At 71.3% G+C, this 57,671-nt stretch carries 46 protein-coding genes and 2 riboswitches (1 of these 48 running past the window's edge); of the genes, 20 read left to right on the top strand and 26 right to left on the bottom strand.

Annotated elements, in window-relative coordinates; all coding sequences use genetic code 11:
* The 3 genes from ACFO4E_RS20005 to ACFO4E_RS19995 form a co-directional block, all read left to right on the top strand.
* Window positions 1-1,314, top strand: partial view of a cytochrome P450 gene (locus ACFO4E_RS20005; RefSeq protein WP_378577016.1) — the 3' portion only. It extends 348 nt beyond the left edge of the window; the window shows 1,314 of its 1,662 coding nt (coding positions 349-1,662); the start codon falls outside the window, past its left edge; its stop codon occupies window positions 1,312-1,314.
* Between the two features lie 68 nt (window positions 1,315-1,382).
* Window positions 1,383-2,567, top strand: coding sequence for a tryptophan dimethylallyltransferase family protein (locus ACFO4E_RS20000; protein ID WP_378577014.1), 1,185 nt, complete (start codon window positions 1,383-1,385; stop codon window positions 2,565-2,567).
* A gap of 360 nt (window positions 2,568-2,927) precedes the next feature.
* On the top strand, window positions 2,928-3,674 hold the full coding sequence (locus ACFO4E_RS19995; protein WP_378577013.1) for an SDR family oxidoreductase: 747 nt from the start codon (window positions 2,928-2,930) through the stop codon (window positions 3,672-3,674).
* A 239-nt stretch (window positions 3,675-3,913) separates the two neighbouring features.
* Here the strand turns inward: ACFO4E_RS19995 and ACFO4E_RS19990 are convergent, their stop codons facing one another.
* The 3 genes from ACFO4E_RS19990 to ACFO4E_RS19980 form a co-directional block, all read right to left on the bottom strand.
* Window positions 3,914-6,196 (bottom strand): S9 family peptidase, encoded by a 2,283-nt coding sequence (locus tag ACFO4E_RS19990; RefSeq protein ID WP_378577011.1) that lies wholly within the window; start codon window positions 6,194-6,196, stop codon window positions 3,914-3,916.
* 255 nt (window positions 6,197-6,451) lie between these two features.
* Window positions 6,452-7,357: an NADP-dependent oxidoreductase gene (locus ACFO4E_RS19985; protein ID WP_378577009.1), complete on the bottom strand. Its 906-nt coding sequence runs from the start codon at window positions 7,355-7,357 to the stop codon at window positions 6,452-6,454.
* A 400-nt stretch (window positions 7,358-7,757) separates the two neighbouring features.
* Window positions 7,758-8,771, bottom strand: a complete 1,014-nt coding sequence (locus ACFO4E_RS19980) for an alpha/beta hydrolase (protein ID WP_378577008.1) — start codon at window positions 8,769-8,771, stop codon at window positions 7,758-7,760.
* Window positions 8,772-9,131: 360 nt separating this feature from the next.
* Between ACFO4E_RS19980 and ACFO4E_RS19975 the strand changes: the two genes are divergently transcribed.
* Window positions 9,132-9,284 carry a hypothetical protein gene (locus tag ACFO4E_RS19975; protein WP_378577006.1) on the top strand — a complete coding sequence of 51 codons (153 nt, stop codon included), beginning with the start codon at window positions 9,132-9,134 and terminating at the stop codon, window positions 9,282-9,284.
* 35 nt (window positions 9,285-9,319) lie between these two features.
* On the opposite strand, the gene ACFO4E_RS19970 is transcribed toward ACFO4E_RS19975, so the two are convergent.
* Complete coding sequence (locus ACFO4E_RS19970; protein ID WP_378577004.1) at window positions 9,320-9,844, bottom strand: N-acetylmuramoyl-L-alanine amidase; 525 nt, start codon at window positions 9,842-9,844, stop codon at window positions 9,320-9,322.
* A gap of 297 nt (window positions 9,845-10,141) precedes the next feature.
* Window positions 10,142-10,362: riboswitch (cobalamin riboswitch) on the top strand.
* A 29-nt stretch (window positions 10,363-10,391) separates the two neighbouring features.
* Here ACFO4E_RS19970 and ACFO4E_RS19965 point away from each other — a divergent pair.
* Genes ACFO4E_RS19965 through ACFO4E_RS19950 form a run of 4 tightly spaced genes read left to right on the top strand, consistent with a single transcriptional unit; the run spans window position 10,392 to window position 13,104 of the window.
* Window positions 10,392-11,120, top strand: coding sequence for an energy-coupling factor ABC transporter permease (locus ACFO4E_RS19965; protein WP_378577003.1), 729 nt, complete (start codon window positions 10,392-10,394; stop codon window positions 11,118-11,120).
* A 2-nt stretch (window positions 11,121-11,122) separates the two neighbouring features.
* Window positions 11,123-11,455 (top strand): energy-coupling factor ABC transporter substrate-binding protein, encoded by a 333-nt coding sequence (locus tag ACFO4E_RS19960; protein ID WP_378577001.1) that lies wholly within the window; start codon window positions 11,123-11,125, stop codon window positions 11,453-11,455.
* Between the two features lie 12 nt (window positions 11,456-11,467).
* On the top strand, window positions 11,468-12,220 hold the full coding sequence (gene cbiQ, locus ACFO4E_RS19955) for a cobalt ECF transporter T component CbiQ (protein WP_378576999.1): 753 nt from the start codon (window positions 11,468-11,470) through the stop codon (window positions 12,218-12,220).
* Window positions 12,217-13,104, top strand: a complete 888-nt coding sequence (locus tag ACFO4E_RS19950) for an energy-coupling factor ABC transporter ATP-binding protein (RefSeq protein WP_378576998.1) — start codon at window positions 12,217-12,219, stop codon at window positions 13,102-13,104. Before cbiQ ends, ACFO4E_RS19950 begins: the two co-directional genes overlap by 4 nt.
* 196 nt (window positions 13,105-13,300) lie before the next feature.
* On the opposite strand, the gene ACFO4E_RS19945 is transcribed toward ACFO4E_RS19950, so the two are convergent.
* Genes ACFO4E_RS19945 through ACFO4E_RS19930 form a run of 4 tightly spaced genes read right to left on the bottom strand, consistent with a single transcriptional unit; the run spans window position 13,301 to window position 22,390 of the window.
* The gene (locus tag ACFO4E_RS19945; RefSeq protein WP_378576996.1) at window positions 13,301-16,054 is read right to left on the bottom strand and encodes a pPIWI_RE module domain-containing protein; all 2,754 of its coding nucleotides are present in this window, start codon (window positions 16,052-16,054) and stop codon (window positions 13,301-13,303) included.
* Window positions 16,051-19,833, bottom strand: a complete 3,783-nt coding sequence (locus ACFO4E_RS19940) for a pPIWI_RE_Z domain-containing protein (protein WP_378576994.1) — start codon at window positions 19,831-19,833, stop codon at window positions 16,051-16,053. Before ACFO4E_RS19940 ends, ACFO4E_RS19945 begins: the two co-directional genes overlap by 4 nt.
* Window positions 19,834-19,847: 14 nt before the next feature.
* Window positions 19,848-20,753, bottom strand: a complete 906-nt coding sequence (locus ACFO4E_RS19935) for a pPIWI_RE_Y domain-containing protein (protein WP_378576993.1) — start codon at window positions 20,751-20,753, stop codon at window positions 19,848-19,850.
* Complete coding sequence (locus ACFO4E_RS19930; protein WP_378576991.1) at window positions 20,750-22,390, bottom strand: PD-(D/E)XK nuclease family protein; 1,641 nt, start codon at window positions 22,388-22,390, stop codon at window positions 20,750-20,752. Before ACFO4E_RS19930 ends, ACFO4E_RS19935 begins: the two co-directional genes overlap by 4 nt.
* A 217-nt stretch (window positions 22,391-22,607) precedes the next feature.
* On the opposite strand from ACFO4E_RS19930, the gene ACFO4E_RS19925 reads away from it, so the two are divergent.
* Window positions 22,608-23,810: a serine/threonine-protein kinase gene (locus ACFO4E_RS19925; protein ID WP_378576990.1), complete on the top strand. Its 1,203-nt coding sequence runs from the start codon at window positions 22,608-22,610 to the stop codon at window positions 23,808-23,810.
* A 307-nt stretch (window positions 23,811-24,117) separates the two neighbouring features.
* Here the strand turns inward: ACFO4E_RS19925 and ACFO4E_RS19920 are convergent, their stop codons facing one another.
* Window positions 24,118-27,012, bottom strand: coding sequence for an ATP-binding protein (locus ACFO4E_RS19920; protein WP_378576988.1), 2,895 nt, complete (start codon window positions 27,010-27,012; stop codon window positions 24,118-24,120).
* Window positions 27,013-27,639: 627 nt separating this feature from the next.
* Here ACFO4E_RS19920 and ACFO4E_RS19915 point away from each other — a divergent pair.
* Both ACFO4E_RS19915 and ACFO4E_RS19910 read left to right on the top strand, forming a co-directional pair.
* Window positions 27,640-28,815 (top strand): L-talarate/galactarate dehydratase, encoded by a 1,176-nt coding sequence (locus ACFO4E_RS19915; protein ID WP_378576986.1) that lies wholly within the window; start codon window positions 27,640-27,642, stop codon window positions 28,813-28,815.
* 215 nt (window positions 28,816-29,030) lie between these two features.
* Window positions 29,031-29,867, top strand: coding sequence for an alpha/beta fold hydrolase (locus tag ACFO4E_RS19910; RefSeq protein ID WP_378576984.1), 837 nt, complete (start codon window positions 29,031-29,033; stop codon window positions 29,865-29,867).
* Here ACFO4E_RS19910 and ACFO4E_RS19905 read toward each other — a convergent pair.
* The 3 genes from ACFO4E_RS19905 to ACFO4E_RS19895 form a co-directional block, all read right to left on the bottom strand.
* Window positions 29,857-30,780 (bottom strand): carbohydrate ABC transporter permease, encoded by a 924-nt coding sequence (locus ACFO4E_RS19905; protein WP_378576982.1) that lies wholly within the window; start codon window positions 30,778-30,780, stop codon window positions 29,857-29,859. The genes ACFO4E_RS19910 and ACFO4E_RS19905 overlap by 11 nt on opposite strands.
* Entirely contained in the window at window positions 30,777-31,712 is a 936-nt protein-coding gene (locus ACFO4E_RS19900; RefSeq protein WP_378576980.1) for a carbohydrate ABC transporter permease, read from the bottom strand. The genes ACFO4E_RS19905 and ACFO4E_RS19900 overlap by 4 nt, the downstream gene beginning before the upstream one ends.
* 89 nt (window positions 31,713-31,801) lie before the next feature.
* The gene (locus tag ACFO4E_RS19895; protein WP_378576979.1) at window positions 31,802-33,064 is read right to left on the bottom strand and encodes an ABC transporter substrate-binding protein; all 1,263 of its coding nucleotides are present in this window, start codon (window positions 33,062-33,064) and stop codon (window positions 31,802-31,804) included.
* Window positions 33,065-33,288: 224 nt separating this feature from the next.
* On the opposite strand from ACFO4E_RS19895, the gene ACFO4E_RS19890 reads away from it, so the two are divergent.
* The 4 genes from ACFO4E_RS19890 to ACFO4E_RS19875 all read left to right on the top strand — a co-directional run bounded on the left by ACFO4E_RS19890 (window position 33,289) and on the right by ACFO4E_RS19875 (window position 37,169).
* On the top strand, window positions 33,289-34,338 hold the full coding sequence (locus ACFO4E_RS19890) for an LLM class flavin-dependent oxidoreductase (protein WP_378576977.1): 1,050 nt from the start codon (window positions 33,289-33,291) through the stop codon (window positions 34,336-34,338).
* A 183-nt stretch (window positions 34,339-34,521) separates the two neighbouring features.
* A complete protein-coding gene (locus tag ACFO4E_RS19885; protein ID WP_378576976.1) occupies window positions 34,522-35,511 on the top strand; it encodes an alpha/beta fold hydrolase in 990 nt (329 codons plus the stop codon).
* 11 nt (window positions 35,512-35,522) lie between these two features.
* The gene (locus ACFO4E_RS19880) at window positions 35,523-36,134 is read left to right on the top strand and encodes a TetR/AcrR family transcriptional regulator (RefSeq protein ID WP_378576975.1); all 612 of its coding nucleotides are present in this window, start codon (window positions 35,523-35,525) and stop codon (window positions 36,132-36,134) included.
* A 264-nt stretch (window positions 36,135-36,398) separates the two neighbouring features.
* On the top strand, window positions 36,399-37,169 hold the full coding sequence (locus ACFO4E_RS19875) for a Mut7-C RNAse domain-containing protein (RefSeq protein WP_378576973.1): 771 nt from the start codon (window positions 36,399-36,401) through the stop codon (window positions 37,167-37,169).
* Window positions 37,170-37,225: 56 nt separating this feature from the next.
* Here the strand turns inward: ACFO4E_RS19875 and ACFO4E_RS19870 are convergent, their stop codons facing one another.
* Window positions 37,226-37,522, bottom strand: coding sequence for a hypothetical protein (locus ACFO4E_RS19870; protein WP_378576971.1), 297 nt, complete (start codon window positions 37,520-37,522; stop codon window positions 37,226-37,228).
* 458 nt (window positions 37,523-37,980) lie between these two features.
* Between ACFO4E_RS19870 and ACFO4E_RS19865 the strand changes: the two genes are divergently transcribed.
* From ACFO4E_RS19865 to ACFO4E_RS19855, 3 genes are all read left to right on the top strand, one after another.
* Window positions 37,981-38,367, top strand: coding sequence for a hypothetical protein (locus ACFO4E_RS19865; protein WP_378576970.1), 387 nt, complete (start codon window positions 37,981-37,983; stop codon window positions 38,365-38,367).
* A 73-nt stretch (window positions 38,368-38,440) separates the two neighbouring features.
* Window positions 38,441-39,103, top strand: a complete 663-nt coding sequence (locus tag ACFO4E_RS19860; protein WP_378576968.1) for a class I SAM-dependent methyltransferase — start codon at window positions 38,441-38,443, stop codon at window positions 39,101-39,103.
* Between the two features lie 362 nt (window positions 39,104-39,465).
* Window positions 39,466-39,939, top strand: coding sequence for a hypothetical protein (locus tag ACFO4E_RS19855; RefSeq protein ID WP_378576966.1), 474 nt, complete (start codon window positions 39,466-39,468; stop codon window positions 39,937-39,939).
* Window positions 39,940-40,024: 85 nt separating this feature from the next.
* Here ACFO4E_RS19855 and ACFO4E_RS19850 read toward each other — a convergent pair whose 3' ends face one another.
* The 4 genes from ACFO4E_RS19850 to ACFO4E_RS19835 all read right to left on the bottom strand — a co-directional run bounded on the left by ACFO4E_RS19850 (window position 40,025) and on the right by ACFO4E_RS19835 (window position 43,435).
* The gene (locus ACFO4E_RS19850; RefSeq protein ID WP_378576965.1) at window positions 40,025-41,020 is read right to left on the bottom strand and encodes a transporter substrate-binding domain-containing protein; all 996 of its coding nucleotides are present in this window, start codon (window positions 41,018-41,020) and stop codon (window positions 40,025-40,027) included.
* Window positions 41,021-41,124: 104 nt separating this feature from the next.
* Complete coding sequence (locus ACFO4E_RS19845; protein ID WP_378577082.1) at window positions 41,125-41,877, bottom strand: amino acid ABC transporter ATP-binding protein; 753 nt, start codon at window positions 41,875-41,877, stop codon at window positions 41,125-41,127.
* Between the two features lie 23 nt (window positions 41,878-41,900).
* Window positions 41,901-42,887 (bottom strand): amino acid ABC transporter permease, encoded by a 987-nt coding sequence (locus tag ACFO4E_RS19840; RefSeq protein WP_378576963.1) that lies wholly within the window; start codon window positions 42,885-42,887, stop codon window positions 41,901-41,903.
* A complete protein-coding gene (locus ACFO4E_RS19835) occupies window positions 42,884-43,435 on the bottom strand; it encodes a GNAT family N-acetyltransferase (protein ID WP_378576961.1) in 552 nt (183 codons plus the stop codon). Before ACFO4E_RS19835 ends, ACFO4E_RS19840 begins: the two co-directional genes overlap by 4 nt.
* Window positions 43,436-43,622: 187 nt before the next feature.
* On the opposite strand from ACFO4E_RS19835, the gene ACFO4E_RS19830 reads away from it, so the two are divergent.
* Window positions 43,623-43,964: a VOC family protein gene (locus ACFO4E_RS19830; protein ID WP_378576959.1), complete on the top strand. Its 342-nt coding sequence runs from the start codon at window positions 43,623-43,625 to the stop codon at window positions 43,962-43,964.
* A gap of 118 nt (window positions 43,965-44,082) precedes the next feature.
* Here ACFO4E_RS19830 and ACFO4E_RS19825 read toward each other — a convergent pair whose 3' ends face one another.
* From ACFO4E_RS19825 to ACFO4E_RS19795, 7 genes are all read right to left on the bottom strand, one after another.
* The gene (locus tag ACFO4E_RS19825) at window positions 44,083-45,369 is read right to left on the bottom strand and encodes an amidohydrolase (RefSeq protein ID WP_378576957.1); all 1,287 of its coding nucleotides are present in this window, start codon (window positions 45,367-45,369) and stop codon (window positions 44,083-44,085) included.
* Between the two features lie 439 nt (window positions 45,370-45,808).
* Window positions 45,809-47,881 carry a hydantoinase B/oxoprolinase family protein gene (locus ACFO4E_RS19820; protein ID WP_378576955.1) on the bottom strand — a complete coding sequence of 691 codons (2,073 nt, stop codon included), beginning with the start codon at window positions 47,879-47,881 and terminating at the stop codon, window positions 45,809-45,811.
* Window positions 47,878-50,007, bottom strand: a complete 2,130-nt coding sequence (locus tag ACFO4E_RS19815; RefSeq protein ID WP_378576954.1) for a hydantoinase/oxoprolinase family protein — start codon at window positions 50,005-50,007, stop codon at window positions 47,878-47,880. Before ACFO4E_RS19815 ends, ACFO4E_RS19820 begins: the two co-directional genes overlap by 4 nt.
* On the bottom strand, window positions 50,004-50,873 hold the full coding sequence (locus ACFO4E_RS19810) for an ABC transporter permease (RefSeq protein ID WP_378576952.1): 870 nt from the start codon (window positions 50,871-50,873) through the stop codon (window positions 50,004-50,006). Before ACFO4E_RS19810 ends, ACFO4E_RS19815 begins: the two co-directional genes overlap by 4 nt.
* A complete protein-coding gene (locus ACFO4E_RS19805; RefSeq protein WP_378576950.1) occupies window positions 50,866-51,765 on the bottom strand; it encodes an ABC transporter permease in 900 nt (299 codons plus the stop codon). The genes ACFO4E_RS19810 and ACFO4E_RS19805 overlap by 8 nt, the downstream gene beginning before the upstream one ends.
* Window positions 51,765-52,907 carry an ABC transporter ATP-binding protein gene (locus ACFO4E_RS19800; RefSeq protein WP_378576948.1) on the bottom strand — a complete coding sequence of 381 codons (1,143 nt, stop codon included), beginning with the start codon at window positions 52,905-52,907 and terminating at the stop codon, window positions 51,765-51,767. Before ACFO4E_RS19800 ends, ACFO4E_RS19805 begins: the two co-directional genes overlap by 1 nt.
* Complete coding sequence (locus tag ACFO4E_RS19795; RefSeq protein WP_378576947.1) at window positions 52,904-54,004, bottom strand: ABC transporter substrate-binding protein; 1,101 nt, start codon at window positions 54,002-54,004, stop codon at window positions 52,904-52,906. The genes ACFO4E_RS19800 and ACFO4E_RS19795 overlap by 4 nt, the downstream gene beginning before the upstream one ends.
* 91 nt (window positions 54,005-54,095) lie before the next feature.
* Window positions 54,096-54,216: riboswitch (SAM riboswitch) on the bottom strand.
* Window positions 54,217-54,534: 318 nt separating this feature from the next.
* Between ACFO4E_RS19795 and ACFO4E_RS19790 the strand changes: the two genes are divergently transcribed.
* Window positions 54,535-55,317, top strand: a complete 783-nt coding sequence (locus tag ACFO4E_RS19790; protein ID WP_378576945.1) for a GAF and ANTAR domain-containing protein — start codon at window positions 54,535-54,537, stop codon at window positions 55,315-55,317.
* Window positions 55,318-55,427: 110 nt separating this feature from the next.
* Here the strand turns inward: ACFO4E_RS19790 and ACFO4E_RS19785 are convergent, their stop codons facing one another.
* Together ACFO4E_RS19785 and ACFO4E_RS19780 are read right to left on the bottom strand one after the other, a co-directional pair.
* A complete protein-coding gene (locus ACFO4E_RS19785; protein ID WP_378576943.1) occupies window positions 55,428-56,537 on the bottom strand; it encodes a hypothetical protein in 1,110 nt (369 codons plus the stop codon).
* A gap of 233 nt (window positions 56,538-56,770) precedes the next feature.
* The gene (locus ACFO4E_RS19780) at window positions 56,771-57,013 is read right to left on the bottom strand and encodes a hypothetical protein (RefSeq protein WP_378576941.1); all 243 of its coding nucleotides are present in this window, start codon (window positions 57,011-57,013) and stop codon (window positions 56,771-56,773) included.
* Window positions 57,014-57,671 lie beyond the last annotated feature (658 nt).

The raw sequence follows: 57,671 nt of genomic DNA, 5'->3' as shown, positions 1-57,671 counted from the left end.
ACCGGTCTCCGCGGCGCCGCCGAACCCGCTGCCGGCACGGAAACGGGCTCCCCGGCCGGGGCCCGATGCCCGGCGGCGGGCGGCGCCGGTGCCGCGTATCCGGCGGCGCCGCTCGACGTCCGCACCGCCGCCGAACCGGTGCCCTACCCCTTCCGCGACCACGTGCGGCTGGAGATGGACCCGCTCTACGCCGAACTGCGCGAGCACCGGCCCGTCCTGCGCGTCCGCGTCCCCTTCGGCGACGACGCCTGGCTGGTCACCCGCTACGACGACGTCAAGACGGTCATCGGCGACCCCAGGTTCAGCCGGGCGCTGGCGGCCGAGAACGACGAATCGCGCCTGACCCCCCTCCCGGTGCACACCAGCATCCTGGGCACCGACCCGCCCGGCCATACGCGGCTGCGCAAGCCGCTGGCGCGCGCGTTCACCACGCGGCGGGTCGAGGAGATGCGCCCCCGCATCCGGCGCATGAGCGAGGACCTGCTGGCCGACATGGAGTCCCGCGGCGCGCCCGGCGACCTGGTGGAGGACTTCGCGCTGCCCCTGACCGCCCTCGTCGTCTGCGAACTCCTCGGCGTGCCCGCCGGCGACCGGCCGAGGTTCCGGCTGTGGCTCGACGCGTTCTCCAGTACCACCGCGCTCAGCGTCGAGGAGATCGAGATCCGCACCGCCGCGCTCTACGACTACATCTCCGGCCTCGTCGGCCGGCGCCGGGAGACGCCCGCCGACGACTTCATCAGCGCCATGATCCGGGTCCGCGACGACACCGGCGCATTCAGCGAACAGGAACTCGTCGAACTCGTCAGCGTGCTGCTGATCGCCGGGTATGAGACCACCTCGGCGCAGCTCATGAACTCCGTGCACGTCCTGTTCACCCATCCCGACGCCTACCGGGGACTCCGGGGCGACCCGGGGATGATGTCCCGGGCGGTCGAGGAGCTGCTGCGGTTCGTGCCGCTGGACGCCCACGTCGCCTTCGCCCGCTACGCCCGCGAGGACGTCGAGCTGAGCGGCACCCTCATCCGCGCCGGAGAGGCCGTGCTCCCGGTCCTGACCTCCGCCAACCGCGACGCCGCGGCCTTCGAGAACCCCGACGTCCCCGACTTCCGCCGCGAGCGCAACCCGCACATCGCGTTCGGCCACGGCGTGCACCGGTGTGTGGGGGCCGCACTCGCAAAGGCCGAACTGGAGGAGGGGCTCCACACGCTGTTCACCCGGTTCCCGGGCCTGCGCCCCGCTGTGCCGCCGGAGGAGATGGCCTTCCGGGAGGGCATCCAGGTGCGGATCCTGCGGCACCTGCCCGTGGCGTGGTGAGCGCCGCGGGCGCCCCGCGCCCGCGCGAGACGCCTTCGAGGAGATCCGAGGAGAGAGGACACGACGACGTGACCAGCGTGCAGCCGGCGCAGCCCGGTGGGGACCCCTTGGCCGGCGGGGTGCGCGGCGGTGGCGACCCCTTCGTCGGCAGCGGTCCGCTGTCCCGGCGCCACCCGCTGCGGCCGGCCTCCGACCGCTACCCGCGGGGGACGACCGTCCTGGAGGCCGCCGTCGACAAGACCGGCCGCTGCCTCTCGGCCCTGGGGCGGCCGCCCGCGGAGGCGCGCGCCCTCGCCGCCCTCATCACCGACGTGTGGGGGGTGTGGGCGGACGCACCCGTCGCCACCCCGGCGTGGCGCTGCTATGCCGCGGCCGACGGTTCCCCCTTCGAGCTGTCGGCGTCGTGGACCGGCAACGACGTCGAACTCCGGGTCACGGGCGAGGCGCTGGCGGATCCGCCCGGTCCGGCCGCCAACCAGGAGCTCGCCTGGGCGCACCTGCGCGGCATCGCGGGCCGGCCGGGCGTCGACCTGGGCCAGGTGCTCGCTCTGGAGGACCTGTTCCGCTCCGACGAGCCGCGCGAGCACTACTGGATGATGCACGGGGTGGCGGTCCGCCCGGGGGCCGACCCGTTGTTCAAGGTCTACCTGGACCCGCACGTCGGCGGCTCCGAGCACGCCGGCGACGTCATCGACGAGGCCATGGCCCGGCTCGGCATGGGCGCGGCCTGGCGGCGCACCCTCGACCACACCGGCGCGTTCGGGGGACCGGGCCGGATCGGGTCGCTGGCGCTCGACCTCACCGATCCCGAGCGCGCCCGGGCCAAGATCTACCTGCAATACCCCGACCACGACGCACGCGCCATCGACAGCCAGGCCGCGATCGCGGCCGGCCACGTGCCCGGAGCGTTCGCCGCGGCGCTGCGGACCATCACCGGCCACTCGGCGCCGCCCTTCGGCAAACCGCCGGTGACCTGCTTCGCGTTCCGGAAGGGGAGGAGCGTGCCCGCCGCGGCCACCCTGTACGTGCCGATGATCCCGGAGTTTCCGGACGACGAATCGGCCCGGGACCGCACCGCCGCCTTCCTGAGCCGCGAGGGGATCGATCCCGGCCCCTACGCGGCCTTCCTGGAATCGCTGGCGGACCTGCCGCTCGCCGAGACCCGCAACCAGAACTTCATCGCCTACCACCCCGCCCCACCCGGCACGACCCCGCGCTTCTCCTGCTACGTCGCCCCCGGCCTCTATGCCTGACACGGCACCGGCGCACACCGACGACCTGGAGGCCGCACCCGCCGAGGCCCGGCACAGCGCGGGGACGGGGCCGCCTTCGTGCCGGCGCCACCGCGGTGTGGAGGACCGCGCTTCGCGCGCCGTCCGGAGGGTTGCCCCAAGCGGCCGCCCATGCGAGGGCCGCGCCTCTCCCCGCCCGGTCCCGGCAGCCGCCGACCGAGTGCCGTCCCGCCGTCGCACGCGCGGCCGCGGGCAGCGTCCCTCCCCGGCCGGAGTCGGGGCCGCCACGCAAGGAGTTCGCAGGTGAATCGACAGATAGCAGGACTACGCCCGCCCGGCGGGCCGGGGGATCCGGGGCTGTCGCCGGCCGGGACGCCCGGTGTGCGGAGACCGCCCCTGTCCGGGGCGGTCGCGATCGTCACCGGTGGATCGCGGGGGATCGGGCGGGCCATCGCCCTGCGGTTGGCGGGCGACGGCGCGGCCGTGGCGCTGGGCTACCACGTCGACGGTGACGCCGCCGACGAGGTCGCCGCCGGCATCCGCGCCGCGGGCGGCCGGGCCGAAGCCGTGCGGGTCGACCTCCGGGCGCTGCCCGATATCGTCCGGCTCTTCGACGTCGCGGTGGAGGAGTTCGGCGGCCTGGACATCCTCGTCAACAACGCGGGGACGATCGCCACCGCCGCCATCGCCGACATCACCGAGGCCGACTACGAGGACGTCATGGCGGTCAACGCCAAGGCCCCGCTCTTCGCGCTGCGAGAGGCGGGGCGCCGGATGCGCGACGGCGGCCGGGTCGTGAACATCTCCTCGCTCAATACGGCCCTGGCCGAGCCCGGTGCGGCGGCCTACGCGGCGAGCAAGGCGGCGCTGGAGCAGTTCACGCGGGTGGCCGCGGTGGAGTTCGCCGAGCGCGGGATCACCGTCAACACCGTCTCGCCGGGGCCGGTCGAGACCGACCTGCTCTTCGGGAACAACCCGCCCGAGGCGCTGGGCCGGATCGCGGCGATGACGCCGCTCGGCAGACTCGGCCGCCCGGCCGATATCGCCGACGTGGTCGCCTTCCTCGCCGGACCGGACGCGCGCTGGCTCACCGGGCAGAACCTGCGGGCAACGGGCGGCCTGGGCTGACGGCGATCCGCGCCCGCACCGGACGGGGCCCGGTGCGGGCGCGGACGGGCGGAACCGTGGAGGCCCGCGGCGGCCGGGCCCGGACGCCGCCGATCGCCGATCGCGGGGCCACGGGCCCGCCCGACGTCCTCGGGCCTCCGATCCCCCGGAGGCCCGAGGACACTCCCCGCGCGAGCAGAGCCCGCCCCGGGACCGGCCGAGCGGGTGAACGCCGATCCCGTTACCGACCTGGATCAGGCTTAACCGGAGGGTTGGACGGCCCAGTCGGGCATCGTGGGGAACGGTGCGAGGCGGTAGGCCGGAGGTTCGGTGCCGTGCAAGTGGCGCACGAGGTAGTCCCAGGTGCGCCGTGTGACGTAGTGGCGACGGCCGTGGAAGCCGTGCTCGACTCCGGGCACGAGGAGCATGTCCACGTCGGCATCGGCGTCGATGAGCGCGTCGACCAGGCGCAGGCTCTGGTGGGGGAGCACGTTGTCGTCGAGTTCGCCGTCGATCAGCAGGAGCTTGCCGTGCAGGTCGCCGGCCCACAGCGTGTTGACCAGCGCTCGACGGTTCTCCTCGGTGATCTCGCCGTGGTTCTGCTCGACCCAGAACGGCAGGTAGATCGAGAGGTCGTGGGCGCCGGCCTGCGCGACCCCCACCGAGTAGATCTCGGGGTGGGCCAGCAGGGCCCGGACCGTGAAGAACCCGCCGCCGGAGTGGCCGGTGATCCCGACCCGGTCGGTGTCGAGCCAGGTGTGGCGTCGCCCGAGCTCGCGGATGGCGGCGACGTGGTCGTCCAGTGCTGCGGCCATGCCCAGGTCCCCGTAGGAGTGGTCGAGGAACGCCTTGCTGCGCACCGGGGTGCCCCGGCCGTCGAGCGCGACGACCGCGAACCCGAGCGCGGCCAGCGCTTCGGGCTCTCCGGTGAACAGGTCGCCGAACGCCGGTGAGGCTCGGTGGATATTGGGTCCGGGGTAGGTGTGGTCGATGACGGGGTAGCGCCGTGCCGGGTCGAAACCGTGCGGGCGCCACAGCAGCCCGTAGATCGGGGTGTGCCCGTCGGCGGCGGTCGTCCGGAACCGTTCGGGTGGGCTCCACCCGACCGCCTCCAGCGCGGTCGAGTCCGGGGCCTCGAGTTCGACCAGCACTTGGCCGTCGTCGCCGAGCACACTCGTGCGGGGCGGGCGGGCGGCGGTCGAGGCGCGGTCGACGAGGTAGCCGCCGTCCGGTGGGCCGACCGCGTCGTGGTCGAGGTCGTCGTCGGTGATTCGCACGAACCCGCCACCGTCGAGATCCACCCGGCAGATCTGACGGACGTACGGGTCCTCGTTCAGCCCGCAGGCGAGGAACCACACTCGGCGGCGCTCCTCGTCGACCCGCAGGATCCGGCGGACCAGCCACTGTCCCCGGGTGACCTGCCCGAGCTGTTCGCCGTCGGCCGAGTAGAGGTAGAGGTGACCCCAGCCGTCGCGCTGGGACCACCACAGGATCTCCCCCGAGCCCAGGACGCGCACCATGGGCGGGACGTGCAGGTACGGCGAGGGGTCCACCCGGGTCCGACCGGTCTCGGTGATCAGCGTCGTCACCGCACCGGAGCCGGGGGCGAGGCGGCGCAGTGCGAGGGTGCGCCCGTCCCGGGACTGGTGCAGGATATGGACGGCGTCCCCCTTCTCCCCCGACCACCAGCGCCGTTCGAGGGCGTAGGGAGACACCAGGACCTCCGGCTCGCCCGAGGCGGCCACACTGTGCCCCGTGCGGACGTCGAAAACGTGCCAGGACATCGTCGCCTGCGCCTCGTCGCCGGGCATCGGGTAGCGCACACGATGCGCCACCGGCCGTCCGCCGCCTTTCGGGGCGGCCTCCACGACGACCTGCTCGGGCAGCCCGCGCTGGTCGATCCGGTGGGTGATCAGCCGGGTGGAGTCCGGCGACCACGCCGCCACGAGCACCGACTCCAGCCCCAGCATCGCCAGCTTCGCCTTCGTCCCCGCCTCGGGCAGCCCGCCGTAGTCCCAATGCGGCTCGGCGTCGTCGGTGAGCGCGAACTCCCGCTGCCCGTCCCGGCTGCGCACCCAAACGTCGCCGGCCCGCCGGAACGCCACCCACGCCCCGTCCGGTGACGCGATCTCTCCCGGCCCCACCGGGGGGCCGCCCTCGATCCGCGTGCAGGTCCCGGCTCGATCCGACCACTCCCACCGCGTGTCGAACGCCGTAAACCGGATCACGTCCCTGTCCTGGCCGGGGGCCTCGAACTCTACCGAGGTGAGCGGCGGATCGTCGGCCACCACCGCGTGTCCGGACGCCTGGGACAGTGCCGCGGCGAGCCGCTCGTGGTCGAACGCGTCCCGCCGGGTGCCCGCCGCCGGGTCGACCATGACGTGCCGCGCCCCGGACCGGTACCGGAATCGCGCACCGTCGTCGGACCACTGCGGTACCACCGCGGCCCGTGGCATCAGCCGGGCCCGGTACGGGGCGAGCATCTGTTCCGCGCGGGCGTAGTCGGTGTCGGTGAGCTGGATGTGCTCGGCCGGGTCGATCACGTCGGAGCCTTTCGTCAGGGGCCAGGCCGACCACGCAACACTGTGACGCCGCGTCGGTGTCAATCCGACTGTGAGCACGACCACCGGCTCTCGCCGCGCCGAGGGGGCGAACCGCAGCACTCGCAGCTCACCGTCCGTCCCTGACGCACACCCGCTGACCAGGCCGAGCGCCAGGTCGGCGATGCCTCCGTGCCCGACCGGTTCCCTGTCAGGGAACGTGCCGAGCCGCGGGAGGCCCCGAACGGTGGGGGGAGCTCAGACGCGGACCACGATCTTTCCCCGTGTGTGTCCGCGCTCGGCGTAGGCGTGCGCCTCCGCGATCCGTTCGAGCGGGTAGGTCCGCTCGATGCGGGGTGTGTAGCGGCCCTGCCGGCCGAGTTCGCCCGCTTGAGCGAGGAGCGTGGAGTCGTTCTCCGCGTTGGCCGGATGCACGCCCAGGCGCCGCGCGTTGGCGTGGTCGGCGACCGTCGACACGCGAGCCGGGTCGCCGACGATCGCGACGAGGTCGGCCAGGGATCCGGAGGCCGCGGTGTCGAGCGCGATGTCGACACCGTCCGGAGCCAGGTCGGCCAGGCGCTCCGCGAGGCCGGTTCCGTAGGTGGTGGCAACGGCGCCGAGAGAGGTGAGGAACCCGTGGTTGCGCTCGCCGGCCGTCCCGATCACGGTGGCACCCTGAGCCACCGCGATCTCGACCGCGGCACTGCCCACGCCTCCGGCGGCGCCCTCGATGAGAAGGGTGCGCCCCCGCAGGGGACCGAGCGCCTTCAGCCCGCCCATCGCGGTCACGGATGCCAGGCCGGCACCGGCCGCTTCCTCGTCGGTCCACGCGGCGGGCGTGTGGGCCCAGGCCGAGAGCACCGCCAGCTCCGCTGTCGCGCCGGTGACGCCGCCCAGCCCGAAGACACGGTCGCCGATGCCCACCCCCCGCACCCCGTCGCCGGTCGCGTCGACCACGCCGGCGGCATCGCGCCCGGGAATCGCGGGCAGGTCCACGGGGAGCATCTCGCGCGCGGCACCGGAGCGCACCTTCCAGTCGATGGGGTTGACCCCGGCCGCCGCGACGCGGATGCGGATCTCGCCGGGCCCGGGATGCGGGTCCGGCACCTTCTCGACCACGAGGGTCTCCACACCGCCGTACTCGTGATATCGGACTGCGCGCATGACGTCGTGCCTTTCCACGCGGCCTGAACCGGCCGTTCGTGAGATCAGTGGGGTGGATGTTCGGCGAGCGCCGACACCGAGCACCCTAAGAGCTGACGTCAGTGTCAGATGCAAGTCGGGCGGGGGCCCGATCGACGTCCTCGGCCGGTGGATCTCCGGAGAACGAGGGCACTCCGGTTCTCCGGCCGTGTGGGGTGCGCGCCTGGCCGGACGCCGACCGCGCGGCGTGTTCAGCGGCGTCGCTGACGAGGGGGCGGCGAGGGGCCGCGATGCGGCTGGGCGGTCTCCTTGGAGCGGGCGCGGTGTGGCCGGCCGGATCGCGGCACCGGCGAGACCCCCGGAGCGCGGCGTCGGCGCCCCGGGCCTTGGGCCCGGGGCGCGTCGGGTGGCCGCGGGCGCGTCAGCGGGTCGGGGCCGTTGCCCGGGAGCCCGCCTGGCGGGGTATCGCCGCGCCGCCGGTGTCGAGCACACGGCGCAGGAACAGGGTGGACATCTCCATGGCGGCCGTGCAGGCGCTGGTGTCGCGCATCGCGTCGAGCATCATGAAGTCGTGGATGATGCCCTGGCAGCGGATCGCCGAGACCGGGACCCCGGCCTCGCGCAGCCGGGCGGCGTAGGCCTCGCCCTCATCACGCAGCACGTCGGCCTCGCCGGTGATCACCATCGCCGGCGGGAGGCCCGTGAGCTGGTCCGTGCGCGCACCCAAGGGGGAGCAGGTGATCTGCGCCCGGTCGTTGGGGTCGGTGGTGTACTGGTCCCAGAACCAGATCATGGCCTCGCGGGTGAGGTAGTACCCGTCGGCGAATCGGTGGTAGGACTCGGTGTCGAAACTCGCGTCGGTCACCGGGTAGAAGAGGACTTGGCCGGCGAGCCCGATGGTGCCCGTCTCCTTGGCGAGCAGGGTCATCGCGATGGCCATGTTGCCGCCGACCGAGTCGCCGCACACCGCCATGCGCGACGCGTCGAGCCCTTGACCCGCCCCTTCGGCCACCACCCATTCGGCGACGGCGTAGCACTGCTGCACGGCGATCGGGTACCTCGCCTCAGGGGACCGGTCGTAGTCGGGGAACACCACGGCGCACCCGGTGCGCACCGCGATCTCGCGCACCAGCCGGTCGTGGGTGGCGGCGCTGCCGAACACCCACCCCGCGCCGTGGATGTACAGAACCACGGGAAGCGTCCCCGAGGCGCCGGCGGGGCGCACGATGCGCACGGGCACCTGCTCGGTGGGGCCGCCCCGAACGGTCACCCAGTCCTCATCGATCTCGGGCTTGGGCACGCCTTCCCCGGCTTGCAGGTCCTCCAGGACCTGGCGGCCCTCGTCGGGCGGAAGCTGGTAGATGAACGGCGGTGTGGCGGTGGCGTCCGCCATCTCCTGGGCGGCCTGCTCCAGGACGACTCGGTTCGACGACATGGCGCTGCCTTCCTTTCCGGGGGTGCGGTGCCAGGAGCGTGCGCCGCCCGGGCCGTTCGGCGGTGCCGCCGCCGTCCGGGCCCGCGCGGCACGGGCATTCAGAACCCCCCGGGTCCCGCTGCCCACGCCGTGAGCAGGGGAAACGGGGTCGGGGCGGTTTCCACGGCGGCCCCGTTCGCAATGCCCTGCCCGGTGGGCTGCCGCAGATCCGGCGGTGTCCGCCGGATCACCGGTCCGATTCCGTCGTGATCGCGTACCGTGGTCGCGCCATGGCGTCGGGTGAACGGCGGCGCATCGGGTGGGGTTCGGCTCCGCGGCCGCGGGTAGCGCGTACCGGTGGTCGAAGTGGGGGAGATGGACATGGCGGTCACAGTGGGCAGGTTCGTCGCCACGATCCTCCTGGTGGCGTCGATGTCACTGACGGGCTGCTGGAACCGCGAGGTCCCGGTGCCGAGGATCGATCCCGACCCGCTGGGGCTGGATTCGGTCCCCACCCTCGGCGGGACCCGCTAGGACGCCGTGGGCGCCCCCGTCACGGCCCGACCGGATCAGGGCCACTCCAGGGTGTCGGGCCGCTGCGGCGCGGACACGGGGGAGTCCGGGGCCGCATGGCCGAAGATCGAATGCACCCACGCGTAGAGCGCGTCGCCGGGGCAGTCGGTGTCGCGGCCGTCGCGATGCCCCATGCGCGTCAGCGTCCGGCCGGTCTGGTGGTTCGCCTCGGCGTACAGGGCCTGCATGGACGCCAGTGCCTTCGGTGAGGGCAGCACCGTGAAGTAGGTGCCGATGATGCACGCTCCGATGGCCGAGACGTTGTGGTTGGGGCAGTGCGCTCCCTGGGTGGTCCAGCCGCGGCCCTCGTAGATGTGGCCGTCGTTGTCGATCAGGAAGTTGTAGCCGATATCGGACCAGCCACGCTCGTCCATATGGATCGCCTGAATCTCCTTGACCGTCTGCGTCGTGGGTCCTTCGGAGTGGTGCACCATGAACTCGGTGCGCTGCGAGAGCTGGACGGGCGTGCGGTCCAGCGGGGGGCGTGCGCCCCACTTCGCGCGGGTGACGATGTCGATCATGGGTACCTCCCGGCCGGTGAAAGCCCCGCGTGAGCGCGGCGCGGGTGAACATGGGACGGATCGGCGAACAGCACCGGTCCCTTCGTCCGGTATCGCTACCCAACCGCTCTGACCTGCAACGTCGTCCTTCGTGCGGCCGAGTTCGGCGGAGCCGCGCAGTGCCGCCGAACGGCCGCTCCTGCGGCGTGGTGGGCACGCGCCGCGGTGGGCGGTCCGGCGCGGTGGACGCGGCACCCTCGCGGCGCCGGGCACTCCCCGGGATGGACGGCGGGCTATTGCGCGGGACCGCGCGCCGCCGTACTGTCGTGGGGCCGTGGTGTTCGGGAAGTCCGGTGGGAAACCGGCGCGGCCCTCGCCACTGTGAACGGGTAGTCCGATGCCCCGTCCCACCTCCGCCGTCGCCGGCGGCGGCCAGGACGGCGACGGCCACTGGACGCGTCCGCCCGGACGCGGCTGGGAAGGCCGGCAGAGGGCGGCGACCCGCAAGCCAGGAGACCGGCCACGGCGCGACGACCGTCCACGAGGTGCTGGAGATGGGTCCCCTGACATGCATATCGCCGAAGGCTTTCTGCCCTGGCAGCACGCCGCCGCCTGGACCGCCGCGGCCGCCCCTTTCGTCGTCCACGGCGTACGCTCCCTGACCGCCGCCGTCCGTGCCGACCCCGAAGCCAAGCTGCTCCTCGGCGCGTCCGGCGCCTTCTGCTTCGTCCTATCGGCCCTGAAGATCCCCTCGGTCACCGGCAGCTGCTCGCACCCCACGGGCGCCGGCCTGGGCGCGATCCTCTTCCGGCCGCCCGTCATGGCGGCACTGGGCACGCTCACGCTGCTGTTCCAGGCGCTGCTCTTGGCGCACGGCGGGCTGACCACGCTCGGCGCCAACGTGTTCTCCATGGCCGTGGTGGGCCCGTGGGTGGGCTACGGGTCCTACCGCCTGGTGCGCGCGGCCGCCCGCTCCCTCCCCGAGACCACGGCCGTGGGCACGGCGGTGTTCACGGGCGCGGCGCTGGCGAGCCTGAGCACCTACACGGTGACCAGCCTCCAGCTCGCCATGGCCTTCCCGGATCCGTCGGGCGGCCTGCTCGGCGCGTTCGTGAAGTTCGGCGCGATCTTCTCCGTCACCCAGGTCCCCTTGGCGATCATCGAGGGCCTGGTGACCGTGGTGATCATCCGGCTGCTGACCACCGCGAGCCGTGGTGAGCTGCTGCGCCTGGGAGTGCTGCGCCGATCGGCCGGCGGTGGCGCGGCCACGGCGGCGGCGGACGGGAAGGCGGCGTGACCGTGCCCAAGACCGTGACGACCTGGATCCTGGTCGCGGTGGCCGCCGCGATCGCCGTGCTGCCCCTGCTGATCGGTTCGGGCGACCACCTCGCCGAGCCCTTCAGCGGCGCCGACGGCCAGGCCGAGGACGCCGTCGCCGAGACGCACCCCGGCTACGAACCCTGGTTCGCCCCGCTCTACGAGGCGCCCTCTGGGGAGATCGAATCCGGCCTGTTCGCCCTTCAGGCCGCCATCGGCGCGGGGGTGATCGGGTACTACTTCGGGGCGGTCCGGACCCGCAACCGGTTGCGGGCGGGCCGGCCTCCCGCCGCGGGCGCGTCCGACGCCGGCTGAGCGGCGCGCGGCGTGCTCGCGATCGACGCTGCGGCCTACCGGAGCCCGTGGCGGCGCGTCCATCCCGCCGTCAAGGGGGCGTTCTTCGGCGGCCTGATCGTGTGCGCACTGGCCCTGCCGGCCTGGCCGGGCGCCGCCTTGGCGGCGGTGGCCGCCCTGGCGGCGGCCCTCGGTCCGGCGGGGGTTCCGCCGCGGGCCTTCGCCCGGGCGGCATGGGCGCCCCTGGCGTTCATCCTCACCGGTGCGGTGACACTGCTGGTGAGCGTCGGGGGCAGCGCGGGGACGGTCGCGTGGGCGCCCGACGGCGCGGCCCGGGCCGCGGAGATCAGCGCCCGAGCCGCGGCGGCGCTGGTGTGCCAGCTCGGCTTCGCCTTCACCACCCCGCTCGCCGAACTGCTGCCGCGGCTCACCCGGATCGGCCTGCCGGCCGCGCTGGTGGAGGTGGTGGCGCTCGTCTACCGGATGCTGTTCGTCGTGCTGGACACCTCGCGGCGCATCGGCACCGGCCAGGCCGCCCGGCTGGGCTACAGCGGGTGGAACGCGCGGCTGCGGTCCCTGGGATCGCTGGGCGCCGCGCTCTTCATCCACTCCTACGACCGCGCGCGGCGCATGCAGCACGGGCTGGAGTGCCGGGGCTACACCGGAGACCTGCGCGTGCTCCTGGAACCCTTGCCGCTGCGTCCGGCGGCCGTCGCCGCTGCCGCCGGGGTACCGCTCCTGGTCGCCGCGGCGACCCTCACCTACGCCTACGGAGTCCGCCCGTGACCGCTGGACCGCCCGCCGTCCCCACCGCCGGAGCCGGCCCCGACGTCCACGAGGCCCCCGCTGCGCTCTCCGGGCACGGCCTGGCCTTCGGCTACAGCGGGACCGCACCGGTCTTCACGGGGCTGACCGTCGAGGCCGCCGCCGGGGAGGTGCTGGCGGTCCTCGGCCCCAACGGGGGCGGCAAGACGACGCTGCTGAGGCTGCTGACCGGCAGCCTGACCCCGGACGCCGGCACGGTGCGGCTCGACGGGGTTCCGGTGCCGCGCAGCCGCTCCGGCCGCGACGCGCTGCGCCGGCGCGCCCAACTGGTCTTCCAGGACCCCGACGACCAGCTCTTCTCGGCGAGCGTCCGGCAGGACGTCTCCTTCGGCCCGATGAACCTGGGGCTGCCGGCCGAGGGCGTACGCGACCGCGTGGCCTGGGCCCTGGACGCGCTCGACATCGCCGGACTGGCCGACCGGCCGACGCACCTGCTCTCCTACGGCCAGCGCAAGCGCGTGGTCCTGGCGGGCGCGCTGGCGATGCGGCCATCGGTCCTGGTGCTGGACGAGCCGACCGCGGGACTCGACCCCGCCGGAGTGGAATCGCTGCTCGGCACGCTGGAAGGGCTGCGCGCGGCGGGCACCGCGCTCGTGGTCTCCACACACGATGTCGACCTCGCCTTCCGCTGGGCCGACCGGGCGGCGGTCCTCGACCGCGGGCTGCTCGCCACCGGCCCGGCGCGCGCCGTCCTCGCCGACAGCGGACTCCTGTCCGCCGCCCGGCTGCGCCCGCCGTGGGCCCCCGGGACGGCCTCGGCCCTGCGCCGCGCGGGCCTGCTCCCCGCCACCGCCCCGGCCCCCGCCACCCCCGAGGAGGTGGAACTGCTCGTGGAGAACGGCTAGCCACCGCCGGCGCGGGAGCGTTGGCGGTTCCCAGCGGTTGGAACCCGGGGACCTCCAAAGGATAAGTCGGACCAGATCGAGCATCACACGGGCCCGTATCCCTCCAGCCTGTGAGCATGCCCCTAGCAGTCCCTCTTCGCCAGGGCGACTGCGTCGGTGAAATAGGGACTAAATGCCATGGTGAATGGCAACACGCTCACTCGTCACTGGTCGGAAGGACGTAGTCAGCCGCTCGCTTGGCCATGTGGAGGGGATAGGGAAGTGCCAGTGGAGCCTGGAGGTCGGGGGCATATCGCATCTGGTGGGCACAGGCTGCCCATTCTTGCGGTGCGTCCGGCTCATCCGCTGACTGGCACGCCAGGACCGCGATCTCCAGCAGATTGGGATTGCTGGCATCCTTGTCAGTGTCGGACACCCAACTCCCCATTCGATTTCTCCGCCTTCCCTCCCTCGTCGCCTCTACGGAGGCATTTCTGGCGGTGGGTGGACGATCCGTGCTGCTGTAGAAAACCCGCTGGTCAGGTGCTTCGATGACAGGTCTCAGTCCGGCAGGGAGTCCGTTCTTGCCATCGGTTCCGTACCACTGAGGGGTCTCATCCCCACCGCTGTCTCGGGTTCGGATAAGGCGCAGACCCCGGCCCCAGACACTGATGGGGACCGGGCTCTCGCCGTCGTCCAACCAGATACGGTCGCGTTCCACGTCACCATTGCGTAGCCAGGTCCAGCCGTCGCGAAGATTCTGAGCGTGTGCCATCAGCACGGTCGGCCGCTCTTTCAGCTGAGCGATGAGAGGACGCAGGAGTTCGTTCGTCCTTCGACGTCGCTCCTCGCGGGTCCCTGCGATCTGTCCGTCGGAAGTGCAGACTTCCTCGCTCTGTGGCTCCTCCTCGGATTCGCCATATTGGTCCGCGGCTGCCTCCGCCGATTCGACCTTGGACGCCAGCCATAGTTGGTATTCGCGGTAGGTAACCCAGCGGCGTATATCAGTGCGCCACCCTTGGACTGCTCGAATGCCGTCCTCCGGACGCACACGTAGGGCCAGCAGTCGCCACGCCGGTGTGCGGGTGGGGCCGTCCCACCGTCGCTTGGCCATCCACACGGACACGTACTGCAGGTCTGCGGGGAGACTGTCGGTGAACGTATGGCGCGGGACTCGGGTCACCCCGAGCTGTCGGAACGCGTCCAGCCAGCTGGCACGGGCACGGTGGGCCCGGTTTTTCTTGAGCCTCTTAGCAACAGCGGTCTGAATGAACTGGGTCACGGATCCGGCCTGGGCGCACCCGAGTCGAATGGCGAACTTAGGGTCCGACCGGCTGTCCTTGAACTCCACGTCGATCTCCACCAGAGCCACCAGAGGAAGGCCGGCGCTGGCCTTTGAGCCCTTCAGCATGCTGTTCTCCGCCAAGGAGCGGCGACGGCTGATGGCCTCCTGCAGATCCCGTCGACTCGTCTTGGGGCCCGCACTGATGTCCAAGGAGGAGGTCAGGACCCCGCTTGGGCAGAGCTGTAGACAGATCTCTACACCAGGGAGCTTCCAAGTCAGGACGTCATGTGACGTCTCCAGAGGAGGGAGGTCCAGCAACTCGCGCAGAGCGAGCACCAGGGCATCCCGAGTGTCCCGCTCCTGCCAGTGCACGCGCGCGACGAATGGGGCACCGTTCAACAGTTCTCGCAGGCTTTCTCGCCGCTCCAGCGCCTCCTGCCGAGCCCGTTCCCTGGCTTTCTCCGCATTGATCCGGTCTCTTTCCTCCTTGCTCATCTTGGAGGGGAGACTACGGCGTACGGGAAAGTTCGACGGATGATTGGGAAGGGACAGCTGCCTGCACTGCGGTGCGCGTTCCAGGAACGGCAAGAGGGCGTCATCGATCCAGGCCATCAGTGGGACGCGGTCTCCGGCCATCAGCCCGGCTCCCACGTCGTGAGAGCCCATCCCCGTGTTGTACGGGATGGCCGCGACGACACCGTCGACGCCGGCCAACCATTGCCCCGGCGCGCCGACCAGTTCTCGGGCGTCGGGGAGACGAGGGAGGACGCTGGCCCCGCTCGGCAGATCGGGGCCGTCCGTGATCCGCCACGCGTGTGCTCCTCGGCTCGACTGGTACCGCAGCCGGTTCACAGTCAGGCGGCTGCGCTCACCGGAAACGCCCTCCCAGGGAGAGGCGGTGAGCAGGTGGACCGAGACGGATCGGCGACCGGTGTAGAGCGTTCCGCCGGGGCCGGGCTTTGTGATCCACCTCCGGACACTGGTTCGCACGTGTACGCGGAACTGCTGGGTGAAGGGGATGGTATGGACGCTGATGGTGATCACATAGGAAAACCGGGCACCGGACTCGGCGGTGGTCGGTGGCCACGACACCAGTTCCGCACGCTGGGAACTCCCAGGGGACTGCACGAACGAGCGTCTGGGGCCGTTCGGAGGGGTGAAGGGGCCTGCCGACCTGATGACTCGGGCCAGGAAATCAGGGAGCAGGCGATAGAGATGGGGCACAGGCTCTGCTGTAGGGCGCGGGCCGGGCACCTGTTCTTGAAGGTCCACATCCTGCTCGCGCCAGGTGAGGGGCACAGAGTCGACGAGGTCGAACATCTGGGCCGGATCGACGGCATCTGCCGAACCGACGGACTTCATATCCCTCAGCCAGAGCTTGAGGACGCCACGGATCAGGCGTAGGTCAACTGGAGCGTGCGCATACAACCAGGGAGCCTCATCCTCGACGGCTACCCGACCGCCGATGGAGATCACGTCCGGTGCGGTCGCGGCCAGCACGCTGTTCAACCTCCGAATCGGAAAGCTCTGGGGTCGCTGCTTGTCGGGGTCGGCGAACCTGGAGTAGTGGAACCTGCTGAAAGCGCTGCGGAGATCCTTCGGCAAAGGGAGGATGTGGAAGGGACGGATGAGCCTCTGATCGCCGGATGGCAGGTAGGCGGTGAGGGTGACGGAGTCGTAGCTCATGATTCTCTCTGTGCATTGGCATCGAGGTGGGGGAGGGGTGGCGGTTGCCGTAGCAGATCGACCAGGGCCGTATAAAGCGGCCGGTAGAGGGCTTCGGCCAGATACCTGGTGGAGGGGGATACCGGTAGTCGGTGCTGTGGTACATCGCGGCCCGATGCGGGCGCTGTCTCCCCGAAGTAGGGGGCGAGCACATCGCGCATGCTCGCCAGGAGACTGGTACTGGCGGTGTCCCCCCGGATTCCGGCAGCCAGTTTCGGCGCGAACGCGGCGTCGACGAAGTGCACGCGTGCGTCCACCCCACCCCGGGTGAGCCGGCCGATGACCTGCCACAGCACCACGAGGAGATCCCAGGTCAAGTATTCCCGGTCGTCTGCGGACAGACCTCGCCACGACAGGCGGCGATTGGCCAGCCGGCGCAGCTCCCGCCGTGCTTCAAGACGCCAGGCCAGCCCTGCCTCGTCCAGAGAACCGTGCTCCCGGACCATGTCATCGAAGCCGCCTCCGGGCAGCGTCCGACGGACGGTCAGATCGTTGAGCGCGTGAACCAGCACGCCGATGTCCCCCGGCTGGGGGAACGGCCGGGAGAGGAAGTACACCGAGCCGAAGATCGCCTTCTCGTCCCAGTTGAGGATGTTGTGGCCGCGTTCCACGGAGAGCATGGGCGCAACCAGAATCGCGCGCCCGGTGTCTCGGAAGCTAGCGAGGTCGCCGCGGCGAAGGACGGGAACGGATGCGGAGTCGTCCAGGTCGGAGAGACCATGGTCCGGGGGGATTTCGGCGTCGTCGGACACCAGGACGCACACCTTTCCCCGCCAGTCCTTGGATTCGTGGATCTCCTCAGCGACCAGCCGCGCGTCGATATAGCTGCCGACGAGTACGAGCAGATGCCTGCGCGGGATCTTGAGCTGGGCGATCTCCTGCCGGAACTTCGATGGGCGGCCCACGTCCGCCGGATCCGGGCGGGTGAGGCCGCGGACCATCTGTCTGAGGATCTCGGGCCGATCATCCAATGGGGCACCGGAGAGCTGGAGGGGCTGCTCGGGGCCGTCCGGGGGAGAGGATGGAGGACGGCCGTACACGAACGCAGGGTGCATGGTGACCTTCGGCCCTGAGGATCGATCGGTGGTGGAGGCCGCCGATCGAGGTCCGTCTTCCGCGGTTGGCGTCCGAGTTCGCTCGGTGCGGGCGGACAGAACCGCCCGCACCTGTTCGGCTACGTGGTAGCGGGTGGAAGCACCCGCCCAGCTCGTGCCCGACATCAGAATGACGTTCGGGCCCCGCTCTCCGCCAACAGTCCCCAGCGAGGGCAGTACACGCAGCAGCTCCCTACCTACCCCGGTACAACGAAAGAAACGCAGCTCGCCGGTGGGGGTCGAATGCTCTCGTTGGTCCGCGACGAACTGGAACGCCAGGATGTTCCCCATCGGGGATTCTGGTATGTGGGGTGCATAGTCGGCGGGGGAACTGTGATATAGCGCATTCGTGGACGCATCAAGCCTGAGTGCGGTCTCGACACGCGGCCAGAGCGTGGTGAGAAGGTTCAGTCGGTCGTGCAAGACCGCCAAGAGGAGGGTGAATTCGAACCTGTGCCGTTCCCGGTCAAACTCGGCGAGAACGTTCTCCCGGACGGTGGAATCCTCCCACTCGTCGTCGGGGAACTCCCTCGGGTCACGAAGGCCGGTCAGGGATAGCAGAGTCTGCTCCAGTTCCCTGGCCACCCGCGGGTTACCGGGGCTGTTGGTGATGAGACGACGCGCGAGCTCGGCAAGCCGGAGGGTCTTCGGCGCAGGCTCCGGGTTGACGAGCAGTTCTTCGTCGGTGTCGCCGACCGGGTCGTCACGAAAGTCATCCAGGATTTCGAGGATCTCGCTGCGCCGCTTGTCGCGTATCTCTTGATGTGCGTGACAATCCGGTTCGAGGTACGCCAGTAGCTGGGCGGTTCTGGCCCGCCTAGTGCCCACCTTCTCCGCACGCAGGACGTCGTCAGAGAACCTGGTGGTCGGCCACCGGCTCACCAGTTCCAGTTGGAGTGACCACACACTGAAAAAGTCCTCCTGTGCCCACGACCTCAACTCGTCGTTGTTGACGAGCATCGCGTAGATGCGGTTCGCAGTGGTGGAGACGGTGTCCAGGGCCGCGGTCCACTGGTCGACCTGGCTGTCGGTGAGCTGAACACGTCCTTCGCGAGCCAATTCCGCGACCTTGTGTCGATCGAGTTCGTCCAACCAGGAGTCGTCTCCCGGCTTGTACAGTGTCGCGGTCGGGGAGAAGACTCGGTCCAAGCGGATTTGGACCTGGTCGGCCTCGTCGATGATGATCATGTTGCTGTTGTGACAGGCCAGCTCCAGGTACCGGATGCGGTCGGCGTTCTGGTGCCGGGGGAGAGACGAAACGGCAAGGGACTCGGGAGTGGCCACCCAGATCGTCGCTTCCCGGAGTTCTCGAGCCGTCTCATGCCGCGGACAGGATCCCCAGAGGGGGCAGCCGCGCCGGACCGTGAGTTCTTCGGGCTCTTCAGGGGCGCTGTCGGAATCGGGTTCCTTCAGTGGGATCAATGTCTGGCATGGGGCCTCGGAGAAACGCAGCGGTTCGGCTGCCTCCGCGCCTCGGAGCGCACTCAACGGGCAGGCGGTGCTCAGATGGCCGAAAGCCTCATCGTGGTGGGCCAAGGGGGTGTCGTAGATCTGGCTAACGCGATGATGCAACCTGGCTGTGTGCTGCTCGCGCGTGGACGAACCGATGATCGGAGTGGCGTGGAGGCGGGACCACCTCTCGTACCGGGTATCGCCGTCCACTGCTCTCTTTCGGGCCGCCCGCCCCATTCTGTTGAAGCGTTCGACCACGCGAAGACACTCCGAGACGTCGCCGACGACCAGGGTGACGTGCCATCCCAGCTCCACCACCGCATGTGCGGTCACGATGTCGCGAAGCGTACTCTTCCCCACCCCGGGGACACCGATCAGGTGTAGTAGCCCGTCGACGACCAGGTCCTCGGCCTGCTCGAAACGATCGTCCGAGTCGTTCAGGGTGAAGAGGTCCATGCGCTGGAAGCGGCTCTCCCAGTCATCGTGTCCCCGTCTGCCATCGGCCTTTTCCCGGACATCGAGTTCGGCCATCCTGCGCGCGGTGTTCTCCAGGAACTCCACCGGCTCGGAAAACGATGTTCTGGAAGGTGCTGCCTCCAGGTCGAACCCCGTCACCTCGATACGCGGTATGTCGTCGGGGAGTGTGACGTTCTCTGTTCCGATTCTAGGGCCGCGGAACCGGTGTTGACCGGGCCCCGCCAGTTTCAGAGGGTTCTTACGGAATGGAGGGGGCGAGAACAGAAGGGTGTCATAGACATCGCGCCGGTTCCCGGCGAGTGAAGGAAAGCGCCACTTCGCCGACTCTTTGAGACTCAGGTCGTATCCGCGTATGCGCTCGGGGAGTCGAAGGTAGCTCAGGAGCCCGGAAGACCAGATCTCCCGTCGATGCATGGGTTCGAGATGGTGGCGGGCGGTGCGCAGAAGACGCTCGCATTCGCCCGCGCCGTCTTCGGGGAGCCTTCCGGCGGCGCGGGCGAAGGGGTAGCCCCCGAAAAGAGTCCACCCGTCGATGGGGCGCAGCGCGAGCTCCGGCCCGGCCAGAGCCTCCACTCTCTCCAGTACCCGAAGTCCGAGTTCAATGGTGTAGTCCAGTCGGCCAGGGGGAGCCTGTCCTAGGAGTTCTCTGAACTCGGCGGCCTCAGGATCTTGCAGGGTACTTATGGCTTCGTCGAGGTGGGCACGCAGGTCGCGCATCGTTTCCTTCGTCGTCAGAGTTCGCGGTCGGGGGAAGGGACGCGAGGGTATTCGCGTTCGTATGCGCTGATTCGCGCGGGCGCCACGACGAATTCTCGAATGGGACGCACGACGTGGTGCAGATCACCACCATCCCGCCGTAGTACCGCCCCGACCTCGAGCTGCTCCCGGCTCGGACAAGAGGTGATCTCGCATACCCATGACCTATCTCGAGAAACCAGGAGAAGGCCGCAGTATCTGCAGACACCGGCCTCGCCGGCGGGATTGAAGTACTTGTCGTGGGCTGGGTTGTAGATACGGTTCAGGGGAAGGTCCTGGGCATGGATTCCTCCGATGGAATGCATCCTCTGCAGGGCGAACTCCCGCTCTGTCAGGACCGGGGCTTCGACGATGCTGCGCCGGAATTCCGCGAAACCTCCTTCGCGGCCGGACTCCTGATAGAGCCGGAGGACCTCACCCATGACCTGCTTCTCCAGCTCCCAATGGGGGGTGTTGGGGTCAACTCCGAGAGCGAGTCGCAGACAGAGGCGGGAGGGACGCAGGGGATCGGCCTCCAAGAGACGGTCGGTGATCTCCTCGAACGCCTCGGGGAGTTCGAGGAAGTTCCACTCGCTGACAGGCCGGTCCCGGCACCACGCCAGAAGCTCGGTAAGGCCACGGGGATAGCGCGGCCCCGATATGGCACGGAAGTCGGTGTTGGGATATCGGTAGGCCCCCAAGAGGCAGATTCGGTCCAGGGCCCATTGGGCGACTGGCGAGTACGGCGGGGCGAAGGGTTTGTTCCGTGGACGATCCGCGAGTTCGACCACGGCCTGGGCGACCATGCGGAGCACACCCAAGGCCGCCTGTTCGTTGTAGACGCCACCGACGAGGTCGTCCAGAGTCGTAGGCGTCTGGTCGTGAGTGGAAGGCCCGGTCACTGGTCCCTGGTTTCCTGGCTCAGGTCGGCCGAGGGACACCAACGGCGATAGGAGCAGCGACCGCAGACCTTCTTCCCCGGTGTGGGTGTGAACATGTCGTCCTCGTGCCAGCGGGCTGAGAGATCGTGGATCACCTCGCGGGCTCTGGCCTTGTCCGATGCAGAGTGAGGGTCGATGACTCTGAGGTCCGGCCCGTTCGGGGTAAGGGTTTCGAGCTCCACCGCGGATCCCTCACCCAAGGGGATCACCTTGTGGGAGAAGAACAGGACGGCCAAGGCCAACTGAGGATGGTTGGCCAGCAGCCAGCGACCACTGCCTGCGGAACCGGTCGAGCTGGTCTTGAGCTCGCGGTAGACCCATGAACCGTCGCGTTGGTAAAGCAGGTCGGCCTTGGCCAGCGCGAGGACGTCGGCTTCCCGATCGTGAGCCGTCAGGATCTGTTCCACACGGGCGCGTGTCGTGGGGGAGACGTCTCGGAAGGGGCAGACCTCGATGTGGCCCGCGAGCATTGCCGTCGCCTGCCGGGCTTCTTCTCCTTCGAGATCCCAGTCGCCGGCGGACCACGCGTCAGGATCCTTCGGGAGGTCGCCGACGGTACATGGCCGATGAGGGCTACGTGCGTGCAGTCGTTCCAGCCAGGCGTGGACGGCACGTCCCTGTCGGACGGCAACGGGGTTTTCAACGCTGTTCTCGGTGGGAAGTCGCAGGTCCCGGAAGTGCGCCTTGGCCGGGCAGTCCCTGAAGTACCGTCCGGAGGTGACCGACCAGGATCTCCGCGGTCGCGACCGGCTCGGACTAAGGAACAATCCATCGGCGTGCGGTAGTCGCTCACATTCCCGGATCATCTTGCATGAGAGACAGTCGGAGCCGGGTACGAGGGCATCCCCCCGGACAGCCGCGCGCAAAGCGCTCCTTCCCTCGGCGGCGTAGTATTCCTCGGCTTCAGCGACACCCCCCTCGAAGAGCGGGGCCGAGACCGAGGAATCAAGGCAGGAGACCTCGACGATTCGAACCCGCTGAGGAGGGCGGTCCACCATGGTGGGGGCCGCGTCGGTGCGGCGCATCGGAAATGGGACTCCGCCCCGGTACGGACGCGGGTTGGCGTCGAGCACATCGCGGTCGACGTTCGTTCCGGTGGCGAGAACGAAGGCCTCGACGGCGGTCTTGGCCCGGTCACGTCGACGCCTCTCGAGGGATCCCAGGACCGGGATACGCAGCTCTCGAATCGTCTCGTCGCCGTCGGAGAAGGTGTACCTGCGGCCCCAGGCACAGACCTCGTATGGCCGAATGAGGCCTGGAGCGTCCCCAGGAAGATACTGGCGCACCCAGGGGTCGAAGACCGGGGTTCTCTGTCGGCCGTCCTTGCGCTGATCCTCATCCAGGGCAGCCAGATACGCCCGTGCCGCGTGCAGGGTCCAGGTCAGTAGACCTTCGTGCAAGGGACGCACGAACTCCCCCAGGATGGGCTTGGGCCCGTCGCCGGGAGCAGGCAGGTGGGCGCACGCATTCTCGACAGACCAGCGTCGGTGCTCGACGAGGTCGAGAACCGCGGTGAGCGGACCGAAGGGCATGTCGGCAAGAGAGGGGTATTTTCTGCTCTCTGTCCGTTTTATGGAATAATCTGACTTGACGCGCACATGTGTAGGGCAACTACCCTTCATGGCGCTTGCTGACCCACTGAAGACTCTTATGGACATATCGTCATCGCCTGTAACTTTCGGCGTGTTGGGCAAGGTTCCTCCCGTTGGGGGATTATGGCACGCTGGATCCAAGTTCGGAAATGATTTCGCGATTCCCTCGGCTTGCCCTAGTCTGCGGTCGTCGAAGGTGTGTCGGCCACGGACGGAGGATGTCGTGGAGATCGGAGACCGGACGGCCAGCCGGCGGTACACGCTCGTGCGTGAGATCGGGCTGGGCGGTATGGCCGAGGTCTGGCAGGCGAGGGATGAAGTATTCGGCCGGAATGTCGCGGTGAAGTTCCTTGTCGAGGAGGAGAAGTTCCTCAGAAAGTCCCAGAGCGGGGGGTGGAGTTATGAGGACATAGAACAAAGATTTATGAGGGAGGCGCGGATCATGTCCCGGCTCGACCATGCCGGGATTCCCGCGGTCTTCGACTGGTGCGTGGAGCAGCCTGATAAGGCGCTGGGCCGTCGTTATATAGTGATGCAGTACATCGAAGGGAAGACCCTCGCGGAACTCTTAGATGAGCATCACTCTCTTGCAGTGGAGGAGACGGCCTGCCTGGCGGCGCAGATCTGCTCCGTTCTTGCTGTCGCTCACGCCGAAAGGCTTATCCACCGGGATCTCAAGCCCGGCAACCTCATGGTCGATCACGCAGGCCTCGTGAAGGTGCTCGACTTCGGCATCGCGATTCTGACCGACCCTGACGCGACCAGGATGACGAAGAGTTCCCAGGGCAGCCCGGGCACCACTGGATACATGGCTCCAGAGGTCCGTACCAAGGCCAGCCAGGGGGAGGAGACATCCGATCTCTACGCGTTGGGCTGTGTGATGTATGAAGCCTTGGGCGGCGCCGTATTCACGGGGACGACTGATCAGGTGACCGCGGCGCATCTGACAGAGATCCCCGAACCGCTCCGAGTGAGGAATCCAGTGGTTCCGCGGAAACTCGGTGATCTGGTGGATCAGATGCTGCTCAAGAAACCCGCAGAACGCCCTCGCGATGTCTGGGAGGTGTACGACCGGCTGAGAGATCTCCTCCCGGTCCGGGGTCAGGGGTTCAAGGGGCGGGAGGCGTTCGACCTCACTCGGCCGTTCGTGGATCCGTGGCGTCCGGTCCCCCGCGTTGACGGCAGGGTAGGGGCATCCAGGGTTCCGCCGATCACCATTGCGGAGCCGGAACTCACCAATGCCTCTGCTGTCGCGAGGCTGCGGGAAGTTGAGGCGCTGTGGGAGGCCGGCCGTAGGACGGAGGCGCTCGCCGGCGCCGAGCGTCTTGTCCGCGAGGCCAGAGAACACTTGGGCGATGGGAACAGGACAGCACTCAAGGTGTCTGTCGCGTACGACAGGATGCGCCGGAGCGTGGAGGATTCCTGAGGTCACAGCCGAGGCCGTGAGCCGTATCGTCCGTGGAGCGGGCGAAGAGGATCTGATGGCATCCTGCGGTCCGTCAGGTGAGTCATGCATCGGGCATGAAAGGCGGGTGGACGATCGTCCACCCGCCTGGATCAGGTGGTCTTCGGAGGCTTCTTCGGGTTGGTGGGACGACGCTCGGGCATCTTCTCGCTTTCATTTTCATTTGGGTCCAACACGAATGTCATCGGCGGTGGAGTCCGGACATCCAGGTGCCGATGACGAACATACGCCATTCTTTCATACCCGCGCGACATTTTTTTGGTCGTGGCTAGAAGGTGTCGGATCCGTCCGGGTGCGTACCGACCTCGAAGGGAAGGCCGGTCATCTTTTTCCGGATCCTGTCCGCGCTTGCAGGTTCGATCTCGTCCAGAATGGCGATGGCGTCGACCCATGACGCGCGGGCGCCATCTGCATCGCCGGCGGCCATACAGGTGTCGCCCATGCTGGCCAGTGTGCGAGCCTCATTCGGGCGGTGGCCTATGCGGCGATATGTGTCGAGACAGAGTTCGAAGTACTCGATGGCTGTCGGGTGGTTACCGATCCTGTGGTGGATACACGCGATGCTGTCGAGGTCGGCCGCCTCGTTGTTCTCGTCTTGATGGGCACGATGGATCTCCCGTGCCTGGTGGCAGTAACGGAGTCCCGTTGAGGTATCGCCGATCTCAGCGAGACTCCATCCCAGACCGTTAAGGGCATCGCCCACGCTGCTCCGGTCGCCGATCTTCCGGAAACCCTGGAGTGCCTTGCGATACGCTGGGACGGCAAGTTCATGCCTGTTGGCGTAGGAGTGCGTTACGGCGAGAACGTAATGGCTTTCGATGGCGGAACGCAGGTCCGGTTCCGGCACCAAAACCGCCAGCGCCTGTTCGGCGTACTCCGCTGACGCTTCATGGAAGCCTATCCGACGTAAGGTGATGGCCAGCTGCCGTAGCAAGTGGGCCTGTATGCCGGGGTTCGGGGATGGCGGACGGGCATGGACGACCCGCTTGAGCATGTCGGCACAGTCGATCGACCGGCCCTGCCACCATAGGTGCTCGGTGAGCGCGTCCGCGATGTCGCGAGCTTCATCGACCTGTCCTCTGGTGGTGGCGTGGGTGACGGTCTCCAAGAGCGTGTCGACATCGGGACCGGACCATCGTCTTGTACCGGATGCTTCTCTCGCCAGCTTGGCATAGTGCCGAATCAGTCTTTCGTTGCCCTTGTCGCTGGCGCAACGGAGGTTTTCCGTGTGATTGCAGATTGATGTTGCAAAGTCGCGGAACAGGTCATGCATCTGGAATCGTCCGTCTGCACGCTTTCGCAGTAGGTGAGCGTCATGCAGGCGGCGTAGTCGTCTACCTGCGGTGTCCGTCCCGAGCAGAGCCCCGGCCGCGCTGCTTTCGAGATACCGGACAGGAGCGGCGCCGAAAAGTACGAAGGCTTCCTGGAGTTCGGGTGTGAGCTTTTCGTACGTCCAGGAGAAGACGGTCCTGACACTGGAATAGGGTTCGTCGAGATCGAGGAGGTCGAGTCTTCCCTCGGCATCCGCTAGATCGGAGACGAACGAAGAAAGCGGATCATCGGGGGACCGGCGTATCTGGGCGGCCAGGATCGTGATCGCGAGAGGCATCCCGTCGCACACGCGCAGGAGGGCGTCCGTCGCATCAGGGAAGGCTGCGAGACGATTTGCACCGAGATGCGCCGTAAGGAGTTCACGCGCCTCGGCCTCAGAGAGCGGGTTCAATTGGATGTGGGTGACTCCTCTCCGTCTCAAGAGCGTACTCAGGGGTCGGCGGCTCGTGATTATGGTGGCCGTGCCTTCGCCTCGGGGGATGAGGGGGAGGACGGAGTCACTGTCAGGAACGTTGTCCAGGACGATGACGAATCTACCGCTCTCGACGATGTCAAGATAGCGGAACCGGCGGGCCTCTTTGGTTTCGCCAGACGTATCCTGATTTTCACCGAGCTGATCCAGAAGCCTCGTCACGGCATCGTCGGTGGACATGGGGTTTCCGGGAGCGAACCCCTGCATATCGACCATCAACTGTCCGTCGGGGAAGGCCTTTGTGCCTGCGTATGCGTATTCGATCGCCAAACATGTTTTTCCGACTCCAGGGCTGCCGGTGATGAGCACGTTATTGTGAAGTCGCTCGAGATCGATGTGAGGGTGTTGTTCACTCTTCACATAAGGACTCTCGTTGGCGGGAAGACGGTTTCGGGATGAATTTGGTATTTTGGGTCGAATTACTTCTATGCCTGTTTTATCGCACCTTCTCAAGGCCTCGATCATCTGGCGTGGAGTAAGGGTCCTGGCCAATTGTTCGAACTCTGAGCTGCTGAGCCAATCAGGGGAGCGGAGAACTCGGTAGCCTTCGTGGCTTCCGGACAGCCAGGCGATATTCCTCACGCCTCTCATGCGCTGGCGGACCATGGACTCCACCGTGGCCCATGCCGTCTCGGTGAGGAGGCATGGAAGCCCCAGGGCATCCAGGCAGACGCGTACGGGACTGCTTGGCGTCATGACGTGGGTGCTCCGGCGCTCGGGTAGATCTGTGACCAGGCGCAATGAGCTCAGGAAGTCCCGGATTATGTCCTCAAGGATCGTCAGAGCACCATCGGCCTCGATCCGGATGAGTAGGTCGTCGGGCAGCCGGAAATCACCACGGTTCCTGTGTTCTTCGAGCGTCAATTTTGCGATGTCCGTGACAACCTTCATCGCAGATTTCTCCTGGGAGACGTTGGATGCCGGTTTGGTTCCAAAGAACTCCGTCGCTTGTCTTAGTTGTTTGACGCTTTGTCCAAGCATTTCGGAATTGGTGTACACGACGCAGTGACAAGTTCTCTCAAGGAGAAGCCACGTCGCGAATAAATGAAGTATTCCGCCTTTGGTCAGAAAGTCTTTGAAGTGCCATTTTTCTCCGGTGATATCCCTGTGTTTTACCGAATAAATATCGACCTGATCGCCTTGTATGGTGACAAAATCCTCGTGCCATTCGCAGATGAGTGACCATTCCTGTGTTGGAGTGTCTTTCTGTGGATTTTTTAGATATGCACCGAGGAGCTCAAAGCTCCGGTAGGTCGTTGCCCATGCCTGCCAATAATAACGATCTAGGGTTGATCGACCGCTGTCCTCTCTTGGGAATGTCGTGGTTAGGATTTGAGGGGCGGTGGGGTTGTTCGTCATTAATTGGACCTAGTATCGGGATTATGAATTAAATGATGAATGAGTGTTTTGTGCTCGTTCGGTCGGATTTAGGGTGAAGGTGGAGTCCGGCGCGGGCCGAATCGTTCTGCTCGGGTCTTCGTGGGCAGGGTGGGATGTTGCCCGCTTCTGTGGCCGCTTCGCTGTGCTGTCACGCTTCATGAGAATAGTGGTGTTGGCTGACAATCTTGATGTTGTTGGAACGACTGGTCGGAAGTCGCATTGTCCTGTGGCATGGAATCGTGTGAGGTCACCTTCGTGTAGCGATCTGTGGTGGCAGATGGTGCGGTCTCAGAGGCTGTCGTCGACTGGGTGGCTGTGGGGACTCCCGTTTGAGGGTGTCGACCGAATTTCGGAACACGCTTTCTTGCTGTTGCACGGAGTAACAGCGACCGCCAGGGGTGATGCCCAAAGGGTATAGATGGATGCCCAATGGGGCATTGACCTGCATCGTCGTGCCGGATTAGGTTCCTCACAGGTTTCACTGCGGTTTCGGTGCGGATGTCCCGGTGGTGGTCTCACGGCGGGTGGGCCCGGCCGGAGGGGAACGATCGCCGTCGACCCGCCCGCCGTGCGTGCCACGCCCGTCCGACCAGGAGCAGATCCACGATGAGTACCGACAGCACCTCCGCCGCGTCCCCTGTTGCAGCCGCCGGTCCGGCCACTCTCGACCGGATCGCCTCCGTCCGGATCTCCTCGGTCATCCTGCCGCTCGCCGTGCCCATCAGCGACGCCAAGGTCCTCACGGGGCGGCAGCGGCCGATGACCGAGGTCGCGATGCTCTTCGCCGAGATCACCACGGAATCCGGCCACGAGGGCGTCGGGTTCGGCTACTCCAAGCGCGCCGGCGGGCCCGGCCAGTTCGCGCACGCCAAGGAGATCGCACCGGTCCTGATCGGCGAGGACCCCAGCGACATCGCCAAGATCTGGGACAAGCTCGTGTGGGCCGGGGCCTCCGTCGGGCGCAGCGGGCTGTCGGTGCAGGCCATCGCCGCCTTCGATATCGCGCTGTGGGACCTCAAGGCCAAGCGTGCGGGGCTGCCCCTGGCCAAGCTGCTCGGCGCGCACCGCGACTCCGTACGCACGTACAACACCTCCGGGGGCTTCCTGCACGCCCCGATCGAGGAGGTCCTGGAGAAGTCGAGCGCCGCCGTGGCCGCGGGGATCGGCGGGATCAAGATCAAGGTCGGCCAGCCCGACAGCGCCGCCGACCTCGCCCGCGTCGCGGCGGTGCGCGAGCACCTCGGCGCCGGCGTGCCCTTGATGGTCGACGCCAACCAGCAGTGGGACCGCGCCACCGCGCGCCGGATGTGCCGGGCGCTGGACGGCTACGACCTCGTCTGGATCGAGGAGCCCCTCGACGCCTACGACGCCGAGGGCCACGCGATGCTCGCCGCGACGTTCGACACCCCCATCGCAACGGGCGAGATGCTCACGAGCGTCGCCGAGCACGCCGAGCTGATCCGGCTGCGCGGCGCCGACATCGTCCAGCCCGATGCTCCGCGCATCGGCGGGATCACCCCGTTTCTCAAGGTCATGGGGCTGGCCGACCACGCCGGCCTCAGCCTGGCCCCGCACTTCGCCATGGAGATCCACGTCCATCTGGCCGCGGCCTACGCGCGCGAGCCCTGGGTCGAGCACTTCGAATGGCTCGACCCGCTGTTCGACGAGCACCTGGAGATCTCGGGCGGGCGCATGCACGTCTCCGACCGGCCCGGCCTCGGCGTCACCATCAGTGAGCAGGCCCGCGCCTGGACCGTGGCCACGGCGAATATCGTCGGCTGAGTCCGGACCCGGCCTGGCCCCGGAGTCGGCCTGACCTCGGCCCCGCTCTCGACCCGGCCTCGGCCCGGATCCCGGTTCCCGCACCGTCCCGCTCCGGCACCGTACCGGCCGGGGCGCTGCCGGGGCGGCAGCGGCGGTCGGGACGGCCGGGCCGTTCCGACCGGGTACCCCGCCGCGTCCGGCCCCATCTCGCCGGTGGGGTAGCGTCGGGGGACGTGAGCCATGCGATCACCGCCGACACCACCCGCATCTGGTACGACACCCTCGGCGACGGCGATCCGCTGCTGCTGCTCAGCGGGCAGTCCCTGGACCACCGCATGTGGGCCGGCGTCGACACCGCCTTCGCCCGCCACCACCGGGTCATCCTCCTCGACACCCGCGGTACCGGCGGCAGCGACACCCCCGAGCCGCCCGACGGTGCCGCCGGCTACACCACCCGCCTGTTCGCCCACGACGCCCTCGCGGTCCTCGACACCCTCGGCGTCGCCCGCGCCCACGTCTACGGCTTCTCCATGGGCGGCCGGGTCGCCCAGGTCCTCGCCGCGGTGGCACCGGAGCGGGTCGGCGCGTTGGTGCTCGGCTCGACCGGCCCCGGAGGCGCGCTCGAAGCCGCCCGGCCGCCCGAGGCCACCCGCGCCCTGCGCCGGGCGGCCTCGCCCGAGGGCCGCGCCGCCATCGCCGACCTCTTCTTCACCCCCGCCTGGGGCGGCGCCCACCCCGGCGCCGTGGAGTCGGTCCTGCCCGCCAACACGCGCCACTCCCAGCGGCTGCACTATGCCGCGAGCAGCGGCCACGACGCCGCGGACCTGCTCGGCGCGATCCAGGCGCCCACCCTGGTCCTGCACGGCGGCGACGACATCCTCACCCCGGCCGCCAACGCCCACATACTGGCGGCGCGCATCCCGGGTGCGCGGGCGCACATCCTGCCCGGCGCCCGGCACGGCTACCCGCACGAGGCCCGTCCCGCGGCCGACGACGCCGTCCTGGACTTCCTCGCCGCCCACCCCCTGACCGGGGCGCCGCCCGCGGTCCCGGGTGCGGTCAGCCCTTGATGCCGGTCTCGGTCGCGCCCTGGACGATGTGGCGCTGGAAGAACAGGAACACCAGCACCAGCGGCGCCACCGACACCGCCGCTGCGGCGAACAGCTCCTGGAGGTCGATCGTCTGCGCGGTGATGTAGGTCGACAGCACCACCTGCACGGTCCACGCCTGCGCGTCCTGCGCGATGACCAGCGGCCACAGGAATGAGTTCCAGCTCCCGATGAAGGTGATCACCGCGATGGCCGCGAAGAACGGCAGCGAGTTGGGCACCACGATGCGCCAGAACGTCCCCCAGTAGCCCAGGCCGTCGACCCGGGCCGCGTCCTCCAGTTCGCGCGGGAAGCCCAGGAAGAACTGGCGGAACAGGAACGCGGTGAAGCCGCTGAACAGCATGGGCACCACCAGGCCGCGAAGGCTGCTCACCCAGCCCAGAGAGGACACCATGACGAAGGTCGGCACGAAGGTCACCGCCGCCGGGATCATCAGGACCACCACGACCGCGTAGAACACGGTGTCGGCGTAGCGGTAGGGGACGCGCGCCAGGGCGTAGCCGGCCGGGGCGCATACCAGGAGCTGGCCGGCGGTCTGCAGCACGGCGACCACCGCCGAGTTCCACAGGCCCACGGCCATCAGCGATCCGGGGCCGAACAGCTCGGCGATGTTGCCCCATTGCAGCGTCGACGGCAGCAGCGTCCACTCCGGCGAGGTGATCTCCTCGGGCGTCGACAGCCCGTTGCGTGCGATCAGGTAGTAGGGCAGCAGGAACAGGGCAGCGACGGCGACCAGCACCGTGTAGAGCAGTACCGCCGCCACCAGGGCGCGGGTGCGGTGGGGGCCCGGCCGCCGGGCGCCTGTGCCGGGGGAGGGGCGCCCGGCGGGGGAGGGGCGGTCCGCTGCCGTGGGGGCGGGGGTGGTCGCGCTCACGTGTGGTTCCGTCCGAATCCGAGGAGCCGCCCCTGTGTCAGGGTGACGATCGCGATGAGCAGGGCGAGGATCACCGCGCCGGCGCTGCCGTGGCCGAAGTCCTGGCCCGATCCCAGCGCCGTGTAGTAGAGGTACACCAGCGGGGGACGGGCGTAGGGCGGGTAGGCGCCGTCGTTGCCGAGCACGTTGTAGAACTCGTCGAACGCCTGGTAGGCCGCGATCAGGTTGAGCAGCAGCACCGCCGCCGATGTGGCGCGCAGCTGCGGCAGGGTGATGTGGCGCAGCGTGGTCCAGCCCCGCCGGGCGCCGTCGACGAACGCCGCCTCGTAGAGCGTGACCGGGATCCGCTGGAGCCCGGCCAGGAAGATGAGCATGTAGAAGCCCACCTGGAGCCACAGCCGCAGGGTCACCAGCACCAGCCAGTACCAGGGCGGATCGGTGACCGCCAGCCATGCCACGTTGTCCAGGCCGAACCAGCCCAGCACGGTGTTGGCCAGCCCGAACCGCACTCCGTTGAAGATCGACAGCTTCCAGATCAGCGCGGCGACGACGTAGGAGCAGGCGGCGGGCAGGAAGTACACGGACCGCAGGAGCGGCTGCGCCCAGCGCGCCTGGTTCACCAGCAGCGCCAGGCCCAGCGAGCACACGAAGGTGGTGGGCACGATGAACAGCGCGAACAGGGTGAAGGTGAGCAGGCTGTCGAGGAACGCCGGCGAGGTCAGCATGTCGGCGTAGTTGCGCAGCCCGACGAACTCGGTCGGCGTGACGGTGTTGCGCGCCTCGAAGAAGCTCAGGTACACGCTCCACAGGATCGGGATGTAGCCGAACACCGCCAGCCCGATGACGAACGGCCCGGCCAGGATCCAGAACGCCCAGGCGGGCCGGTCCAGGAGTGCTCCCGGCCGGCGCCGGGTCGTCGTCGGCGCGCCCATGTCCCCCTCGTTCCCCCGCGGCCGGCCGGCCGGCGCCCGCCTCCGCCCCGGCCGCACCGCCCGCGCGGCGGGACCGGCCGCCGCCCGTGTCAGCCGAACAGCGTATCGAGTTCGCCCTGCACCGTCTCCGCCGCCGCCTTCAGTTCCGTTTCGGCGTCGGCCCCGCCGCGCACGATGTTGGACAGCGCGTCCTTGTAGGTGCTGTCCATCGCGGGGGTCCACTCGGGCGGGTTGCTGGGGCGGCCGAGCTCTTCGACGTAGCGCACCACGTCGGCGGCGGGGCCGGCGGACAGCTGCTCGGCGCCCTCGGCGATGTTCGCGCGCGGCGGGATGTGGAATCCGTATCCGAGGTTGAAGTCCTCCTGGTAGGCGGTCTGCCCGATCCACAGCCACCGGACGTACTCCTTGGCGAGGTCCTTCTGCGCTCCGCCCGCGTACACCATGGCGCCGAACGCCCCGACCGGCACGGAGTCGGCGCCGCCGTCGTCGAGCCGGGGCCAGGGCAGGACCCCGTAGTCGTCGCCGAACTCCGCCTCGATCTGCGGCAGCGCCCACAGGCCGGTCCACTGCATGGCGGTCAGTCCCTGGAGGAGCGCCGAAGGGTCGGACCAGTCGGTGGGGGCGCCGAGCAGCAGCGCGTCGCTCTCGAAGAGGTCGTGGAGCCGGGTGAGGACGCCGGCCGCCGCGGGGTCGTCGAACCCGGCGCGGTGCTCCTCGGTGACGTAGTGGAGGCCGACCGACCACAGCCACACCGGGCCCAGGACGTCGGTGCCGCCGTTGTTGCCGAGGAAGAGCCCCTTGCGGTCGCCGTCGGTGAGCTCCCGTGCGGCGTCGGCGAGCGCGTCGAAGGTGGTGGGCGGCTCCACCCCGGCGTCGTCGAGCAGGCTCCTGCGGTAGACGAGGATCTGGGTGTCGACCGCCTGCGGGATGCCGTAGACCGACCCCTCGAAGGTGTGCGAGGCCAGTGAGGCGGCGGAGAAGTCGTCGCGGACGTCGGCGATGATGTCGTCGAGGGGTTCCAGGTGGCCGGCCCGGACCAGGTCGGCCTTTGTCTGGTATTCGAAGACGTCGGGCGGGGAGCTGCCCTGGAGCGCCGACAGCAGCTTGGTGTCGTAGTTGCCGGGCGTCCACTGGACGTCGATCTCGGCGCCGTCGAAGGCGGCGGCGTAGCGCCGCACGGCCTCCTCCACCCCGTCCTCGCCGTACTGGTGGTACCAGTGGGCGAGGGTGCCGTCGGTACCGCCGCGGCCCGTGTCGGAGCCGCACGCCGCGGCCAGCAGGCCGGCCCCGGTGAGCCCCGACGCCTGGAGGAATCGCCGCCGCGAGAGCGGGGACCTTCCGCGTGCCGACATGATCCAGCGCCCCCTTCGGTGCCGACCTGCACCCGCCCGCACGCGGACGTCCCGCCGCCGGGGGCGGGACGGCCGCGCTATTTCCTACGAAAAAAGTATGGTTTCAGCGCGGGCCGCGTTCGTCAAGGCGGACCGGCTGGACAGCCGGGGGTGCCGTCCGCATTATCGGGGGAGGCGCGAGCAGTCACATCCGGTACCGCTGTCCCCTCTGGAGGGGTGGGCCCGTGAAATTCAGCTACGCCATGCTCCCCGACCATCCCGTCACGGAGTCGCTGGACTCCATCCGGCTCGCCGACGAGCTGGGCTTCCACGCGTGCTACGCCGCCGACGAGACCTGGCACAAGGACCTGTGGCTCCTCTTCGCCGCGGCCGCCGCGCGGACGAGCCGGATCCGCCTGGGCCCCAGCGTCTCCCCGGTGACCCTGCGGGAGCCGACCCTGATCGCCCAGGCGCTCGCCACGCTCGACGAACTGTCCGGTGGACGTGCCGAGGGCGTGCTGTCCAGCGGGAACTTCGGGCTGCTGGCGCAGTACGGGATCGACTCGGCCCGCATACGTCCGCTGTCCCGGGTCAAGGAGGCGCTGCACGTGGTGCGCACCCTGCTGGACGAGGGCGCCATCTCCTACGACGGCGAGTTCTTCACCTACAACGGGCTGTTCACCTTCGCCCGCCCCGTCCAGGGGCGGGTGCCGGTCAAGCTCGGGGCGATGCGCGGGCCGAAGTCCTTCGAAGCGGCGGGTGAGCTGTCCGACGGCTGCCACCACGCGCTGAGCTACAGCCGCGGGGCCTACGACTACGCGGTGCACCACATCCGGGCCGGTGCGGAGCGCGCCGGCCGGGACTGGCGGACGCTCGACATCGGGGCGTGGGTCGTGTTCGCGACCGGGCCCGACTCCGCGGCCGCCAAGGAGGCGGCGCGCAGCATGGTCGGTATCTACGCCTCGTCGATGCCCGCGGAGCAGCTGCGCCGCAACGGCGTGGACCCCGACGAGCTCACGCCGGTGATCGACGCCATCGCCGCCGGCGATCTGGCCCGCGGGATCGAGCTGACCGGCCCGGACGTCGCCGAGCGCCTCTCGATCGCGGGTACCCCCGAGGAGTGCCTGGAGAAGATCCAGCGGGAGATCGCCCCCACCGGCGTCAACCACGTCATCTGCGCGATCACCGACCGCACGCTCGTCAGGGCCTTCACCGGCCGCGACCTCGCCGATGCCGCCGACGTCGACACCCAGCTGCGCCTCATCCACGACCGGATCATGCCGGCGTTCGCCTGACGGCCGCGGCGGTCGGGAGCGGTGCGCGGCGCCCCGGCCGGAACCCGGCCGGGGCGCCCGGATCCGGGGCCCGGGCCCGTCCTGCCGCCGCCGCGCCGCAACGGCGTCCCCGACCTGGCCCGGCCCGGTTTTGCCGATGACTTACCGATCGGTTAGATTAATAACCGACCGGTAAGGAGCCGCATGTCCCCTTCGAACACCCCCGCGCGCGGGCGCCGTCGCCGCCGCGTTCTGACGGTCCTCGGCGCGGTGGCCGCCGTCCTCGTCGTGGCCGGCCTCGCCGGCCGCGACGCGGCGCCGGTCGGGCACTTCACCTCCGCGCAGGCCAAGGACGCGTTCGCCGAGTCCTACGACCGGGCGATGGCCGACCTGCCCGAACCCGACGAGACGCTCGATGTCCGCACCGGCTACGGCATCGTGCGGGTCTACCGGTTCGACGGCCCCGCGGACGGAGCCCCCCTGGTCCTGCTCCCGGGGCGCGCCTCCGCGTCGCCCGTGTGGGCCGACAACCTGCCCACACTGCTCCAGGCGCGCGACGTCTACACGATCGACCTGCTCGGCGAGCCCGGCATGAGCGTGCAGGACCGCCCGATCCAGACCGACGCCGACCAGGCCGCGTGGCTGAACGAGACCCTCCGGGCCCTCCCCGAGGACCGGGTGCACCTGCTGGGGCTGTCCATCGGCGGATGGACCGCCGCGAACCTCGCGACGCGCGAGCCCGAGAAGCTGGCCAGCGTGACCCTGGTCGACCCGGTGTTCGTGTTCGACGACATGCCGCTCGAAGCCATCGTCCGGTCGATCCCCGCCTCGATCCGCTGGCTGCCGCGGAGCTGGCGCGACGGCTTCAACTCCTGGACGGCCGGGGGAGCGCCCGTCGAGGACGTGCCCGTGGCCGATATGATCGAGGCGGGCATGAACACCTACGCCATGCGGCTTCCCCAGCCCGCCCGGGTCCCCGAACAGCGGCTCCGCGAACTGGAACCGCCGGCGCTCGTGTTCATCGCGGGTGAGTCCGTCATGCACGACCCCCAGGTGTCGGTCGCGACCGCGCGGCGCGTGCTGCCGGAGGGGTCGTCGGTCGAGCTCTACCCCGATGCGTCGCACGCGATCAACGGCGAGTACCCCGACGAGATCGCCGCCGACCTCACCGCCTTTCTCGATTCCGTGGAGTGAGAGGACGCGCCTTGCCCGGACCTCGCGATGCCCCGGCCAGACGGCCCAGCATCACCGAGCGCGCCCGCCGCGAGCAGCTGATCGGCCTGACCATCGCGCTCGTCGCCGAGCACGGCTACGCCGCGACCTCCCTGTCCCGCATCGCCGACGCCGCCTCGATCTCCAAGGCCGCCGTCCTCTACCACTTCTCGTCCAAGAACGCGGTGATCGAGGCGGCCTACCGGTCGGTCGTGCACCGGCTCGGCGAGTACGTCGCACCGCGCGTCGCGGCCGCGGCCACCCCCGGCGCCGCGGTCGAGGCCTACGCCGCGGCGGTGGTCGGCTACATGGCCGAGCACCCCGACCACGTCCGCGTCATCACCGAGGCGCTGGGAGCACCCGGCGCGACCGGGATCGAGGACTCTCCGGCGTCGTCCTCGCGGTGGGGGTTCCTCGCGTCGCTCATCGAACGCGCACAGGCCGCCGGCGAGTTCCGCGGGTCGGCCGACGCGCGCACCCAGGCCATCATGGTCAACGGCGCGATCGACGCCGTGGTGGCCGAGTCGATGCGGGACGACGGCTACGACCTCCACGCGGCAGCGGACGCCGTCATCGACCTGGTCCGCCGGACCGCCCGCGACTGAGCGCGGCCACCGGTCCGCACCCGGCGCCGCACCCGGCGCCGCGACCTGAGGTACCGGCGGGTGCCGCGTCGGCCGCCGCCGGGAGAGCACCCGCGGAGCGGACGGCGGCGACTCGGGCGGGTCCCGAGCGGGCGGCTGTGTGAGAGCGCTCTCGGGCGGACGAGGATGACCGGGGCGCACGGTCAGGCGCGACGGCGCCGTCGCCTACCCCCGGGTGCGGCGGTGCACCGCGGGCCGGGGGCGGGGCGGTGGCATCCTGAGGGGATGGACCGGGTCGACGTGCGCCTGCGATTCGCCGCCGAGCTGCGCTTCCTCCTACCGGCCCGGCGCAGGCGCGCCGAGGTGGCGGTCGCCCATGACGGGACGTCCACGCTCGGGCACCTCGTCGAGTCGGCCGGCGTTCCGCTGCCGGAGGTCGGCCGCCTCGACGTCGGCGGCCGGACGGTCGGACCGGCGTACCGGCCGCATCCAGGGGAGGCCGTGGAGGTGTCCGCGGTCGAGCGGCCCCAGCAGGTCCCCTATACCCCGCTGCGGTTCCTCCTCGACGTGCACCTGGGGACGCTGGCCCGCCGGCTGCGGCTGCTGGGCGTGGACACCGCGTACCACAACGACCGCGACGACGACGCGCTGGTCGCCGAGGCCAACGCGGACCGGCGGGTGCTGCTGACCCAGGACCGCGGGCTGCTGCACCGCAGGTCCCTGAGGGCCGGCGCGTACGTGCGGGGATCCCGCCCGGACGACCAGATACGCGACGTCATCGAGCGCTTCGCCCCGCCGCTGGCCCCCTGGACACGGTGCACCGCGTGCAACGGACCCGTCGTCGCGGTGGGCAAGGACGCGATCGCCGACCGGCTCGAACCGGGCACCCGGGCGAGGTACGACACCTTCAAGATCTGCCGGAGTTGCGGGCGCCTGTACTGGCCGGGCGCCCATCACGAGCGGCTGGCCGGCATCGTCGCCGAGGCGCGGGAGATCGCCTCGGCCGCGGCACCGACCGACCCGGCGGCCCGGCCGCGTGCGGCGGACCGCCGCTGATCCGTGCGGCCCGCTTCGACATCGCCCTGCGGCGAGACCTCAATGCCTGCGGGCGCTCAGTTCACGCCCGTGAACAGCATGATGTTCGCCGCCACGTAGATCACCGCCGCCACCACCAGGCCGAGGACCATTACCCAGAACGCGGTCTTCTTCATGACCAGGCGCACGATCGCCCAGATACCGGAGATCAGCCAGACCACCCACGGCGAGAAGACCATCAGTCCGATGGCGACGTTGACGGCGCCACCGCACTCGCCCGCACACGCGGAGGTCGCCATGATCGAGAACGCGCCCCAAGCGCTCGCCCCAACGCACAGCACCGGCGCGAGGCAGATGAGGACGATCGTGACCACCCTGTCCGCAGTCGACCCTCCTCCGCGCTGCGGCGGCCGGTTCGGTGCGACGCCCGTTCGAGGACGGGGGTGGGGGGCGTCCGGGGGAACCCCCCAGGGGGATGATGCGGGCATATGCGTCATCTTGTCACACCAAGAGTGCTGTGACCCCACAGGTCCGCCGGGTTCGTCCGGCCGCGACGGCGCGGGGGCCCCACGCCAACGGACGCCCTTCTCGCCTCGGACCCGGCTGCGTCCCCCGCGTTCCACGGACGGCGCGCCGGGACGGGGGCGGCCGGATTCCGCGCCGGAAGTGCGCCCGTCGGGACCGGATACGGGAGACGTCGGCGCCCGTTCTTCTCACTTCGGTCCGGACCGGAAGGAAGGCTCCGATGACGCGGCTACGGTTGGCGGCGCGGACCGGTGCCGGGCCTTCCCCGGCCGGTCATGACCGGACACGATGTCGTCGAGGAGGACCTATGCGGCGCGGCGGAGAGCTGGCGGAGCGAGCGGTCACGGGATTCAACTCCTGTGTCCTGGCATGGCGGTCGTCCCCGCGGTGGGGGCCGGCGATCCGCCGCCGCCTCACCATCGTGACCTACACGGGCCGGAGGTCGGGAAAGACCTTCAGCACGCCCGTGGCCTTCCGGCAGAGGGGCGACACCGTCACGATCGGCGTCCGGATGCCCGACGCCAAGGCATGGTGGCGCAACTTCTCCGGCGACGGCGGTCCGATCTCGCTGGAATTGAGCGGCAGCCACCGCACCGGCCACGCCGTCTCCCGACGCGACGACAAAGGCCGGGTGACCGTCACCGTGCACCTCGACCGGCAGGCGGGGGACGGCACCGCGGCCACGCGGGGGTAGACGGCCGCGGGCGCCCCAAGAAGCGGGAACCACCCCGGGCGGGACACCCCGCCGGGGTGGCTAGCATGCCGCCATGGCGCTTCCGAGTCACCTCGACCGCTTCAACCGGCGGCACCCGTGGAGTCACAATGACCACTACGGACCCTGGGCCGCCGCCAGGGTGGCCGAGTCCGGAGCCCGCCACGTCCTCGACGTCGGGTGCGGCACCGGCAACCTCGCCGCCCTGCTCCGCCGCCGCACGGAGACCGTCACCGGGCTCGAACCCGATCCCGCGACCGCCGGCGCCGCCGCCGCCCGCTTCGCCGACGACCCCGCCGTCGCCGTCCACACCACCGGATTCGCCGGACGCGATCCGCGGCGGCGCTGGGACGCCATCACCCTCGTCGCCGTCCTGCACCACCTCCCGCTGGTGCCCACCCTGCGCGAGCTGCGCGACTGCCTCACCCCGGGCGGGCGCCTCGTGGTCGTCGGATGCTTCCGCGAGAGCGGCCCCGCGGACCTGCTCGCCGCGCTGCCGGCCATGGTGGCCAACCCGGTCATGGGCCTGGTCAAGCACCCGGCCCGCGCCGACGCCCCGCCCGTGAACATGACCGCGCCCACCGCCGATCCGCGGGAGTCCCTGGCCGAGATCAGGGCCGCGGCAGCACGGGAACTGCCCGGCGCCCGGATCCGGCGGCGCCTGTTCTGGCGGTACACACTCGTCTACGACGCCCCCGCCGCGGGCGACCGGGCCTGAGAGCACCCCGCCCGTCCGGGTGACCGCTCGGGCGCACGACCCCGGGCGGCCGGCGCGGCCGACCACCGGCGGCCACCGGCCACCAGCGCCCGCCCCCGCGCCGGGGCGGGTCCGCACGGCAGGCGGAGGCGCCCGGTTCACCGTGCGCGAGGGATCGGAGATCCCCGCACGGGCGGCGGCACCGCACCCGGAACACGCGATGGCAAGGAATCGGGCGCGCGTCGACAACACCGCACGGATGCCGGTCGCGATGATGGGCCGTGGGGAGGAGACGGCGGCCGACGAGCCGGAGGCGGACGGGCCTCCGCGCCCCGAGGGCGCCGCCCGCCCCGCCACACCATCCCCCACCGGAAGGGGCCGCCATGGCCACCCGACTGCGCCACAACATCCGACGTGCCACCGCCGCCCTGGTCATCGCCGCGGCCGGCGTGCTGGCGGCCGCACCGCCCGCGGCCGCCCACACCCTGGACGAGGCCGTCCGGTCCGGCGAGGGCTGCACGTGGGCCAGCGGGTCCTACACCACCCTGCACAGCACCCGGCTCACCTACGGCGCCGAGTACTACGGGACCGTCTACCTGCTCTGGCACGGCGGCCGCGGGGAGAACTGCGTGGTCACGCTGAAGGGCGGGGCGACCCACGGGGTGTCCGGCTACACCGAGGCGGTCCTGCGCGTCCAGGGCGGCCCCACTCGCGAAGAGGGGGAACGGTTCTCGCACTACGCGGCGGTGAACGTCGCCGCCCGCGGCGCCTGCGTCTCCTACGAGGGGACGATCGTGCACCCCACGACCCTGCGGCCGGTCTCCGGCGGGCGGCCGGGATGGGACAACTGCGGCTGACCCGCGAGCCGGAGCGCGCGTCCGCGCCGCCGAAGCCGAGCCGGGCTCCGGCGGGCACGGATCCGCGGGAGCGGCGGTAGCGCCGCTACTCCTCCTCGCGCGGCAGCCCCTGCGGGTTGATCTCGGAGGACTCCACGGCCTCGTTGCCCAGCGCCCACCGGTCCAGGACCTCTTGGTACTCGCCCGTCTCGATCGCGCTGTCGACGGCCGCCCCCAGCGCCTCCACCAGGCCGTTGTCCTTCCTGGTCATCGCTGCGATGTCGGCGCGGATGTCGCCGCCGCCCGAGATGGTGCCGACCGCGGTGGACTCGCCCGCGGTCTCCACGTGGTAGTTGACGCTGGGGGTGGGGCCGAGCCAGGCGTCCAGCCGGCCCGACCGCAGCGCGAGGTAGTAGTCGGCCGCGCTCTCGTAGTAGAGGATCTCGGTCGCCTCCAGGCCCGCCTCCTGGTTCTCCTCGTCCCACCGGAGCAGGATGTCCTCCTGGTTGGTGCCCGCGTCCACGCCGATCCGCAGCCCCGCGACGTCGGCGGGCTCGCTGATCTCCTCGATCTCGGAGCCTTCGGTGACCTCGAACGAGACGGTGTCGATCCGGTAGGTGGCGAAGTCGTAGAGGTCCTTGCGCTCCTCGGTCACGGTGACGTTGGAGATCGCGACGTCGGTCTGCCCGCTCTCGACCCCGAGGAAGAGGTTGTCCCAGGAGGTCGGGCGGGGGTCCAGCTCCAGGTCGAGCTTGTCGGCGACGATCTGGGCTATGTCGGTCTCGTGGCCGATCAGGGTCTCGTCGTCGTCGGCGTAGAAGTTGAGCGGCGGGGCGCCGCCGGTGGAGAAGCCGACCGTGAGCCGGCCGCTGTCGCGGATCTCGCCGGGTACCAGGCCGGCGATCTCGGGAACGGGCTCGGCGCGGATGCGGTCCTGCTCGGGGGAGGTGTTGAAGGCGGCGCCGGAGGCGTCGGCCTCCGTGTCGCCGCCCTCCTCTCCGGGCGAGCCGCAGGCGGTGAGGGCGAGCAGCAGGGCCGCCGCGGTGGCAAGGGGGGCGAAGGCACCGCGGTTCGCGGCGGTCGGTGTCGGTGTCGGTGGCATCGGGGGGTCTCCTTCGTCAAGGGGGTGCCGGGGCTCGGGGACGGTGGCGGGGGCGGCGGTCCGGGGGGAGGCGTACGCGGGCGGGTGTGTGCGGGGAGGGGCTCTCACAGGACCTTGGCCAGGAAGGCGGCCGTGCGCTCGTGGGAGGGGGTGTCCAGGACGCGGCTCGGCGTGCCCGACTCGACGATGCGCCCCTCGCTCATGAACACCACGGTGTCGGCGACCTCCCGCGCGAAGCCGATCTCGTGGGTGACGATGACCATCGTGGTGCCGCTGCGCGCGAGGTCGCCGATCACGTCCAGCACCTCGCCGACGAGCTCGGGGTCCAGGGCGCTGGTGGGCTCGTCGAACAGCAGCACCTTGGGGCGCAGCGCGAGCGCGCGGGCGATGGCGACCCGCTGCTGCTGGCCCCCGGACAGGCGCCGCGGGTACTCGCCGGCCTTGTCGGTCAGCCCGACGCGCTCCAGCAGCTCGGCCGCGTGCGCGCGGGCCTCCGCCGCCGGGCGCCGCTGGGTGGCGATCGGCGCCTCGGTGATGTTCTCCAGCACGGTGAGGTTGGGGAAGAGGTTGAACGTCTGGAACACGAAGCCGATGGTGCTGCGCTGGCGCAGGATGCGGCGCTCGGTGAGCTCGCGCAGGCCACGGCGGCCGTGCCGGTAGCCGATCAGCTCGCCGTCGACGCTCACCAGGCCGCGGTCGGCGCGCTCCAGGTGGTTGACGCAGCGCAGCAGCGTGCTCTTGCCCGATCCCGAAGGGCCGAGGACCGCGGTGACCTCCCCTTCGTTCACCGTCAGGTCGACGCCGTCGAGGACCTTCAGCGCCCCGTAGGACTTGTGCACGCCGCGCACGCGCACCATCGGCCGGGCGGCTCCGCGGGCGCTCACCGCCGCACCGCCCCGGCGCCGGCCGTGCGGGTCCGGCCGCCCAGCCGCGCACCGGCCCCGGCGGCGGCCGCGCGCAGCCGTTGCAGCGGCGTGGGCGGGAGGGTGCGCAGCGCGCCCTTGGCGTAGTACCGCTCCACGTAGAACTGGCCGGCGGAGAGGACCGTGGTCAGCACGATGTACCAGACGGTGGCGACCATGAGCATCGGGATGACGTCGCCCGTGCGGTTGTAGATCACTTGGACGCGGTAGAACAGCTCGCCCAGTGCCATCACGTACACCACCGATGTGCCCTTGAACAGGCCGATGACCTCGTTTCCCGCAGTGGGCATGATGGTGCGCATCGCCTGCGGCAGGATGATCCGGCGCACCTGGCGGCCCCAGGGGAGGCCCAGCGCGGCGGCCGCCTCGCGCTGGCCCTGGTCCACCGACAGGACCCCGGACCGCACGATCTCGGCGGAGTAGGCGGCCTGGTGCAGGCCGAGCCCGATCACCGCGGCGGCGAGCGGACTGACGAGGTCCATCGTGTCCACGGAGGCGAACGCGGGTCCGAAGGGGATGCCGAAGGAGATCTCGTCGTAGAGGATCGCCAGGTTGTACCAGAAGAGGAGCTGGACGATCAGCGGGATGGACCGGAACGCCCAGGTGTAGGTCCAGCTCACCGCGACCAGCAGTGGGCTGGACGACAGCCGCATCAGTGCCAGCACCACCCCGAGGCCGAAGCCCACGACGGTGCCGTAGAAGGTGAGCTGGACGGTGAGCCAGAGCGCGCTGAGGATCGATTCGGCGAACAGGTACTCGGCGACCGTGGGCCAGTCCCATGCCGGGTTGAAGACGAGCATGTGGGCGAACATGGCGACCAGGACCGCGACGACGGCGCCGGCCGCCCAGCGCCAGGGGTGCAGTGCGGGCCGGATGCGCAGGTGGGACAGGTCGTGCTCGTGGAGAGGCGGCGATGTCGGGGACACGGTCGTCGCGGCGCTCACCGTCCGGCCCCCGGTCGGGGACCGGGCGGGGCGCTCTCGGCCGCCGCGGCGGATGGCAGCTCCTTGGCGAAGGGGAGCGGCCCGATGGTGAGCGGGTCGGCGCGCACGTCGAACCGCGGGGTGAATCCGGCCGCCAGGTAGAGCGCGCGCGCCTCGGGCTGGCGCGGACCGGTGGTGAGGTGGATGCGCGTGTAGCCGGCATCGGATGCGCGGCGCTCCAGCTCGGCGAGTACCCGGCGGCCCAGCCCTCGCCTGCGGTGGGCCTGGTGCGTCCACATGCGCTTGACCTCGGCCGTCTCGGTGTCATGGCGCCGGAAGGCGCCGCCCGCGATGGGGGAGCCGCCGGCCAGCAGCAGGATCAGGGCGCCGTCGGGCGGGGCGAAGTCGGCGCCGGTGGCGCGGGCCATCTCGGCCGAGGAGTCGCCGTAGCGTGAGTCGTACTCGCGCCGGAGACCGTCCAGCAGCGGTAGGGCGAGGGGGTCGGACAGGGCCACGGCGCGGAATTCCGTGTCCGTCCGCTCATCGACGGTGTCCGGTGGTGCTGCCAACGGTGACCTCATCACAAGTGGGGGGCGGAGAGGCGGGCGGCAGCATAATATACTAAACCTACCTTTTTAGTATAGTTATCTTCCGGTCCTCACTGAGGCGGCTTCCGAACCCCGCACACGGCCGCGCGCCGCCGGCGATTCCGTCCCCTTCCAGAGCTACCGTTCCTGGAGACCGAAGGGGGCCGACATGGCGATCCGACGCCTGCTCGCGCAGATGACCGTCTCCGACCTCGAACGGGCGGTCGCGTGGTACACCCGGCTGTTCGGCCGCGGCTTCGACGCGCACCCCATGGCCGGGCTCGTCGAATGGCACCTCGCCGATACGTTCGGCGTCCAGGTGTGGGCGGAGCCCGGCCGCGCCGGGCAGTCCTGCATGGTGCTCGACGAACCCGATCTCGACGTGCGCGTCGCCGACCTCGAACGGGCCGGCATCGACAACGACGGCGCCCAGGACGCGACCTCGTCACGCATCCTGCTCGTCACCGACCCCGACGGCAACCGCGTCGTCTTCACCGGCCCCTTCACCTGACCCTGACCCGCCCGCGCGCCGGAACGGCGTCCGCCGCTCCGGCGGAGGCGATCCCCTCTCCCCCGGCCCGCGGAGCGCCCCAGGAGGCCGGGCCGGTCGGTCGGGCCGTGGCCCGGTGTCAGGCGGGGTCGGCGGGGGAGAGGCGGGATAGGGCGGCGGTGGTGAGGGCTTCGACGCCGGTGGAGAGGGTGGGTTCGATGGCCGGGGCGAAGAAGGGGGAGTGGTTGCCCGCCGGTTCGCCCTCGCCCTCGGGTGCCGGGTGCGGACCCGGGGCGGTTGCGCCCAGCCCCCAGAACACCAGCGGGGCTCCGGCGGCGGTGGCGAAGTGGCCCACGTCCTCGCTGCCGATCAGGCGGTCCATGGGGCCGACCCGGTCGGCGCCGAACCGCGCGGTGAAGGCGGCCGCCAAAGCATCCGCGGCGTCGGGGTCGTTCGTGGTGGAGGGGAACGTGCTGAGGGTGCGGTAGGCCGGCGGGCGCGGCGCGCCCGAGGCGGCGGCCTCGGCGTCGATGATCCGGCGCGCCGCCGCGACCACCCGGCGCAGCACCGCGTCGTCGAACGCGCGCGCGTTCAGGGTCAGGGACGCGTGGTCGGGGATGACGTTCTCCGCCAGCCCGGCACGCAGCCGCGACACGGTGAGCACCGCCTGCTCGTCGGGGGCCACCTCGCGGGCCACCACCCCCTGGAGGCGCACGACCGCCGAGGCCGCCATCAGCACCGGGTCGATCGCGCGCTCCGGCTGGGAGCCGTGCGCGCCGCGTCCCGGCAGCGTGACCTCGGTCGTCTCCGTGGCGCCCAGGACCAGCCCGGGGCGCAGCACCAGCCGCCCGGCCTCCAGCGGGAAGACGTGCTGGGCCAGCACGACGTCGGGCACCCCGAAGCGGTCGTAGAGGCCGTCGTCGAGCATCGCCCGCGCGCCGGCCCCGATCTCCTCCGCCGGCTGGAAGACCGCCAGCACGCTGCCCCGCCAGTGCCGCCGCCCGGCGGCCAGGAGCCCGGCCGCCCCCGCCAGGCAGGCCACGTGCATGTCGTGCCCGCAGGCGTGCATGAGCGGCGAGCGCCCTCCGTCGGGGTCGGGGGCGTCGGCCTCGCTCGCGTAGGGCAGCCCCGTGCGCTCGCGCAGCCGGAGCGCGTCCATGTCGGCGCGCAGCAGCACCGTGGGCCCCGGCCCGTTGCGCAGCACCCCGGCCACGCCCGTGCCGCCGATCCCGGTCACCGTCTCGAATCCCGCGGCGCGCAGCAGGTCGGCCGCGATCCCCGCCGTCCGCACCTCGCCGAACGCCGGCTCGGGGTGGGCGTGCAGGTCGCGGTAGAGCCGGGCGAGCCCGGCCGGATCCGGGCCGCCGGCGCCGTAGAGCGCCATGACGTCCCCCACCGCGGTCGGCTCGCGCCTCCCGTCGCGCATCCGCGCTGCTCCCTTCCCGTCCGTCCGCCCCGTTGGCGGGTCCTCACTCATGCGCTCGGGGCACGTGCGGGGAAGACGCGTCCATCGCCTCCCCCGGCGCCTTCCGGCCGACCTGCGCCGGAGCGCCCCTCACGGTGCCGGTGCCCTGTCGGCCCCCAACGGCCGCGGCAGCCCGCGCGGTCGCCGTCGGCCGTACGCCGGGGCGCGATAGGGCCGCCGAAACGGCCCCGCGCGGGATGCCGATCCGGCCCCGGATCGCCGGCCCCGAGCCGGGGCCGCTGACCAGGGCTCAGGCCGATTCCGGCCGACGGGCGGGCGTCTCCGCCCCCTGTCTTCCCGCTCACCCGGACGGTACCCCTACCGCCCGGGCGGTAGGGCGGTTCCGGTGCGGAACGAGGCGGGCGCCCCGCGCCCTTCCGGCGGCCACCGGACGGCACCCCTAGTGCCCCGTCGTACCGGTGCCGGATGCGCCGTCCGAGCCGTGCGGTCCGGCGGGTGCGGCGATCGCGGCGGCGTCCGCCTCCACTGCCGCGACGGCCTCCAGCAGGGTGTCCCGGGCCGCCCGCATCTGCGCGGCGGAGGCCGGCGCGGAGGGGAACCCGTCGGGAAGGAGGGCCAGCGCGCCCGTCAGGACGGCCACCCGGCGGGCGTGGCGCCGCGGGGCCGGCAGCCGGAAGAGGGCCGCGGCCAGCCGGTCGGCGGTGGCCTCGTCGCACAGCCCGATCCACCGGGCCCGCTCGGGGCCGAAGCCGCCGCCCTCGGGCGCCTCAGGTGCGGGGCCGCCGCGCAGGGCGGCCGTCGCACCGGCGTCGACCACCGCGTGCCGGCCCGTCCCCGAGATCACCACGCCGTAGTCGCGCCGCGCCGCGGCGGCGGAGACGACGCCGCGGTTGACGTCGCGCAGGACCTCCTCCGCCGGACGCTCGAACGCGGGGCCGTAGCCGCCCGCGCCCGATGTCCGCAGGGTCACCACGTCGTCGCGCCCCAGCGGCAGCACATCGATCTTGCCGACCCGCCGCTCCCGCGGGGTGCCCTCGTTGACGACGAGCTCCGCCGGGGCCCCCGGCCCGCCCCCGGAGACGCCCCAGGGCCGGAACCGCAGGCGCTCCAGCCCGCGGGCCAGCAGCCGGGAGTCCTCGCCGGTCACCTGGAACACCAGCTCCAGGCCGCTGCCGCCGCGCCACCGGCCGGCTCCGCCGGAGTCGGTGCGCAGCCCGTAGCGCAGGATGCGCGCCCCGATTTCGGTCTCCACCGTCTCCACCGGGTTGTTGGACAGGTTGGAGATCCCGCTGTCGCGCCCGTCCACCCCGTCGGCGCCGTACCGCGCCCCGGTCCCGCCCACCATGGGCTCCAGGACCTGCACGTTCTGCCCGCCGCCGTGCTGCTCGGCGATCACTACGGGCACCACCAGCCCGCTGCTCGCCGCCGGCATGGTCTCCGGCGCGGCCAGCCCCAGCGCCCCGCCGAGCGCGTCGTTCACGCGCGAGGCCGTGGCGTGGCGGATGCCCACCGCCGCCGGGCGCACCGCGTTGACCACCGAGCCCTCCGGCGCGGTCACGCTGATGGGCGCGATGATCCCGGCGTTGAGCGGGATCTGCGGGTCCAGGGTGCAGATCAGCGCGAGCACCCGGGTGGTGATCCAGGCGTGGGCGCGGCCGTGGCTGGCGATGTTGAACGCCGCGGCGACCTGCGGGTCGGTCCCGGTGAAGTCCAGGTGCAGCCCGCCCCCGCTGAGGGTGACGGCCACGCTGATCCGCACCGGGACCGGGGAGACCGCGTCGTCGTCGAGGAAGTCGGTGAACCGGTAGGTGCCCTCGCGCAGCCCCGACAGGACGGCGGCGGCCCGGTCGGCGCTGTAGGCCACCAGGTCCGACTGCGCGGCCCGCACGTCGGCGGCGCCGTGCGCGCGGATCATCCCGGCCAGCCGCTCGCGCCCGGTGCGCAGCGCGGCCAGCATCGCCCGCAGGTCGCCCTCGTTGGCATCGGGCGTGCGGCTGTTGGCGGCCATCAGCGCGGCGACCTCGGGGACGCGCTCGCCCGCCCGCACCAGCCGCACCGGCGGGATCTGCAACCCCTCCTGGAAGATCTCGTCGTTGGTGGGCGACAGGCTGCTGGGGACCCGCCCGCCGATGTCGGAGCAGTGGATGAACGCCCACCCGTAGCCGACGATCTCGCCCTCGTGGAAGTAGGGCTCGATGAGCTGGATGTCGGTGAGGTGGGTGGCCAGCCCGCCCGACCGGTAGGGGTCGTTGGTGATCACGACGTCGCCGGGCTCCAGCGGGCCCGCCTGCTCCACCGCCGTACGGCAGTTCAGGCCGACGAACCCCGACACCCCGATCCCGCGCGGGTAGGCGGAGAACGCGCCGTCCGGCCCGGCCAGGGCGCAGCAGAAGTCCGCTGTCTCCTTCACGTACAGCGAGCGGCTGGTGCGCTGAAGCGTCAGGCACATCTCCTCGGTGAGGGCCGCGAGCTTGTTGCCGATGATCTCCAGCGTGACCGGGGGAAGTCTCATTCGCTCGTCCTCGCGCGCAGTCGCAGGTTCCCGGCGTCGTCGACGGCGGCCGACCAGCCGGGCGGGATGAGTACGGTGGTGTCGTCCTGCTCGACGACGGCCGGGCCGTCCAGCGCCTGGCCCGCGAGCAGCGCCGCGCGGTCGTACACCTGCGCCTCCACCCGCTCGCCGCGCACCAGCACGGGGCGCCGGCCGCGGGGCCGCGGCGCTCCCGTTCCGCGCGCGGCGGCCCCGGCCGTGACACCGGGCCGCGGGGCGGTGATGGCCAGGCGCACGGTGCCCACCCGCACCGGTGCCCCGGTGTCGCGGAAGCCGTAGAGCCGTTCGTGCTCGGCGTGCAGCGCCCCGGCCAGGGCGGCCGCGTCCAGGAGGGCCGCGTCCCCGCCGGTCCCCAGGGGCACCCGCAGCTCGAACGCCTGGCCGACATAGCTCAGGTCCGCCGACAGCGAGATCACCGGGTCGGCGGCGGGCGCCCCGTCCTGCTCGGCCAGCCATGCGCGGGCCTCGGCGGCCAGCCCGGCCAGGACCTCGCGGACGCGGGCCGCCACGGTGTCGTCCAGCGGCCGGCGCAGGCTGCGCGCGAAGTCGCGGCGCAGGTCGGCGGCTGCCGCGCCGAGGGCGCACAGCGTGGCCGCCGACGCCGGGACCAGGATGTCGCCGATGCCGACCTCCTCGGCCAGCACGGCGGCGTGGGTGGGGCCGGCGCCGCCGAACGGGACGAGGGTGAAGTCGCCGGGGTCCAGCCCCCGCTGGGCCAGCGTCTTCTGGAGCTCGACCGCCATGCCCGCGGTCGCGATCCGCAGCGCGCCGTCGGCCGCCCGCTCGGCGGCCTCCCGCCCCCGCCCGGCCCCGATCCCGGCCGCGACCGGCTCCAGCGCGCCCAGCGCCGCGGCGGCGTCCAGCCGCATCCGGCCGCCCAGGAACGCCCCGGGGTCGATGACACCGGTGGCCAGGTAGCAGTCGGTGACCGTCGGCCGCTCGCCGCCGCGCCCGTAGGCCACGGGGCCGGGGTCGGCGCCCGCGCTCTCGGGGCCGACCTTGAGCACCCCGTGGGCGTCGACGCGCACCACCGAGCCGCCGCCCGCCCCGATCGCGCTCACCGCGACGACCGGCAGGATCAGCGGCAGCCCGCCGATCGTGGTGTGGACGGCGAACTCCGGCTCCCCGTCGACGGTCACCGCGATGTCGCTGCTGGTGCCGCCCATGTCGAAGGTGACGATCCGGTCCACCCCGGCGGCCGCGCCCAGGCGGGCCGCCGCGGTCACGCCGGCGGCCGGCCCGGACAGCACGGTCTCGATCGGGCGCGCACGCGCCGACGCCAGGCTGAGGGACCCCCCGTTGGAGGCGGTGATGTGCACGGGGGCGCGCACGCCCAGCTCGGCGAGCAGCCGCTCCAACCGGTCGAAGTAGCGGCTCATCAGCGGCTGGATGTAGGCGTTGAGGCAGGCCACCAGGGTCCGCTCGTACTCGCGGACCTCCGGCCACACCGCGGCCGACGACACCACCGGCATTCCGGGCAGCAGCGCGCCCAGCCGCGCGGCGACATCGGCCTCGAACCCGGGGTCGGTGTGCCCGTGCAGCACGACCGCCGCCACGGCGTCGGCCCCGGTCGCGGCCAGCTCCTCGGCGGCGCGGGCGAGTTCGGCGTCGGAGGGCGACCGCAGGGCGGCGCCTTCGGGCCCCAGCCGCGCCGGGATCTCCACGATCCGGTCGCGGGGGACGAGCGGCTCCTCCTTGGCGGCGTGCAGGTCGAAGGAGGACGGCATCCGGCTGCGGCCGATCTCCAGGATGTCGCGGTAGCCCTCGGTCACGGCCAGGGCGATGCGCGCACCGCGCCGCTGGATGATCGCGTTGAGGCCGATGGTGGTGCCGTGGGTGATCCCCGTCAGGTCGCCGGGGCGCAACCCCGCGGCGGCCACGACCGCGGCCAGCCCGCGGGCCACCGCCAGCGCGGGGTCGGCGGGGGTGCTGGGCTCCTTGTGGTGGGCCGTCCCGCCCCCGGGCAGCGCGAGCACGAAGTCGGTGAACGTCCCGCCGACGTCGATGCCCACCCGCGCCCCGCCCGCCGCGGCGCCGGCTCCCGGCGCCCCGGGTGCGGGGGTCGTCGTGCCTTCGCCGGCGGTCACAGTGCCTCCGAGAGCTTGGTGAAGCGGTCGACCAGGACCATCACGACGACGCTCGTGAGCATCAGCAGCGTGGACACCGCGGCGACCGAGGGGTCGAGTTCGAACTGCACCGCCGAGAAGATGCGCACCGGAACGGTCACGGTGTTGGCCCCCGACACCAGGACGGAGACCGCGACCTCGCCCAGCGACGTGACGGCCGCGAAGACGGCGCCCGCAAGGATCCCCGGCCGCAGCAGCGGCAGCGTCACCGTCCAGAAGACGCGGGCGCGCCCCGCCCCGAGGGTCGCCGCCGCCCGCTCCAGGGCGGGGTCGAGCTGGCGGGCGCTGACCAGGATGGTGCGCACGGCGAAGGGCAGCGCGACCACCGAGTGCGCCAGCCACAGCCCCGGGATGGTGTTGAGCAGGCCCAGCCCCTGGAAGTAGTAGAGCAGCCCGAGCGCGATGATGATCTCCGGGACCATCAGCGGGGCCAGCGCCAGCCCGGCGATGAGCCCGCGCCCCGGGAAGGTCCCGCGCGCCAGGCCGTAGGCCGCGAGGGTGCCCAGGACCACGGTCGTGGCCACCACCATCGCCACCAGCAGCCCGCTCAGCCGGAAGGACACCCCCCAGTCGGGCGAGCCCAAGACCTCGGCGTACCAGCGCAGCGACACGCCCTCGGGCGGGAACGCCAGCGACGCGGCGGGGTTGAGCGAGCTGATGGCCAGGACCACCAGCGGCGCCGCCAGGAACACGAACACCAGCACCGCGGGCAGGGCGACCGCGGTCCGGACGGCGCCGCGCGCCAGGGGGCCGCGGCGCCGTGCGACGGGGGACGCGGGCCGTGCCGGGCCGCCACCGGCCGCGCGGGCCCCGGCGATCTCAGCCATGCAGCTTCCTCTCCCAGAACCGGAACCCGGCGCCCATCGCCGTGACGCACACCAGGGTCAGGACGAGCAGCGTCAGGCTCAGCGCCGCCGCCACCGGGTAGTCGTAGACGCTGGTGATCTGGCTGTAGACGCGCAGCCCCGCGAGCGGCTGGTTGGCGCCGCCCACCAGCAGCGGCGTGATGTAGATGCCCATGGCCAGCGGGAACACGATCATCGCGGCGGTCGCGATCCCCGGCACGCTCAGCGGCAGGGTGACCCGCCCGAACGTGCGCACCGCCCCTGCTCCCAGGCTGTGCGAGGCGCGCCGCAGGTCGGGGTCGATCCCGCCCAGCGCCGTGGTCAGCGGGATGATCGCGAACGGCAGCAGGACGTGGGTGACCGAGATGGCGACCGCCGCGTAGCTGGTCAGCAGCGGGGCGGGCCGTTCCAGCAGCCCCGTCGAGGTCAGGAACCGGTTGACGACGCCGTTGGCCGACAGCAGCACCACCCAGCCGTAGCTGCGCACGACCACGCTGGTGAGCAGGGGGGACAGCACGATCACGAACATCAGCGTGCGCAGCACCCCCGGCCGCGCCCGCGCCAGCGCGTAGGCCGCGGGGTAGCCCAGGACGACGCACACCACCGTGACCAGCAGCGCGGTGAGCAGGCTGCGGACCAGGGCGTCGGAGAAGAACGCCTCGGTGAACACCCGCTGGTACTGCACGAGGGAGTACTCGGGCAGCGGGTTGCCGGCCGCGTCGACCGGGTGCAGGCTCAGCGAGAGCACCCGGACCAGCGGCACCAGGAAGAACGCCGCCAGGAACACCACCGCGGGCAGCACGTAGCCCATTCCGGTGCGGGGCGGGCGCCGGGTCGGCGCCGCGGAGGGGGAGGGGGCGGGGCCGATCGCCATCACCGGGTCCCGCGCCCGGCCGTTCCGGCGCCCGCGTCGGCGTCCTCCGGACCGGCGAAGCGGATCACGTCGGCGGGCGACCAGTGGGCGGTCACCCGCGTGCCCGGGGGCGGCGGTTCGGCGGCGGTGCGGGCCCCCAGGGACACGCCCTCGGCCACCTCGATCTCCGCCTGCCAGGCGTCGCCCAGGAAGGCGCGGTAGACGAGCACGCCGTCGGCGGACCCCCGCCCCGCGCCGCCGGGTGCGGCCGCCTCGCGGGTGCCGACCGCGACCTTCTCCGGCCGCAGCGCCACCACGGTCTCCCGGCCCGGCGCGAGCCCGGCCAGGCCGGTGCGCACCCGCGCCTCGCCGGAGACCAGGTCGCCGTCGCCGTCGGCGACGCCCTCGATCACGTTGGCCGCGCCCACGAACTCCGCCACGAACCGGCTCACCGGTGTCGCGTAGACCTCCTGCGGGGTGCCCAGCTGCTCGATCCGCCCGCCGTTGAGAACGGCGATGCGGTCCGACAACGACATCGCCTCCTCCTGGTCGTGGGTCACGAACACCATCGTGATCCCCAGCCGCTGCTGGAGTTCGCGCAGCTCGACCCGCATCTCGCGGCGCAGCTTGGCGTCGAGGTTGGACAGCGGCTCGTCGAGCAGCAGCACCGCGGGGCGGGTGGCCAGCGCACGGGCCACGGCGACCCGCTGCTGCTGGCCGCCGGACAGCTGCCGGGGGCGGCGCCGGGCGTAGTCCTCCAGACCGACCAGGCGCAGCGCCTCGGTGACCCGCTCGATGCGCTCGGCGCGCTCCACCCGGCGCACCCGCAGCCCGTAGGCCACGTTCTCGGCGACCGTCATGTGCGGGAACAGCGCATAGCTCTGGAAGACCATGCCCAGGCCGCGCCGGTGCGGGGGGACGTCGGTGAGGTCGGCCCCGTCGATGGTGATGCGGCCGCCGGTGGGCAGCACGAACCCGGCGAGGGAGTTGAGCAGGGTCGTCTTGCCGCACCCGCTGGGGCCCAGGATCGACAGGAACTCGCCGCGGCGGATGGCCAGCCGGTCGACGTCGAGGACGCCGGTGCCGTCGTAGCCCGCGGTCAGCCGCTCGACGACGACGTGCTCGCCATCGGCCCCGGCCGGCCCGTCACCGGGACCGCTCACTGGAAGATCTCGTTCCACCGCTGCTGCCATTCGTTGAGGTTGGGGGTGGCCGCGTCGTAGTCGACCCAGGTGAAGCCCTCGTAGACCTCGGGCCCGTACTCCACCTTCGCGGTGAACTCGGGGTCGTACTCGATGGAGTCGTTGCCCCCGCCGTAGAAGGTGCCCTGCGCGAACGGCTTCTGGTGCTGGGCGGAGGTCAGGTAGTTGAGGAACCGGTAGGCGGCGTCGGTGTTCTCACTGCCGGCCGGGATGTAGTAGGAGGTCAGGGCGCCCACCGCGCCGGAGGTCGGGTAGCTGAACCCGATCGGCTGCCCCTCGGCCTCCATCGCGAAGGCGCGCCCGTCCCAGAACGGCACGATCCAGGCGTCGCCGTTCTGGATCGTGGTGGCCACGGTCCCGGCGTCGGCCGGGTAGGCCGAGACGCAGTCCTTCAGCTTCTCCAGGTCCTCGAAGGCGCGGTCGACGGCGTCGGGCTCCGAGAGCGTGCCGCCGTTCTGCGCGACGAGGGCGGAGAAGAACTGGAGGCCGGCGTTGTAGGTCAGCGGCGGGAGCGCGATGTGGCCGCAGTACTCCTCGTTGAAGATGTCGGTCCAGTCCTGCGGGGCCTCGTCGATCTCGTCCGTGCGGTACAGCAGCCCCAGCGACCCCGTGGTCAGCGGCGCCCCGTAGGCGGAGCCCTCGACGGTGGACTGCTCCACCAGAACGGGGTCGAGCTGGGACCAGTGCTCCAGGCGGGTGGTGTCCAGCGGTTCGAGAACGTCGTTGTTGACCGCCTGGTGGAAGGTCTCCGAGGTGAGCGCCACGACGTCGAAGGGCGGGTTCTCCCCCTTGGCGGCGCGCAGCCGGGTGAGCCAGTCGGCGTCGGCACCGGTGACCACGTTCACCGTGATGCCGGTCTCCTCCTCGAACGGTGCGACGAAGGACTCCTCGAACAGGCTGCCCCACTCGCCGGCGAACGCGGTGACGGTGATCTCGTCGCCGCCCCCGCCGCCGCCGGAGGTGTCCACGCCGCCACAGGCGGTCGTGGCCAGCAGGAGCAGCGCGGACGTCGCCGCGCCGGAGGTGAGTGCGACCCTGCGTCGAGTCGTGGATTGCATCGGGCGTCCCTTCGCCTGTACTTCTCGGCGGCCGGGGGCAGCGGCGGCAAGCGCCCTGCGCCGGGGGTCGGGGCCCGCTGCCGGTGGCGGGGCTCCGCGCTTGCCGCCGATGCCTTCGGCACCGGCCACGGCCATGTCCTCACCCGGGGCACCCCGCCGCGGAGGAGGGTTGCCGTCCAGCCAGCCGGGGCTTGTCGCTGGAACTCGTGACGAAGATCAACATAACAGAGAATCCCGACATTTCCACTCTTGGAGGTCGGGTGCCCTGTCGCACACTCCGCCCTGGTTCGGCCGGCGCCCGCCCGCCTCCCCCGTCCCCCGCAGCGCCGCTCCGGCACCGGGGTACAGGGTCCGAACTGCGGAGATCATTCGACCGCAGGGTGTCACAGGGGCGACCCGCGCGCATCGCGGCGCGCCAGGACGGCCCCGCGGAGGCGGCCGCCCGGCCGCGAGTACCGGGCGGGGTCGTGGGTAGTCGGGGCGCCAGGTTCGCCCCACCCGCGGGCGAGGGCAGCCGAGGAGCCGAGGCCGTGCACGATCCCGCGAACGAGACGCCGGCGCGCGACCACCCCCGCGTCTTCGCCGAGATGGCGCGCGACCTGCTCTCCGAGGACTCCGTCCGCGACGTCCTGGACGCGATCGTCCGGCTGGCCGTGCACACGCTCGACGGATGCGAGGAGGCCGGGATCCTCATGGCCGACCGGCCCGGCCGCGCGTTGTGTACCGCCGCGGCCACCGGGGAGCTCGCCCGTGCCGCCGACCGGGCCCAGTTCGACTGTGACGAGGGCCCCTGCCTGGCCGCCGCGCGCGGGGAGCGCGCCGTCCGCGTCGACGACATGGCACGGGAGGACCGGTGGCCCGCCTACCGGGCGCCGGCGCTGGCCCTGGGGATCGGCTCGATGATGGGGTTCGAGCTGTTCACCCACGACGGGTCGCTGGGTTCGCTGAACATGTACGCCACGCGGACCGCCGCCTTTGACGCCGCCGCCCAGGAGAGGGGGTGGGTGTTCGCCTCGCACGCCGCCGTCGCCATCGCCTCCGCCGAGCGCGAGGCCGCCGTCCGCGCGGGCCTGGCGACCCGGCACGACATCGGGGCGGCGGTCGGCATCCTGATGGAGCGCCACCGGCTCAGCGACGCCGAGGCGTTCGACGTCCTCAAGCGGGCCTCCATGCAGACCAACACCAAGCTGCGCGACGTCGCCCTGCGCGTGACCGGCGCCGGCGCCGTGCCGGCCCCGGCGCCGCCGGGCGACGCCGAGACCGGGGACCCGCTCGCGGGACCGGCCCCGGCGGACTCCGCCGAGCCCGCCTGAACGACCCGGCCCCGCAGCGCGGAGGGGTCCCGGCCGAGGGAACGGCCGGGACCCCTCCGCGCCCGCCGCCCCCGCCCGCCCTGCCGGCGGGAGGGGACGCGGGTGCCGGCCTACAGGCCCGAGGCGAGAACCACCCCGTAGCCGGTCGGCACATCGGGGTCGCCCTCGTCGTAGGACGAGCCGACGGACACGACCGCCTGCGTGCCGGGCACGAGGGCGAGGTCGCGGACGCTGAGGTCGTAGTTCTCGATCTCAGGCGTGTCGCGGGTGACCGTCCCGGCGGAGTCGTGGTGCACGAAGGTCGGGTCCCAGGACTCCTCCTGGATCCACATGCCGCCCGAGCCGTCGTCCTCGATCGCCTCCAGGCTCGCGTTGCGGTCCTGGTCGACGGTGACGTCCCAGCTCTCGCCGTCGTAGTGCGCCGTCAGCGGCCAGTACTCGTTGATGTCGTCATCGTTGAGGTCGTGGACGTAGCCCACGGCCGTGATGTCGTCACCGGCGCGCACCAGAACGTCGTTGAACGTCGCGCTGGCGATCTCCGAGGGCAGTTCGACCTCGGGGACCTCCAGGTCGGTCCACTCCGTGCCGTTGTAGAGCGCGGCGAGCGGCTGGGCGTCGGAGGTCGAGCCCACCGCGACCACGGTGTCGCCGTCCGCGCCGTCGATCGCCTGGTTGGCGCCGGCGGGCGGAGACGTCCAGTCACGCCAGATCTCGCCGTCGAAGCGGACCGCGCGGGTGTCGCCGACGGCGTCCTCGGCGATCAGCCACGCCTCGTCCTCGGCGAGGACGTCGAGGTCGTTGGGGGTCAGCCCGGCGTCCATCTCGTAGGGCGTCCAGTCCGTCCCGTCGAAGTGGATGGCGCTGACGCCGTCCACCGTGGGGCCGACCGCCCAGGCGTTGTCCGGCCCGGAGGCACCGGCGACCTCGGGCTTCAGCGTCCAGTCGGCGGGAAGGTCCTCCTGGGCCCACTCCTGGCCGTCGTAGCGCTGGATGTAGGTGCGCGGCGTGTCGCTGTCGTCGGGGTACTGGGCGCCCAGGGCCCACACGTTCTCGGAGTCCCCGGCGGCGACGGAGGTGAACATGACGTCCTCCCCCTGTGCGCCGTACACCTCGCGCCACTCCTCGGCGGCCGATGCGGGCCCGGAGGAGAGCCCCAGAACGGCGACCGCGACCGCCGAGCCGACACCGGCCCGCTTCATCAGCGGCTTGGCATCCGCCATTGACACACTCCCCATCATTCGGTGATCACAACATGACATGTGTGTGACGCCTGAGGTGATGGAGAAGTTCAGCGTAGATCGCCCGAATTTTCGCCGAAACCCTTATTCCGTGGGGGTTCCGCGGTCTGCCCGCCCCATCCGCGCAGGTCCGTGGCCGTGCCGTCGCGGCGAGGATGTCCGGCCGGCCCCGCGGGCGGTTCCGGCCGGAAGCGCCCGCCGGAGCCCGGCGCGGATCAGCCCGCCGACGGCGCGGGGCCGTCGCACGCGGGGAGCGCGGTGAGCGTCCCCTTAGCGGTGCCGATGATGGGCCGGGACATCAGGCTGATCTTGCTGGCCGGCATCACGGAGCGGTCGATGCAGCCCGCGTCGGGGGCCGGGTTCGCCGCAACGTCGCGCTCGGCGGCGGACGCCGGGCCCGCTCCGGCGCACATCCCGGCGGCGGCGATCGCGGCGAGGGCGGTGGCGATGGGCCGCATGGCGGGGTCTCCAATCCACGCAGGCGTTCCACCTGCATATGTGTCCATGTGTGATCACTCGACAGCATAGAGCAACGCGTCGTGGGCCGCGGGTGTATTCGACGACGCGTCCGCCGAGGCCCGCCCGCGGAGCGCTGCCGCAGGCGGGCGGGCCGTCGGCCGGGCGGTGGGGCGCCCCCGCCCGGGACCTATCGACGTCCTCCCCACCGTGCGGTCGTGCCGCCGCCGACTGCGTGCGGCCGGGCCCGCGAACCATGTGGTCGGTGCCCGCCCCGGCCGAGTGGGGACCGACCTGCGACTCTCGGGGCCGCGCCTGGGGGGTGGCGTCCCAAGGGGGCGGCGGCCGACGGTGCCGGTCCGCGCGCGGCCGGCCGCGTGCCGAGCGGCCGGGACCCCCCGCGCCGGCCGGCCCGCAGCGACCAGAGGCGGCGGCCGGTGCCGGCGGTTCTATGCGTCGTGGGGCACGGCGCGGGCGCGCGCCGCGTGTCCGCGCACGCGGCTCTGCCCGAAGGCGCGTGCGCCCGGGGCCGGGCCGCGGCTCTGGAGGTTCTTCGCGCCACGGGCCGGCACGGGCTCCTGCCCCGGGAGCCCGGGCCGAGCGGCCGCGGCCGCCGCCGCGGGCGCCTCGGCGCCGCGGTCCCGCGGTCGGCGGCGCGCG

It is taken from the genome of Nocardiopsis mangrovi, from assembly GCF_042653925.1.
Classification (GTDB): domain Bacteria; phylum Actinomycetota; class Actinomycetes; order Streptosporangiales; family Streptosporangiaceae; genus Nocardiopsis_B; species Nocardiopsis_B mangrovi.
The sequence above is the reverse complement of the archived record's forward strand: the minus strand, read 5'-3'. Positions and strand labels throughout refer to the sequence as shown.

Bases quoted from the DNA above. Each gene is read 5' to 3' on its own strand.
- ACFO4E_RS19825 (WP_378576957.1), bottom strand. From the start codon at position 45,369: ATGCGCGACGGGAGGCGCGAGCCGACCGCGGTGGGGGACGTCATGGCG.
- ACFO4E_RS19970 (WP_378577004.1), bottom strand. From the start codon at position 9,844: ATGATCGACATCGTCACCCGCGCGAAGTGGGGCGCACGCCCCCCGCTG.
- ACFO4E_RS19845 (WP_378577082.1), bottom strand. From the start codon at position 41,877: ATGGTGCGCGTGCGCGGCGTGCACAAGTCCTACGGGGCGCTGAAGGTC.
- ACFO4E_RS19830 (WP_378576959.1), top strand. From the start codon at position 43,623: ATGGCGATCCGACGCCTGCTCGCGCAGATGACCGTCTCCGACCTCGAA.
- ACFO4E_RS19850 (WP_378576965.1), bottom strand. From the start codon at position 41,020: ATGCCACCGACACCGACACCGACCGCCGCGAACCGCGGTGCCTTCGCC.
- ACFO4E_RS19975 (WP_378577006.1), top strand. From the start codon at position 9,132: ATGGCGGTCACAGTGGGCAGGTTCGTCGCCACGATCCTCCTGGTGGCG.
- ACFO4E_RS19920 (WP_378576988.1), bottom strand. From the start codon at position 27,012: ATGACGAACAACCCCACCGCCCCTCAAATCCTAACCACGACATTCCCA.
- ACFO4E_RS19810 (WP_378576952.1), bottom strand. From the start codon at position 50,873: ATGGCTGAGATCGCCGGGGCCCGCGCGGCCGGTGGCGGCCCGGCACGG.
- ACFO4E_RS19895 (WP_378576979.1), bottom strand. From the start codon at position 33,064: ATGTCGGCACGCGGAAGGTCCCCGCTCTCGCGGCGGCGATTCCTCCAG.
- ACFO4E_RS19900 (WP_378576980.1), bottom strand. From the start codon at position 31,712: ATGGGCGCGCCGACGACGACCCGGCGCCGGCCGGGAGCACTCCTGGAC.
- ACFO4E_RS19855 (WP_378576966.1), top strand. From the start codon at position 39,466: ATGGCCACCCGACTGCGCCACAACATCCGACGTGCCACCGCCGCCCTG.
- ACFO4E_RS19965 (WP_378577003.1), top strand. From the start codon at position 10,392: ATGCATATCGCCGAAGGCTTTCTGCCCTGGCAGCACGCCGCCGCCTGG.
- ACFO4E_RS19805 (WP_378576950.1), bottom strand. From the start codon at position 51,765: ATGGCGATCGGCCCCGCCCCCTCCCCCTCCGCGGCGCCGACCCGGCGC.
- ACFO4E_RS19940 (WP_378576994.1), bottom strand. From the start codon at position 19,833: ATGCGCGACCTGCGTGCCCACCTCGACGAAGCCATAAGTACCCTGCAA.
- ACFO4E_RS19885 (WP_378576976.1), top strand. From the start codon at position 34,522: ATGTCCCCTTCGAACACCCCCGCGCGCGGGCGCCGTCGCCGCCGCGTT.
- ACFO4E_RS19860 (WP_378576968.1), top strand. From the start codon at position 38,441: ATGGCGCTTCCGAGTCACCTCGACCGCTTCAACCGGCGGCACCCGTGG.
- ACFO4E_RS19985 (WP_378577009.1), bottom strand. From the start codon at position 7,357: ATGCGCGCAGTCCGATATCACGAGTACGGCGGTGTGGAGACCCTCGTG.
- ACFO4E_RS19875 (WP_378576973.1), top strand. From the start codon at position 36,399: ATGGACCGGGTCGACGTGCGCCTGCGATTCGCCGCCGAGCTGCGCTTC.
- ACFO4E_RS19915 (WP_378576986.1), top strand. From the start codon at position 27,640: ATGAGTACCGACAGCACCTCCGCCGCGTCCCCTGTTGCAGCCGCCGGT.
- ACFO4E_RS19980 (WP_378577008.1), bottom strand. From the start codon at position 8,771: ATGTCGTCGAACCGAGTCGTCCTGGAGCAGGCCGCCCAGGAGATGGCG.
- ACFO4E_RS19820 (WP_378576955.1), bottom strand. From the start codon at position 47,881: ATGAGACTTCCCCCGGTCACGCTGGAGATCATCGGCAACAAGCTCGCG.
- ACFO4E_RS19780 (WP_378576941.1), bottom strand. From the start codon at position 57,013: ATGCGGCCCATCGCCACCGCCCTCGCCGCGATCGCCGCCGCCGGGATG.
- ACFO4E_RS19785 (WP_378576943.1), bottom strand. From the start codon at position 56,537: ATGGCGGATGCCAAGCCGCTGATGAAGCGGGCCGGTGTCGGCTCGGCG.
- ACFO4E_RS19865 (WP_378576970.1), top strand. From the start codon at position 37,981: ATGCGGCGCGGCGGAGAGCTGGCGGAGCGAGCGGTCACGGGATTCAAC.
- ACFO4E_RS19945 (WP_378576996.1), bottom strand. From the start codon at position 16,054: ATGAGCTACGACTCCGTCACCCTCACCGCCTACCTGCCATCCGGCGAT.
- ACFO4E_RS19795 (WP_378576947.1), bottom strand. From the start codon at position 54,004: ATGCAATCCACGACTCGACGCAGGGTCGCACTCACCTCCGGCGCGGCG.